Below are 56,739 nucleotides of genomic sequence, written 5' to 3'. Positions count from 1 at the left end.
GAGCTGGTGCCGGAGCGGCCCTCGATGCCCAATCTCGAACGCTGGTACGCCGCCATCGACCAGCGCCCCGCCTTCCAGCAGCACGTCGCCTCGATTCCGATGGTGTGAGGCCGGGAACCGGCCGATCAGAACGGGTCATTCCGGGGCGGTGCGCAGCGCCGAACCCGGAATCCAGCCGAGGACGCAGAGTTTGCCGCTGGATTCCGGGTTCGCGCCTTCGGTGCGCCCCGGAATGACGGGAACCCCTACAGCGCCTCGCCCTTCAGCAGCTTCGGCACCTCGCCGGAGAGGCCGGCGGCCTCGCGGACGAAGACGCGCTTGAGCACGGGGGCGCGGTCGACCAGGCCGAGGCCGAGGTCGCGGACCAGCCGCAGCACGTCGGAGCGGTTCGAGAACAGGCGGTTGAGCCCGTCGGTGGCGATGCCCATCGTCATGGTGTCGAAGCGGCGCCAGCGCTGGTAGCGTTCCAGCACGTCGGGGCCGCCGATGTCGAGGCCGAGCCGCGCGGCGTCCGCCACCGCTTCGGCGAGCGCCGCCGAATCGCGGAGACCCAGATTGAGGCCCTGGCCGGCGATCGGATGGACGCGATGCGCCGCGTCGCCGATCAAGGCGAGGCGCTCGGCGACGAAGGCGCGGGCGACGCCGAGGCCGAGCGGATAGGCCTGGCGCGGGCCGACGGCCTCGAGCGTGCCGAGATGCAGGCCGAAGCGCTTCTCCAGCTCGTCGTGAAACCCCGCGTCCGGCAGCGCGACGATGCGCTTCGCCTCCTCGGTGGTCTCGACCCAGACCAGCGAGGCGCGGTTCTCGGTCAGCGGCAGGATCGCGAACGGCCCGGCGGGAAGGAAGTGCTCGGTGGCGCAGCCGTGATGCTCACGCTCGTGCTTCACCGTGGTGACGATCGCCGACTGGCCGTATTCCCAGCCGACCACCGTGATGCCGGCGAGGTCGCGCAGCCGCGAGCGCACGCCGTCGGCGGCGACCAGGAGGCCCGCCTCGATCACGGCGCCGTCGCCGAGCGTGACTCTCACACTCTGCGGGTTCGCCTCGTAACCGGTGACGCTGGTGGCGCGCAGATCGATGCCGTCCACCTTGGCCCGCGCGGTCAGCGCCTGCAGCAGCACGCCGTTCTCGACCATCTGGGCGAAGGGCTCGCCGGGCGCCACCTCGCCCGCGAAGGTGAGGAAGACCGGCCGCACGGCGTCGTCGAGCCGGCTGTCGGTGATCACCATGTCGAGGATGTCCTGGGCGGCCGGCGCCACGGCGGGCCACACGCCGAGCGTCTCCAGCATCCGCCGGGTCGCCGCCGCGATCGCCGAGGCGCGCGCATCGACGTTCGGGCGGGCGACGGCCGGATCGGCGACGACGACCCCGAAGGCGGGCCCGAGCGACTGGCGCAGCGCCAGCGCCAGCGCCAGGCCGGCGAAGCCGCCGCCGGCGATCACCACATTGGTTCGTTCAGCCGTCATGTCGTCACCGCATCGTTCGGTCGCCCCGGCGCAGCGGCGCGGCCCCGGGGCGAGCTATAGCACCGACCGCGAGCCCGCGGCCATGCGGCGGAGTCTTCGCCCCGTCCGCTCATGCCCGCGAAAGCGGGCATCCAGGGGCGTCGTGCCGTGTCGCCCTGGATCCCCGCCTGCGCGGGGACGAGCGGACCGTGGCGTCCTCGCCTTGACTTTGTGCGGTGCGCCGGCGTCACTGCGACATCCACCCGCAACGACAGGTCCGCAGTCCATGGCGTCCGCCGTCCAGCACCTTCTATCCGTCATCGATCTCGAACGACTCGAGGTGAACCTCTTCCGCGGACGCTCGCCGCAGTCGGGCTGGCAGCGCGTGTTCGGCGGCCAGGTGATCGGCCAGGCGCTGGTCGCCGCCTGCCGCACCGTCGAGGAGATCGCCGAGCGGCCGCCGCACTCGCTGCACGCCTATTTCCTGCTCGCCGGCGATCCCAAGGTGCCGATCATCTACGAGGTGGAACGGCTGCGCGACGGCAAGAGCTACACGACGCGGCGCGTCACCGCGATCCAGCACGGCCGCCCGATCTACTCGGCCATGGTGTCGTTCCATCGCGCCGAAGCGGGCTTCGAGCACCAGTTCAGGATGCCGGACGTGGTCGGGCCGGAGAACCTGCCGAGCGAGCTCGAGCTGAAGGAGCGCATCCTGCCGCTGATGCCCGACCCGGTGCGCGGCTATTACGAGCGCGAGCGGCCGATCGAGCTGCGGCCGGTCGAGTTCGAGCGCTATCTCGGCAAGGCGCACCCGGAAGGCCGGTTCCACGTGTGGATCCGCACCACCGGCCGGCTGCCCGACGAGCCGGCGATCCACCGCTGCGTGCTCGCCTACGCATCCGACATGCTGCTGCTCGACGCCTCGATGATCCCGCACGGCCGCACCCTGTTCGAGAAGGACATCATGGCGGCGAGCCTCGACCACGCGATGTGGTTCCACCGGCCGTTCCGGGCCGACGAGTGGCTGCTCTACTGCCAGGACAGCCCGAGCTCGCACGGGGCGCGCGGGCTGGGCCGCGGCCTGATCTTCTCGCGCGACGGCACGCTGGTCGCCTCGGTGGCGCAGGAGGGCGTGGTGCGGCCGCGCCACGACTGAGGGAAGGCGCCGTCCGTCCGTCGCAGCGGGCAAAGGGCGGCTGACGACCGCGCGGCATTGTCGTAGTGTGCGGGCTCGCTCTTCCGGCGTCGGCGCGTTTTTCGGCGCGCGGATGCCTTTCGACGCTTCGTCCATCGCGGTGCCGACGGCCGAGCCGGGCACGGCACCAGGCGGCGGCGCGCGCCGCCGAACACAGAGGGGGCCGCCATGAAGCTCGTGATCGCGGTGATCAAGCCGTTCAAGCTCGACGAGGTGCACCAGGCGCTGACCCGCATCGGGGTCACCGGGATGACGGTCGCCGAGGTGAAGGGCTACGGCCGCCAGAAGGGTCACACCGAGATCTACCGGGGCGCCGAATACGCCGTCAGCTTCCTGCCCAAGGTGCGCATCGACGTGGTGGTGCCGGCCGACCGGGTGGACGCCGTCATCGAGGCGATCAGCGGCAGCGCCCGCACCGGCCAGATCGGCGACGGCAAGATCTTCGTCACCAAGGTCGACCGCGCCATGCGGATCCGCACCGGCGAGTCCGACATCGACGCGCTGTAGGCGGACGGGCGGCGCACCGGATGCTCCCGCCCGGCGATGGCTTGCATGATCCGGTCGTTCCGGGCCGGCGCGGGGCGCCGGACCCGGAAGCCAGCCCAGAACGCGGTGCTTGCCGCTGGATTCCGGGGTCGCGCCTTTGACGCGCGCCCGGAATGACGCCTGATCCGGAGCCCTCGCCTGCGCGGAGCCCCCTCGTCGCGGACCGCCCCGGGCCCCGGGCGGCCGTGGCGCGCCGGTCCTCCCGCTTTCCCGACGCCGAAATCATACTTTGGTCGCCTGCCGTTTACACTCCGGTAACGGCCGCAGCCTCATTGACCACGAATTAGGCAGAAGACGCCTCCCGATTGCGCACGGCGCGGCCGTCGCGCGGCGGCTGCCCGCCTTTTCGGCCGCCCGGACGCGCGCGGCTGCGGCCCGGCCATGCGGCGGCGCGGCAAAGCACCGCAGAATCATGGCCGCTCCGGATGGAACCCGGGTTGGCACGCGGTTTGATTCGGGTCCTCCAGGCTAAGCCTGCGGGGGGCGATCTCGCGCGCCGAGCCGTTATTTCAGCCCATCCTCGGCCAGAGGGGGCTCCAGCGGGGATCGATTCATGAAAATCGTCATGGCCATCATCAAGCCATTCAAGCTCGACGAGGTCCGCGATGCGCTCACGTCCATCGGCGTCTACGGCATGACCGTGACCGAGGTGAAGGGCTACGGGCGGCAGAAGGGCCACACGGAAATCTATCGGGGCACCGAATACGCGGTGAGCTTCCTGCCGAAGGTGAAGGTGGAGATCGCGGTGCCGAGCAATCAGGTCGAGAAGGTGATCGAGACGATCTCGGGCGCGGCGAAGACCGGCCAGATCGGCGACGGCAAGATCTTCGTCGTCGGCATCGATCAGGCGGTCCGCATCCGGACCGGCGAAACCGACAATGCGGCGCTGTAATCCGCACCCAACGGACAGGAGTGACAAGATGACATACAAGAATCCGTATCGTGCGGGCATCGCGGCCTTCGCGGTCGCGATGCTGGCGGCGAGCTCGGCCTGGGCCGCGCCGACCATCAACAAGGGCGACAACGCCTGGATGATGACGTCGGCCGTGCTGGTCCTGCTGATGACGATTCCCGGCCTCGCCCTGTTCTACGGCGGCCTGGTGCGCTCCAAGAACATGCTGTCGGTGCTGGCCCACGTGTTCTACACGGTCTGCATCGCCGTGGTGATCTGGGCCATCTACGGCTACAGCGTGACGTTCACGGGCGGCTCGCCCTTCATCGGCGGCTTCTCCAAGCTGTTCCTTTCGGGCGTGACGCCGGAGTCGGCGGCCGCGACCTTCTCGGTCGGCGCCAACATCTCCGAGCTGATCTACGTCTGCTTCCAGATGACCTTCGCGGCGATCACGCCGGCCCTGATCGTCGGCGCCTTCGCGGAGCGCATGAAGTTCTCGGCGCTGGCCCTGTTCATCCCGCTGTGGATCACGCTGATCTACTTCCCGATCGCCCACATGGTCTGGTACTGGGCCGGCCCCGACGCGATCGCCGATGCCGCCGCCGCCCTCGCGGCCGCGACCGACGAGGCCGCCAAGGCGGCCGCGCAGGCCAAGCTCGACGAGGTGATGGCCGACGCCGGCCAGATCTTCTCGTGGGGCGCGCTCGACTTCGCCGGCGGCACCGTGGTGCACATCAATGCGGGCATCGCCGGCATCGTCGGTGCCCTGATCGTCGGCCGCCGCATCGGCTTCGGCAAGGAGCTGATGCCGCCCCACTCGCTGACCCAGACCATGATCGGCGCCGCCCTGCTGTGGGTGGGCTGGTTCGGCTTCAACGCCGGCTCGGCGCTCGAGGCCTCGGGCTCGGCCGCGCTCGCCATGACCAACACCTTCGTGGCCACGGCCGCGGCGGCGCTGTCGTGGATGTTCGCGGAGTGGATCGTGAAGGGCAAGCCGTCGCTCCTCGGCGCGCTGTCGGGCTGCATCGCCGGCCTCGTCGCGGTGACGCCGGCGGCCGGCTTCTCAGGCCCGATGGGCGCCCTGGTGCTCGGCCTGATCGTCGGCGTCGTCTGCCTGTTCTTCTGCTCGGTGGTGAAGAACGCCTTCGGCTACGACGACGCCCTCGACGTGTTCGGCATCCACTGCGTCGGCGGCATCGTCGGCGCCATCGGCACCGGCATCCTGGTCAACCCGGCGCTCGGCGGCACCGGCGTCTACGACTACGTCGCCGCCAAGGTCGCCGACTTCGACCAGATGGCCCAGCTGATCTCGCAGCTGAAGGCCGTCGGCCTGACCATCGTGTGGTCCGGCGTCGGCTCGGCGATCCTCTACAAGATCGTCGATCTGGTCGTCGGCCTGCGTCCGACCGCCGAGCAGGAGCGCGAGGGCCTCGACCTCGCCGACCACGGGGAGCGTGCCTACAACATGTGAGGTCCCACCTCGCACACGGACCCGGCAGGGGTGGAGACCCGGCACCGCCCCTGCCGCTGGGAGGCCCCGACCTCGCGTCGGGGCCTCTTTTTTTGGCCCGTCCGTGTCGCGTCGTTCCGGGGCCGACCGAAGGTCTGAGCCCGGATCCCCTATCCCCTGTCCTTCGTGAGCCAGTGACGCCGGGAGTCTGGATTCCGGGCTCGCGGACCTTGCGGTCCGCGCCCCGGAACGAGGGGTTCCTCGTCGCCCGAGGCCCTTGACGGCCGATGGTTAATCGCGCCTTAACCTCGCCCCCTCTAAGCTTCACCCCGACGCGACCGCGCCGACCGGCGCGGCCCCGCTCACGAACACACGACCGATGTCCATGACGCCTGCCGCCTGCGCGCCCCCGACCTCGTCCGCGAGGCCGCTCGACACACGCTCGCCCTTCGTGCGGCTCACCGAGCTGCTCGCCGGGGTCGAGCCCGCGCAGACGCCCATCAACCTGTCGATCGGCGAGCCGCAGCACCCCATCCCGCCCTTCGTGAAGGATGCGCTCGTCGCCGATCTCGCGTCGCTCGGCCGCTACCCGGCCGGCAAGGGCACGGATGCGTTCCGGGCCGCCGCGGCCGGCTGGCTGACGCGCCGCTACGACCTGCCGCGGCCGGTCGATCCGGCGAGCGAGGTGCTGGTGCTGTGCGGCACCCGCGAGGGCCTGTTTCTCGGCGCCCTCGCGGCCAAGCGCTGGGTCGAGACGCAGCGCGGGCCGCTTCCCGGAAAGCCCGCCGTGCTGGTGCCGAACCCGTTCTACGCGGCCTATCCGGCCGGCGGCACCGCCGCCGACTGCGAGGTCGTCTACATGCCGGCGTTCGAGCGCAACGGCTTCCTGCCGGACCTCGACGCCCTCGACGGCGCGCTGCTCGCCCGCACCGCGGCGCTCTACATCGCCTCGCCGGCCAATCCGCAGGGCGCCGTCGCCGACCTCGACTATCTGGCGCGGCTGCTGACGCTCGCCCGCCGGCACGGATTCCTGGTCTTCGCGGACGAGTGCTACTCGGAGATCTACACCCGCGAGCCGCCGCCCGGCATCCTGCAGGCGGCCGGCGCGGACTTCTCCAACGCGGTCGTGTTCCAGTCGCTGTCCAAGCGCTCGAACCTGCCCGGCCTGCGCGTCGGCTTCGCCGCCGGCGACGCCGGGTTCCTGCAGAAGTTCCTGGATCTCCGCAACGTCGCCGCCCCGCAGGTGCCGGTGGTCGCGCAGACCGTCGCCGCCGCCGCCTATGCGGACGAGGCGCATGTGGAGGAGAACCGCCGCCTCTATGCGCGGAAGTTCGACCTCGCCGACCAGATCGTCGGCGACCGCTGGGGCTACCGGCGGCCGGCCGGCGGCTTCTATCTGTGGCTCGACGTCGCCGCGCTCGGCGGCAGCGAGGCCGCGACGCTGAAGCTGTGGCGCGAGGCCGGGGTGCGGGTGCTGCCGGGCCGCTACATCGCCCGCGACCAGGCCGACGGCTCCAATCCGGGGGCCGACTACATCCGCATCGCCATGGTTCAGGACGAAGAGACCACGGCCGAGGCGCTGCACCGCCTCGTCGCCGTGCTGGGCTGAGGACATCGACCGAGGACTCTGGGCTGAGAACCTTGAACTGAGGACTTGGGCCGCCCGCACCCTGCGGCCGCCCGGGCAGACACGGAGACGCAATGCCCGCACTGCAGCGCCGAATCGGGGCCCCTGCTCTCCTGCCGGACGAGTTCCGCGCGGGGCTGGAGCGGCGCATCCGCCAGGCGAGCGGGCTCGTCCTCGTCGGGCTCGCCATGCTGTGCACGGCGGCGCTGGTCACCTGGTCGGTGAAGGATCCGAGCCTCAGCCACGCGACCTCGGCGCCGGTGCGCAACCTGCTCGGCGTGCCGGGGGCGATCGCGGCCGACCTGTTCATGCAGCTGTTCGGCCTCGCCACCCTGGCCCTGGTCGGCCCGGTCGCCGCCTGGGGCTGGCGCCTCGCCAACCAGCGCCGCTTCGACCGCGAGCGCTGGCGCGTGCTCGCCTGGGCGGTCGGCGCGCCGCTCGCCGCCGGCTTCGCCGCCTGCCTGCCGCGCAGCGCCGCCTGGCCGCTGCCGAGCGGGCTCGGCGGGGTGATCGGCGATTTCCTGGTGCGCGGGCCCGCCACGCTCCTCCCGGCCGGCTGGGGCTATGTCAGCCTCGCCGCCGTCTACGGCCTGCTGGCGCTCGGCGCCATGGTGTTCGCCAGCGGCTTCGGCTTCGCCGAGGTGGACGAGGAGACCGCCGCGAAGGCGCCGGCCCGGAAGCCCGCAGCGCCGCCGCCGGTCCGCGAGCCCGAGGCCGACGACGAGGAGGACGGCAGCGAGCGCGCCTCGGTCTCGCTCGGCTTCCTGGTGCATTCGATGCTCAGCCTGAAGGCGCGCGCCCTGCGGCTCGCCCGCCACGGCATCGCGGCCGGCGCCCGGCTGATGAAGACCTCGCGCGAGCCCGACATCGACCATTTCGCCTTCGAGCGCCGCGAGCCGCGCTTCGACGGCGAGGCCGCCGACGCCGCCGAGCGCCGCGCCTTCGACGACGCGCCGCCCTTCGACGCGGCCGACGAGGCGGAGATCGAGGAGGACGTCGAGGAGGAGGAGGACGAGGAGCCGGCGCCCAAGCGGGCCAGGAAGCCGCCCGCCAGGAAGCCGCCGGCCAAGGCGAAGGCGAGCGAGTACGAGCTGCCGTCGATCAATCTCCTGGCGGCGCCCAAGGCGTCCGACCGCCACGCGCCGTCGATGGAGCTGATCAAGGCCAACGAGGCGGCTCTGCAGACCGTGCTGGGCGACTTCGGCGTGCGCGGCGAGATTCTCGACGCGCATCCCGGGCCGGTGGTGACTCTCTACGAGCTGGAACCGGCGCCGGGCATAAAGTCGTCGCGGGTGATCGGGCTCGCCGACGACATCGCCCGCTCGATGAGCGCCGTGTCGGCCCGCGTCGCCGTGGTGCCGGGCCGCAACGTGATCGGCATCGAGCTGCCCAACGCGACGCGCGAGAAGATCTATCTGCGCGAGATGCTGGCGGCCGAGCAGTATCACGACTCCTCGGCCAAGCTGCCGCTGTGCCTGGGCAAGACGATCGGCGGCGATCCGGTGATCGTCGACCTCGCCCGCATGCCGCATCTCCTGATCGCCGGCACCACCGGTTCGGGCAAGTCGGTCGCCGTCAACACCATGATCCTCAGCCTGCTGTACCGGCTGCGGCCGGATCAGTGCCGGCTGATCATGGTCGACCCCAAGATGCTGGAGCTGTCGGTCTACGACGGCATCCCGCACCTGCTCACGCCGGTCGTCACCGACCCGAAGAAGGCGGTGGTCGCGCTGAAATGGGCGGTGCGCGAGATGGAGAGCCGCTACAAGAAGCTCTCCAAGGTCGGGGTGCGCAACATCGACGGCTACAACGCCCGCCTCGCCGAGGCGAAGGCCAAGGGCGAGCGGCTGACCCGCACCGTGCACACCGGCTACGACAAGGAGACCGGCACGGCCATCTACGAGACCGAGGAGCTCGACCTCGAGCCGCTGCCCTACATCGTCGTGGTGGTGGACGAGATGGCCGACCTGATGATGGTGGCCGGCAAGGACATCGAGGGCGCCGTGCAGCGCCTCGCCCAGATGGCCCGCGCCGCCGGCCTGCACGTGATCATCGCCACCCAGCGCCCGTCCGTCGACGTCATCACCGGCACCATCAAGGCGAACTTCCCGACCCGCATCTCCTTCCAGGTCACCTCCAAGATCGACAGCCGCACGATCCTCGGCGAGCAGGGCGCCGAGCAGCTGCTCGGCCAGGGCGACATGCTCTACATGGCGGGCGGCGGCCGCATCAGCCGCGTGCACGGCCCGTTCGTCTCCGACGAGGAGGTCGAGAAGATCGTCCGCCACCTGCAGGCCCAGGGCACCCCGCAATATGTCGAGGAGGTCACGGCCGAGGAGCCCGAGGGCGACGGCGAGGCCGTGTTCGACGGCACCGCCATGGGCCAGGAGGGCGGCGACCTCTACCAGCAGGCCGTCCAGGTGGTGCTGCGCGACCGCAAGGCCTCGACCAGCTACATCCAGCGCCGCCTGCAGGTCGGCTACAACAAGGCCGCCTCGCTGATGGAGCGGATGGAGCAGGAAGGCATCGTCGGCCAGGCCAACCACGCGGGAAAGCGCGAGATTCTCGTCGGCGGCGACGGCGCCGAGGACAGCTTCTGAGCGAGCCGCTATGCTCCGTTCGAACGCCGCGGCGAGTCGCCCCGCGGCGCGCCGGTCCGATCGATTCGCCGCCCGCCGGGCCGCGAAATCGCCATAGACCTGGACGACAGGTCTTCTCTCTGGGCAAGGGGTGAATCGGAGATGATCATGCGGACTTCGGGGGCGGCCGCGCTGGTCGGCGGCATGGTGCTCGGGACCTGCCTGCTGGGCGCCACCGCAATGGCCGCAGCGCAGACGGTTCCGCTTCCGGTGCCCTCGCCCAAGCGGGTCGCCCAATCCACCCCGCCGGCCCGGGCGCCGCTCACCGCACCGGCGCTGACCGGCACCCCGCCGACCGGCTCGATCGTCCCGGTCGCCGCCCCGGCGCGGACCGGGGCGCTGGACGGCTCGCAGAAGGCGCTCGCCGACAAGGTCAGCGGCTATCTGTCCGGCATGTCGACGCTGGTCGGCAACTTCATCCAGGTCGGCCCGGACGGCGGCCGGACCGAGGGACAGTTCTACATCCAGAAGCCCGGCAAGGTGCGGTTCGAGTACAACCCGCCGAGCCCGATCGACGTGATCGCCGACGGCAACTCGGTGGTGGTGCGCGACCGCAAGCTGGCCACCCAGGACCTCTACCCGCTGTCGCAGACGCCGCTGCGCTACCTCCTGGTCGACAAGATCGACCTCACCAAGGACACCAACCTGGTGTCGGTCTCGGCCGACGACGTGTTCGTCACCATCGTGATCGAGGAGAAGCAGGCGCTCACCGGCACCCACAAGCTGATGATGATGTTCGGCGCCAAGGACCTGCAGCTCAAGCAGTGGACCGTGACGGACCCGCAGGGCTACGACACCACCGTCGCGGTCTACAATCTCGACCCGGCCTCGAAGCCCGACCCGGGCCTGTTCCGGATCAACTACGAGCGGGTGCTGCAGTAGCCGGTACGGCCGGATCCCGCCACCGCCGGAGCGGCCGGCGGAACGGATGCTGCGACGCGGATTTGTTCGAAGGGCGCGCCGGCCGGTGCGCCCTTCGCCGTTTCGCCGATCGCAGGACCTCCGTTCACAGGACCCCCGCCGATGAAGAAGACGCTCGCCGTGGTCGCCGGACTTCTCGCCGCCAACGCCGTGGCCGTGGCGATCGCGACCCGCCGGGCGGAGCGGAGAAATCCGCCGCGCGGCCGCTTCGTCCGGGTGATGGGCCTGCGCCTGCACGTGATCGAGGCCGGACCGGCCGACGCGCCGGCCGTGCTGCTGCTGCACGGCAACGGGGCGATGGCCCAGGACATGGTGGCGAGCGGCCTGATCGAGCGGCTCGCCCGGACCCACCGGGTGATCTGTCCGGACCGCCCGGGCTTCGGCTGGAGCGAGCGCCCGCGGCACCCGCTGCCGCCCGAGGCGCAGGCGGAGCTCGCCGCCGACCTGCTGCGCCTCCTCGGGATCGACCGCGCCGTGGTGGTCGGGCACTCGTGGGGCACGCTCGTCGCGCTGGCGCTCGCCCTCCACGCTCCCGAGCTCGTCACCGGCCTGGTGCTGGCGGCCGGCTACTACGTCCCGACCCGGCGGCTCGACGTGTGGATGGTGTCCGGCCCGGCCTGGCCCGGCGTCGGGCTGCTGATGCGGCACACCCTCTCGCCGCTGATCGGCGCCGCGATCGCGTGGCCGTTCGTCCGGCGGCTGTTCGCGCCGCGCCCGGTCTCGCCGGCCTTCCGGGCCGGCTTCCCGGTCGCGATGGCGCTGCGACCGGAGCAGCTCCGGGCGACCGCCGAGGAATCGGTCGTCATGATCCCGGCCGCCCGGCGGCTGCGGCGCCGCTACGCCGACATCGCCTGCCCGGTGACCGTGCTGGCGGCGGCCGGCGACCGGCTGGTCGAGGAGCTTCAGGCCCCCCGGCTGGTCGAGGCCCTGCCGAACGCGACGCTGCGGATCGTGCCGGGGGTCGGCCACATGATGCATTACGATCCCGCCGTGGCGGACCGGATCGCGGCCGCCGCCGCGGCGCTCGCCGCGCCGAGCCCGCCGTTCGCCGCCGGCCCGCCGCTCGAGCCGGACGCCGACCCCGAGGCGCAGCCCGTCGTCGGCGCCGCCTCGGCCTGACGACCGGCGTCGCCGGCCGGCGCGACGCCTTGCTCCTGCCTGCATCCGGGCTATCAAGGGACCGAGAAGAAGGTCCCGATGCCCCTCACCATCTCCACCTGGAACATCAACTCGGTCCGGCTGCGGATCGATCTCGTGGCCAAGTTCCTGAAGGCGACCCGGCCGGACGTGCTGTGCCTGCAGGAAACCAAGTGCCCGGACGACGCCTTCCCGCTGAAGCCGCTGGCGAAGCTCGGCTACGTCCATGTCGCGACCAACGGCCAGAAGGGCTACCACGGCGTCGCCGTCGTCTCGCGCCTCCCGTTCGAGGCGGTCGACCGGCGCAGCTTCTGCGACAAGCAGGACTGCCGCCACGTCGCGGTGACGTTCGGCGAGCGGGCCGGCCTGAAGGATCCGGCGACCCTGCACAACTTCTACGTCCCGGCCGGCGGCGACGAGCCGGATGCGGCCGTGAACCCGAAGTTCGCCCACAAGCTGCAGTTCCTCGACGAGATGCGGAGCGCCGCCGGGCTGCACGCCGCGCCCGGCGCCCGCGCCATCCTGGTCGGCGACCTCAACGTCGCGCCGCTCGAGCACGACGTGTGGAGCCACAAGCAGATGCTCAAGGTGGTGTCGCACACGCCGATCGAGTGCGAGAAGCTCGGGGCCGTGCGGGCCGCCGGGCAGTGGGTCGACGCCATGCGCATGCACGTGCCGGCGACCGAGAAGCTCTACACCTGGTGGAGCTACCGGGCCGCCGACTGGGCCGCCTCCGACCGCGGCCGCCGGCTCGACCATGTCTGGGTGAGCCCGGCGATCGGCGACCGGGTCTCGGCCATGACGGTCAGCCGGGCGGCGCGCGGCTGGACCCAGCCCTCCGACCACGTGCCGGTGACCGTGAAGCTGGAGATCTGAGCGCACGGACCGGCCCACTGATGCATTTGTCGCCCCCGCTGATGCATCAGTTCGAGGCGAGCACGCCTCAGCGGCCCGGGTCCAGATTCGCCCGCACCTGGGCGATGTCGTCGGCGGTCTCCAGGGCGCGCTCCGCCAGGTGGTCGCGCAACCGGAAGGCGGCGTCGGGGAAGCCTTCCAGCATCTTGAGGAACAGCTGGCGCGGGATGCGCATCACCACGGCCGGCTCGGTCGCCGTGGCGGTGACCGGGCGGACCGTGTCGATGAGCAGCGCCATCTCGCCGAGCAGCACCCCGGGGCCGACCGTGACGAGCGACCCGTCGGTGCGGTCCGGATCGAGCCGGAACGCCCCCTCCTGCACGACGTAGCCGCAGTCGGCCGCCTCGCCGGCGCGGAACAGCACGTCGCCCGGCCCGAGCGAGCGGCTCTCGCAGCCGATCGCCAGGATCCGCAGCGCGTTCGGCCCCAGCAGGCGGAACGTCGGGACGCCCGCCAGGAAGCCGATATCGTCTTCGATGCTCATGCCGTCGCGACGATGCTGCAGGCCTGGGGCGGCTCCCGGGGCGGCCGGTTCCGTGGAAGGCAGGTCCGGCCGCGCCCCGGCGGCCGGAACTGTCGAACTTACCGTGACATCGGCGAAAGTGGATTCCCATCTTCCGCGCAAATGAACCGTAATGCGATAACCTTAAACAGTTTTCTTCGCGTCCGGACCGCCCGCGGCGGGCGGCGGAGCCTCGCGCGGCGACGCGGACCGGGCGGCCCGGCGTCAGGGCACCAGCTTGTAGCCGCCCGCCTCGGTGACCAGGATCGACGGCGTGGCGGCGTCGCGCTCGACCTTCTGGCGCAGCCGGTAGATGTGGGTCTCCAGCGTGTGCGTGGTGACGCCGGAATTGTAGCCCCAGACCTCCTGCAGCAGCACGTCGCGCGACACCGGCTTCTGCCCGGCCCGGTAGAGGAAGCGCAGGATGGCGGTCTCCTTCTCGGTGAGCCGCACCTTGTTGCCCTTGGGTCCGACCAGCAGCTTCGAGCTCGGCCGGAACGTGTAGGGGCCGATGGCGAACACCGCGTCCTCGCTCGCCTCGTGCTGGCGCAGCTGGGCGCGGATGCGGGCGAGCAGCACGGCGAACCGGAACGGCTTCGGCACGTAGTCGTTGGCGCCCGACTCGAGCCCGAGGATCGTGTCGGAATCGGTGTCGTGGCCGGTCAGCATGATGATCGGCGCCTTGAAGCCGTTCTTGCGCAGGATGCGCACCGCCTCGCGACCGTCGATGTCGGGCAGCCCGACATCCATGATGACCAGATCGAACGGCCCCACCTTGGCGGCCTGGACGGCCTTGGCACCGGTGTCGACCGCGGCCGGCTCGAACTCGTCGTGGAGCGAGAGCTGCTCCACCAGGGCCTCGCGCAGCTCGGCTTCGTCGTCGACGATCAGGATCTTGCGGGCATTCGGCATCGCTCGAGGCCTCTGGCGCACGCGCACATGGAACGCGATAGTGCGCGAAGTAGAGCATTCGGGGGCGAAAGAGCAAGTGTCCCGACGCATTCGCAGGCGGCCATACCCTTGATTCGTCAGACCCATGGGCGAGAGGCGGCGCGCCCGCCGGACGCCCGTCTCCGCCGCGTCGTGGTGACGGCGTGCGCCGGCCGGCCGACCCGCGGCTGGCTCGCGGCCGGGCCGCTGCGGCTGCCGGTGGCGCTCGGCCGCGCCGGGCTGAGGGCCGACAAGCGCGAAGGCGACGGCGCCACCCCGCGCGGGGTGTTCCGGCCGCTCCGCCTGTGGTGGCGGCCCGACCGCGGCCCGCGGCCGCGCACCGGCCTGCCCGTGCGACGCATCGGGCCCGACCTCGCCTGGTGCGAGGATCCCGCCGACCGCCGCTACAACCGGCCGTTCCGCCGGCGCGACGGCGAGGCCGGCGACCGCCTGTGGCGCGACGACCGGCTCTACGACCTGGTGATCGAGCTCGACCACAATGCCCGCCCGCGCATCGCCGGCCGCGGCAGCGCCGTGTTCGTCCATCTGGCCCGTGACGGCTTCCTGCCGACCGCCGGCTGCGTCGCGCTCGCCCCGAACGACCTGCGCCGGCTGCTGGCGATGATCGGGCCGAAGACCCGGATCGTCGTGAGGTGACGCCCGCCGTCCGGGCGCGGCGCTCTCGGTCCGCATGCGAACGATCTCCCGATCCCGCGGCGCCGGCGCGCCCGGGCTTTGCCCATGAGGTCCACCACCCGTTCCCCGCGGCGTCCGCAGAAGCCGAGGGACGCGGAGCGCCGACAGGCGCCGAAACCGTGCTGCGTCCGTCGGGACGCAACGCGCATCGAAGCGTCGATGCGCACGCCTCCCGGCGCTCCGCGGCGGCATCTTTACGGCGACGGGTCTCGCGCGCTCTCCGCAGCACCGACGGCGGTGGTCCGGCGTCGGCCTGTGCGGCGCTCCGGGTCGTCCATGCCCAGCGAAGATCCCCCGACACCGCCCGGGGACCGCGGCTGACGAGGCCGGGCCCGCAGGTGCCGCATGCGCCGGCCGGCGTCTCTCCGGATCCGGCGCCCGGCTTTTCTGACGGGGACCGCCCCCGCCGTGGTGCGGAGCTTTCGGCCTCGCCCCCGTAACCGGAGGCGCGTCCGAGAAGACCCGCACGTCACCGGCCCGCTCCGCCGCCCGACGTCACCGGTCGACGTCCCTCGACGAGCGAGACGGGAGGAGTATGATCCTGGATAGGAATTTAGTCAAGAGGCCGGTTGGCTCGGCCTTTGTGCGGTTTGCAGAAACTGCGGCCCGTTGTTACGATCGCCACCATTAGGACGCAGAACGAGTTTTCGAAAGCCGCGCTGCGTACTCAGGAACGCGAGCGCAGGAACCGCCCGGGCCCGGGCTGAATTCGGCCGGAATTCCGATTCGAGACGCCCGCCCCAGTTCACTGTCCGGCCGCGCAAACCGAGATGTCCGAACCATATCGCGGCTCGCAAAAGCACAAGAACCGGCCGGCGACCGGGAGAAAGGGCACGCTGTGCCCGGAATGGACTCACATCACGGATGTCTGCCGCCGCCTCGGCAACGATGTCGACGCGCATCCTTGGGAAAAGACGCAGGCTGGCCGTCTCTTCGAGAGCAGCGTTCCCTGCCCGAACGGCTCCGGCCGACGTTATGCAACGGCGCGCGGCATCGCCTTCATCGCCGTCCCCACCAACGACGGAACGTGGCATGGCTATCCGGTGCCGTGGCAAAGCGTTCCTGCGGCGCTCAAGAATCGTTGGCAGGACGAAAAGCTGATACGGTCGCGCGACCTGAAGCGATACATGGAGAGGCCCGAGGACGACGTCCACTGGGCGTTGGAATCCGACGATGACTGAGTTCACCCGGTTTGGAGACCCGCAGCGGTTCTCGATCGCGGTGCGGTGGGTTCGCGACAGCGAGCCACGCGAGCGTCGGCCGGCGGACCATGGGTGGTCGATGGGCGATCTCAGGATCGACGTCGCCGGGCGCAACATCACGCAAAGCCTCCAGGGCACCCAGCCGAAGGCTCATGTCGGCTGGTATCTGTCACCGCTCCTCGAGTGGCTCGCCGACAATTGGATCCCGTTGCTGCACGAGGAGGACTTTTCCTGGTCGGAGAAGTCCTCGGCACCGGCCCTGGTGGCCTGCCGGCGCGCCCTGGACCGCTGGATCGGCGAATCCGACGAGACCGGACGCGCAACCTACGCGACCGTGCAGGCCTGGTATCGTCGCCATGCGCTGCGGTCTGCCGCGGAGGGCGGTCTGCTTCCGGACCTGTTCGTTCGCCGCTTCATTGACGACATCGAGCTGTCCTGGTCCCTCGCGACTCCGCTCTTCGCGCCGGAGGGATTCACCTTCGTGGCGGAGCCCGGCACGGCGCGCCTTCCGGTGGCGGACGTCGCCGGACCGCTCTGGGAGGCGCTGGCCTGGGCCGTGCGAACGGCGCCGGCCGAGACGGACTCCGACCGGGCGGCAGCTACGCGGCTCGCGACCAAGATCACCGCGCTGCGTGACACGTCGGCGGCCGCGATGACGGCCGCTTATGTCCAGAGTGATCTCCTCGCGAGCGTTCGGGCCGCTCTTGCGCGACTTGGCGCCGCCGCGCACCGCCTGCTCGACGACGTGCGGATCGTGGACGTCCCGGCGGTGTCCACATTCTCACCCGCGGTCGCGATGTTCGGCGGCGTGACGCCGAACATCGGTCGCGAGGATGTCGACACGATCTCGTCCCTTCTGGCCTCACGCATGGACATTCCGGAGAGCCCTGCCCTGGCCGAGCTCGTCCGCCCGCGCGCCGGGGTTCCGCTCGGCGTCCCCCACCAGGACGGCTACGACTTCGCCGCGGAGCTGCTGGAGGACCTCGACGAGCCCGGCGACGCCGAATGCATCGACATCCGCGGCGTCGTCCGTCGGCTCGGCATCGACGTCAGGGAGACCCGCCTCGTCACCGACACGATCCGCGGCGTCGCCCTCGCGGGTGAAGGATTCGGTCCCACGATTCTGGTGAACACGGCGAGCATCTACAACGCCGCCGAAGAGGGCCGGCGGTTCACGCTGGCCCACGAGCTCTGCCACGTCCTGTTCGATCGCGGCCGCGCCCGTCGGGTGGCTGTGGCGAGCGGCCCTTGGGTCGCGCCCGGCATCGAAAAACGGGCGAATGCGTTCGCGGCCTACCTGCTGATGCCTGGCCCACTCGTGCGGCGGCTGTTGCCGGCGCAGCAGCGCATCGAGCGCGATGACATCGTGAAAGCCGCTGCGACCTTGCGCGTGAGCGAAACGGCCCTCACCGAGCACATCTACAATCTGGACCTGATCGGCGAGTGGGATCGTGAAAGACTGCGCGCCGCCTTTCGCGGACCGTCGAGCGACTGACACCAGCAGCCCTGAACCTCGACCCGTCATCCTGAAGTGCGAGCACGGCGAGCCTCGGAGGAGAGCGGCCCGGGCCGTCGCCCTTCGAGGCCCAGCCTTCGGCCGAGCACCTCGGGGTGACGGAGCGAGTCGAAATGCGCGGCCGCCGGAAACGAGCCTCCCATTTTCATATAGCAGCGAGGAACGGCTGCCTTTTCCGGCGCGCCCCATCCCGCGCGATTCGAGACGCGGGCCTCACGATCCGGACTTGCGACGGCGCGCAGCGACGACGAGCGTCGTGTTCGGGTCGACGAAACGCGCCCGAGATCACGATCCACGTCGCCGCCGCTGATCCACGCGGCACCGGTGCCGGCCGGCGACCACCTGTGGCGCGACGACCGGCTCTACGACCTGATGATCGAGCTCGACCACAATGCCCGCCCGCGCATCGCCGGCCGCGGCAGCGCCGTGTTCGTCCATCTGGCCCGTGACGGCTTCCTGCCGACCGCCGGCTGTGTCGCGCTCGCCCCGAACGACCTGCGCCGGCTGCTGGCGATGATCGGGCCGAAGACCCGGATCGTCGTCCGGAGGTGAGCAGGCGCGGCGCGGACGCATGCGACGTCACCGGCGGCGACGTCGGTCGAGGAGCGGGCTTCGGGCGCAGAGGAGGATAGTCAGCGTGGGACGTCGTCGCCTGCGAAGGCCGCACGGGTTGCCGGTGCGCGGATCTGCATCTACAATACGTGTAGACATCTAGATCGCTGGTGTAGACAGGACGCCCATGGCACTCCACATCCGGGACGATCGCGCCGGCCGGTTGGCCAAGGCCCTGGCCGAGCGTCGGGGCGTGACCATGACTCGCGCCGTCATCGAGGCGCTCGAAGGGGCGCTCGCTCGCGACGCCAGGCCGCTGGCGGAGCGCCTCGAGGAGATCGCCCGCGATGCGGCCCGCTTACGCGATCCACAGCGCAGCCGCCCCGTGGACGAGCAGGAGGTCGACGATCTCTGGGGCAATTCGTGATCTTCGTCGACACCTCGGCGATCGTCGCCATCCTGACCTCCGAGCCGGAGGCCACCGAGCTCGCTCGCGCGATCGAGGCGGCGGACGGGGCCGTCTCGGCCGGCCATGTCGTGCTCGAGGCCGCGATGCGACTGTCCACCCTGCTCGGCGTCACGCCGACCGTGGCCGACGGGCTGGTGACGCGTCTGCTTCGCGAGGCGCGGATCACCATCGTGCCGATCACCGAGGAGACCGCCCATCTGGCGGTCGCGGCCTTCGAGCGGTACGGCAAGGGCCGCCACGAGGCCCGGCTGAACTTCGGCGATTGCCTGTCCTATGCATGCGCCGCCGCGCACGACGCGGCGCTGCTGTTCAAGGGAGAGGACTTCGCCGCCACCGATGCCCGGCGGGCCTGAGGGGGCCGGCTTCTCTCCGTCACGCAGAGCCGCTCGCTGATGTCGAGCGCAGAGACCCCATGTCCCCGGCGGAATGCGTGAGCGAACCGGGAACCGGCTCCGACCGCGGCATTCCGGGCTGGATTCCGGGTCCGACGCTCCGCGTCGTCCCGGAATGACGAACTCTGCAAAGCTCTCGAAGCGAGAGGGAAGAGTGGCCGTGGCACGCGACGACCGAAGCTGATCAGTTCCGCAGGCCCGGCGCCTCGTGGCCGGTGCGGGCGACGTATTCGGTGTAGCCGCCGCCGTACTGGTGGACGCCGTCCGGGGTGAGCTCGAGCACGCGGTTGGACAGCGCGGCGAGGAAGTGCCGGTCGTGCGAGACGAACAGCATGGTGCCCTCGTAGGAGGCCAGCGACGTGATCAGCATCTCCTTGGTGGCGATGTCGAGATGGTTCGTCGGCTCGTCCAGCACCAGGAAGTTGGGCGGATCGTAGAGCATCAGCGCCATCACGAGACGCGCCTTCTCGCCGCCGGACAGCACGCGGGCACGCTTCTCGACATCGTCGCCGGAGAAGCCGAAGCAGCCGGCGAGCGTGCGCAGCGAGCCCTGGCCGGCCTGCGGGAACGCGTCCTCCAGGGTCTCGAACACGGTGCGGTCGCCGTCCAGCAGGTCCATGGCGTGCTGGGCGAAGTAGCCCATCTTGACGCTGCCGCCGACCGTGACGGTGCCGGCGTCGGGCGCGGTCGCCCCGGCGACCAGCTTGAGCAGCGTCGACTTGCCGGCGCCGTTGACGCCCATCACGCACCAGCGCTCGCGGCGCCTGATCATGAAGTCGAAGCCTTCGTAGATGCGCTTGTCGCCATAGCCCTTGTGCACCGACTTCAGGCTCACGACGTCCTCGCCAGAGCGCGGCGCGGGAGGAAAATCGAACAGCACGGTCTGGCGGCGGCGCGGCGGCTCGACCTTCTCGATCTTCTCCAGCTTCTTCACGCGGCTCTGCACCTGCGCGGCGTGCGAGGCGCGCGCCTTGAAGCGCTCGATGAACTTGATCTCCTTGGCCAGCATCGCCTGCTGGCGCTCGAACTGCGCCTGCTGCTGCTTCTCGGCGAGCGCGCGCTGGCCCTCGTAGAACTCGTAGTCGCCCGTGTAGGTGGTGAGCGAGCCGCCGTCGATCTCGACGATCTTGGTGACGATGCGGTTCATGAAGGCGCGGTCGTGCGACGTCATCATCAGGGCGCCTTCGTAGCCCTTCAGGAACTGCTCCAGCCAGATCAGGCTCTCGATGTCGAGATGGTTCGAGGGCTCGTCGAGCAGCATCACGTCGGGGCGCATGAGAAGAATGCGGGCGAGCGCGACGCGCATCTTCCAGCCGCCCGACAGCGCGCCGACGTCGCCCTCCTGCATCGCCTCGTCGAAGCCGAGCCCGGCCAGCACCTCGCGGGCGCGGGATTCGAGGGCGTAGCCGTCGAGCTCCTGGAAGCGATGCTGCACCTCGCCGTAACGCTCGATGATCGCCTCCATCTCGTCGGCGCGGTCGGGGTCGGCGAGCGCGTGCTCGAGCTCCTTCAGCTCGGCCGCCACCTCGCTCACCGGGCCGGCGCCGTCCATCACCTCGAAGAGCGCGCTGCGGCCCGCCATCTCGCCGACGTCCTGGCTGAAATAGCCGATGGTGACGCCGCGATCGACCGACACCTGACCCTCGTCGGGCGGCTCCTCGCCGGTGATCATGCGGAACAGCGTGGTCTTGCCGGCGCCGTTCGGGCCGACCAGGCCGATCTTCTCGCCGCGCAGCAGCGCCGCCGAGGCTTCGACGAACAGGAGATGGTGGCCGTTCTGCTTGGAGATGGAGTCGAGGCGGATCATCGAGGCGAGCTTCTCGGGGCGCGGTCCAGGGGGATCGGGGCGGTTCGGGCCGCCCTTATGGCACGCCGGGCCGGACAGGAAAGGATTTTTCGGCCCCTTCGGACCGACACCGACGGCGGCCGGGATCAGGGCTCTGACCCGAAGCGCCGCATCCGAGGCATGCGACCGAGAACCGGGAACCCGTCTCCAGCGGGATGCGCGGTCGCCCTGCCCGGAAGCTCGCTGTTCCGCTGCGCTGCCTCGGCGAAGGCCTCGTGTCCCGGGCGCGGCGCATCAGGCCTGCGGCCTGCTGCGCCTCGTCCGAGGCACGAGGCCGGGCACCGGGATCGTCGCTTCATCCATCGGGGTGCGCCGGCCGCGAATGGCAACTCACCCCGGCCCGCCGGCGTCCGCCTTCGGTCGGTGGCCGAAGATCGCGGTGCCGACCCGCACATGGGTGGCGCCGAACCGGATCGCCACGTCGAAGTCGTCGCTCATCCCCATCGACAGCAGCTCGAGACCGTTGCGGCGGGCGATCTTCTGCGCCAGGGCGAAGTGCGGGGCCGGCGCCTCGTCGGCCGGCGGGATGCACATCAGGCCGCCGACCGTCAGGCCGTAGACGTCGCGGCAGGCGGCGACGAAGGCGTCGGCCTCCTCGGGCAGAACCCCGGCCTTCTGCGGCTCGGCCCCGGTGTTGACCTCGACGAACAGCAGCGGCTGGCGGCCGGCGCGCTGGACCTCCTTGGCGAGTGCCGCGGCGAGGCTCGGCCGGTCGAGCGAGTGGATGGCATCGAACAGCGCCACCGCCTCGCGCGCCTTGTTGGACTGCAGCGGCCCGATCATGTGCACCGCGATGCCGGGGTGCTTCTCCTGCAGGGCCGGCCACTTGGCCTTGGCCTCCTGGACCCGGTTCTCGCCGAACAGGCGCTGCCCGGCGGCGATCACCGGCTCGATCTCGGTGGCCGAGAAGGTCTTGCTCACCGCCACCAGGGCGACGGAGCCGGGGTCGCGCCCCGCCTCGCGGGCGGCGGCGGCGATGCCGGTCCGCACGGCGGCGAGCCGGGCGGCGGCCGGCGCGGCGCCGTCGGCGGGAGGGGGAGAGGTGTCGGACGTCGTCATGACGGATTGACTCGAATTTTAGCGATCGACCGAACGCGACTTTCACGCCGCCCGGGTAGCATCTTATCGGGGAATGGGGCGACACGGATGAAGCATCAGCAGCGGTCTCCTAGCACGCGGCGCCGTGGCAAGCCGAGACTGAGCATCCGAGCCCGCCTGATGCTGCTCGCCCTGCTGGCCGTGGTGCCGCTGATCCTCGACCGGGTGCACCTCACCGAGACGAACCGGGTCGAGCGCATCCAGACCGCCTATGCCGAGGTCGTCACCGTGGCCCACCGGGCCCGCGACGCCCAGATCGAGACCATCGAGGCGGCCCGCGCCCTGATGCAGGTGGTGGCGCGCGCCTATGTGGCGACGGCGGCGAGCTCGTCCGACTGCGCCTCCTTCCTGTGGGGCTTCGTCTCCGACGCCCCGTGGGTGACCAGCCTGTCGGTGGTCGGCCCCGACGGCCGCATCTCCTGCTCGACCCGCCGCCAGGTGATCGGCCTCGACCTGTCCGACCGCGACTACGTCAACGACGTCCAGCGCACCCGGCACTACGTGCTCAGCGACTACCTGCTCGAGCGCTCCTACGAGAAGTCGACCGTGCTGATGGCGTTCCCGATCGTGCGGCCCGGGGTCGCCGAGGTCGACGTGCTGCTGGCGCCGATCGACCTGCACTGGCTCGCCCGCCTCGGCCAGGGGGTCGAGAGCCGCGCCGGGATGGCGGCCTACCTGATCGACGGCAAGGGCACGGTGCTGGCCGGGGTGCAGAGCCGCGAGCGCCTGGTCGGGCGCCATTTCGGCGATCACCCCCTGGTCAAGACCGTGCAGGCGCAGCCCGACGGCACCGCCACGCTCGAGGGCTTCGACGGGGTGCGCCGCATCTACGGCTACACCAGCCTGCCCGGCACCGACGCCCGCATCGTGGTCGGCTTCGCCGAGCGCGAGGTGGTCGGCAAGATCGACCGCGACTCCGGCATCGCCTACCTGCACGTCGCCTTCTTCGGCCTGCTCACCGTGATGGCCGCCTGGATGGTCGGCGAGCACCTGATCGTCGAGCCGATCCGGGCGCTCGCCCGCACGGCGACGCGGATCGGCCAGGGCGACCTGAAGGTGCGCACCGACCCGGGCAGCTGGGCGCCGGAGTTCGCCCCGCTCGCCAGCGCGCTCGCCGACATGGCGGACCGGCTCGCCACCCGCGAGCGCGAGCTGCGCTCGGTCAACGAGCACCTGGAGGAGCTCGCCTCGATCGACGCCCTCTCGGGGCTCGCCAACCGCCGCAGCTTCGACGCCCGGCTCGCCGCCGAGTGGCACCAGGCCGCCGAGGCCGGCCACACGGTCGGGCTGCTGATGGTCGACGTCGACCATTTCAAGCTGTTCAACGACAGCTACGGCCACGTGCAGGGCGACGCCTGCCTGCGCCAGATCGGCCGGGTGCTGACCGCCGTGGCCGACGGACCGTCCGACTTCGCGGCCCGCTGGGGCGGCGAGGAGTTCGTGCTGCTGCTGCCCGGGGCCGGGCTCGACCGGGCCGTGGCGATCGCCGAGCGGCTGCGCCTCGCCGTGATGGCGCTGCGCATCCGCAACGAGGGCGCGCCGTGCGGCACCATCACGGTGAGCGTCGGCGTCACGGCGCACGTGCCGGCCGCCGACAGCCGCCCGCAACGGCTGATCGAGGCCGCCGACACCGCCCTCTACGCCGCCAAGCGCCGCGGCCGCAACACCACCGTGATCGACCGCGACATCCCGCTGGCCGAGGCAGGGTGAGAGGACGGGCCGCCCCCGCAGCGGCCGCCGCCGCCCCGCCCTGGGCACAACCCCGGATCACCCCGTCCGGGACGCGCGAGCGTTGACCCGGGCGCCGCAATGATGTCCAACGGGCCGGACATTTCGCTGCGAGCGAGCCGAATCTCATGACTGCAGAACGCTATAATGCCCGCGTCTCCGAGCCGCGCTGGCAGGCCGTGTGGGACGAGCGCGACATCTTCGCCACCCGGAACGACGATCCCCGGCCGAAATACTACGTGCTCGAGATGTTCCCCTACCCGTCGGGGCGCATCCACATGGGGCATGTGCGCAACTACACGATGGGCGACGTGGTGGCCCGCTACAAGCGCGCCAGGGGCTTCAAGGTGCTGCATCCGATGGGCTGGGACGCCTTCGGCATGCCGGCCGAGAACGCCGCCATGGCCAACAAGGTCCATCCGCGCGAATGGACCTACGCCAACATCGCGACCATGAAGGCGCAGCTCAAGTCGATGGGCCTGTCGCTCGACTGGGACCGCGAGGTCGCCACCTGCGACCCGGCCTACTACAAGCACCAGCAGCGCATGTTCCTGGACTTCGTGAAGGCCGGGCTGGTCGAGCGCAAGCAGTCCAAGGTCAACTGGGACCCGGTCGACCAGACCGTGCTGGCCAACGAGCAGGTGATCGACGGCCGCGGCTGGCGCTCCGGCGCGCTCGTCGAGCAGCGCGAGCTGACCCAGTGGTTCTTCAAGATCACCAAGTTCTCCGAGGAGCTGCTGACCGCGCTGGACGGCCTCGACCGCTGGCCCGAGAAGGTGCGGCTGATGCAGCGCAACTGGATCGGCCGCTCCGAGGGCCTGCACGTGCGCTTCGCGCTGGACCCGGCGACCACGCCCTCCGGCGAGACCGAGCTCGAGATCTTCACCACCCGGCACGACACGCTGTTCGGGGCGAAGTTCATGGGCCTGTCGCCCGACCACCCGCTCGCCCGGGCGGCGGCCGAGAGGAACCCGGCACTGGCCGCGTTCATCGCCGAGGCCAAGCGCATCGGCACCGCCCAGGAGGCGATCGACAAGGCCGAGAAGCTCGGCTTCGACACCGGCATCCGGGCCGTCCACCCGTTCGACCCGAGCTGGAAGCTTCCGGTCTATGTCGCGAACTTCGTGCTGATGGAGTACGGCACCGGCGCCATCTTCGGCTGCCCGGCGCACGACCAGCGCGACCTCGACTTCGTCAACAAGTACGGGCTCGGCAACACCCCGGTGGTGTGCCCCGAGGGCCAGGATCCGGCGACCTTCACGATCACCGACGAGGCCTATGTGGGCGACGGCCGGATGATCAACTCCCGCTTCCTCGACGGCATGACGTTCGCGCAGGCCCAGGAGGAGGTGGCGAAGCGGCTGGAGAAGGAGATCCGCGGCAATGCGCCGGTCGGCCGCCGCGAGGTGATGTACCGGCTGCGCGACTGGGGCATCTCGCGCCAGCGCTACTGGGGCTGCCCGATCCCGGTGATCCACTGCAAGAGCTGCGGCACGGTGCCGGTGCCGATCGCCGATCTGCCGGTGACGCTGCCGGACGACATCGAGTTCGACCGGCCCGGCAACCCGCTCGACCGCCATCCGACCTGGAAGCACGTCGCCTGCCCGCAATGCGGCGGCCCGGCGACGCGCGAGACCGACACCATGGACACGTTCGTCGACTCGTCCTGGTACTTCGCGCGCTTCACCGACCCGTGGAAGACCGACGCGCCGACCGACCGCGCCGCGGTCGATTCCTGGCTGCCGGTGGACCAGTATATCGGCGGCATCGAGCACGCGATCCTGCACCTCCTCTACTCACGCTTCTTCACCCGCGCCATGAAGGCGACCGGCCATGCCGGACTCGACGAGCCGTTCGCCGGCCTGTTCACCCAGGGCATGGTGGTGCACGAGACCTACCGGAAGCCGGACGGCACCTTCGCGGCGCCGGCCGAGGTGACGATCGCCGGCCAGGGCGACGCCCGCACCGCGGTCCTGTCCGGCACCGACGTGCCCGTCGAGATCGGGCCCATTGAGAAAATGTCGAAGTCGAAGCGCAACACCGTCGACCCCGACGAGATCATCGGCTCGTACGGGGCCGACACGGCGCGCTGGTTCATGCTGTCGGACTCGCCGCCCGAGCGCGACGTCATCTGGACCGAGGAGGGGGCGCAGGGCGCCGCCCGCTTCGTTCAGCGCCTGTGGCGGCTGATCGGCGACGCCGAGGCCGTGGCCGCCGCGGGCGACCTGCCGCGCCCCGCCGTGTTCGGCGAGGCGGCCGTGGCGCTGCGCAAGGCCGCCCATCTGGCGCTGTCGCGCGTCTCGGAGGATATCGAAAAGCTGCGGTTCAACCGCTGCGTCGCCCATATCTACGAGCTCGCCAACGCGTTCCAGGGGTCGCTCGCGGCCGCCGGGAGCGAGCCGCCGGCCGACTACCGCTGGGCGGTGCGCGAGGCGGCGACCATCCTGGTGCAGCTGTTCCATCCGATGATGCCGCACCTCGCCGAGGAATGCTGGGCGGTGCTGGGGCGGACCGGCCTCGTCTGCGAGGCCGCCTGGCCGGAGGTCGAGCCCGATCTGCTGGTCGAGGACACGGTCACGCTGCCGGTGCAGATCAACGGCAAGAAGCGGGGTGATGTAACGGTGCCACGCACCGCCGGAAAAGCGGAGGTGGAGGCTGCCGTTCTCGCCCTGGACGCTGTACAAAAGGCGCTCGGGGGCGCAGCCCCCAAAAAAGTCATCGTCGTCCCGCACAGGATCGTCAATGTGGTGGCTTGATCGGACGGGACTGAACCGAACGGAAGCGGGGCGGACCGGGCTCGCGCGCACGGCGCGGGTCGGCGTCACCCTGCTCGCGCTCGCGCTGCCGCTCGCCGGCTGCTTCCAGCCGCTCTACGGCAGCCGCACCCTTGACGGCGGCCCCTCGGTCAACGCCTCGCTGTCCCAGGTCGACATCGCCCAGATCCCGGCGCCGAACGGCACCGCCGAGTCGCGCATCGCGGTGGAGCTGCGCAACCAGCTCGTCTTCGGCCTGTCGGGCGGCAACCCGGCGCCGCCGACCCACCGGCTCGACATCCGCATCACCACCAGCCGCGTCTCGGTGATCGTCGACACCCAGACGGCCCGCCCGGACGTCGAGAATTTCGGCATCACGGCGAGCTACAGCCTGGTCGACCTCAACACCGGCAAGCCGGTGGTCACCGACCAGGCGTTCAGCCGGGTGTCCTACGACATCCCCGGCCAGCAGCAGCGGTTCGCCCGCCAGCGCGCCCTGCGCGACGCGGAGAACCGCGCCGCCGGCGTGATCGCCGAGACCATCCGGTCGCGCCTCGCCTCCTATTTCGTCGCCGGGACGTGAGCCGTTCCACCGTCATGGCCGGGCTCGTCCCGGTCATCCCCGTCTGGTCTCGCGGCGACCGCTGAAAGACGTGGATGCCCGCGACCAGCGCGGGCATGACGGGTCCGTGGATCGGCCACGCCGCGACCGTTCGAGCGACATCGTCCCATGACCGCCGTGACATGACCGCCCTCAAGGGCTCCGAGATCGACGCCTATGTCAGCCGGCCGGACGCCGGGCGGCCGATCGCGCTCGTCTACGGGCCGGACGCCGGGCTGGTGCGGGAGCGGGTCGAGGCGCTGGTGAAGGCCTCGGTCGACGATCCGAACGACCCGTTCGCGCTGGTGCGGCTCGACGGCGACGCGGTCGAGCCCGGCCGCATCGCCGAGGAGGCCCATACGGTGCCGCTGTTCGGCGGCCGCCGCGCCGTGTGGATCAAGGCCGGGCGGACCAACCTGGCCGCCGCCGTCGAGGCGCTCGCCGCCGACCCGCCGACCGACTGCCGGGTGGTGGTCGAGGCCGGGGATCTCCGCAAGGACGCGCCGATCCGCCTCGTCTGCGAGAAGGCCCGCAACGCCGTCGCCCTGCCCTGCTACGTCGACGGCGACGCCGATCTCGGCCGCCTCGTCGACCAGGAGATGAAGGCCGCCGGCCTGACCATCGCGGATGACGCCAAGACCCTGCTGGTGTCGCTGATCGGCGGCGATCGCCGCGCCTCGCGCGGCGAGCTGAAGAAGCTCGCCCTCTACGGCCACGGCCGCGGCCGCGTCGAGGTCGACGACGTGCTGGCCGTGATCGCCGACGCCGCGGCGCTCGCCCTCGACGACGTCATCGACGCGGTGTTCGCCGGCAGGCCGCAGGTGTTCGACACCGAATACGCCCGCGCCCGCGCCGCCGGCACGGCGGCCGACCGGCTGATCACGACGGCGCTGCGCCACGCGGCCCAGCTCCACCGCACCCGGGTCGCGATCGATTCCGGCCGGCCCGCCCAGGAGGCTCTGCGCGAAGGGTTTCGCGGGCTGTTCTTCCGGCGCGAGCCGATGGTGCGGGCGGCGCTGTCGGCGTGGACGACGCCCCGCCTCGCCCAGACGATGGCGGATCTGGCCGAGGCCGCGACCGCGGTGCGCCGCAACGCCGACCTCGCCGACGCGCTCTGCCATCGCGCCCTGCTGCAGGCCACCCTGCGGGCGCGCCAGAAGCGGTAGGCCGACGCGGTGCGGGCTGCCACCGTGGTCCCGGACGTGGGGCGTCGCGAGGCGAAGCGGCGCGTCCGGGGCATGGAGCCGAGAGCCGGTCCTACTTGTAGTACCCGACCCCGCAGGCCTGGCCGCCGACCCGGATCAGATAGGTCTCCTTCGGCACCGGGTCGGCGCCGCCCGGCCGCGGGAACCGGTACTCCACCGCGGTGACGGCACCCTCCTTCGGGGCGGCGTAGAGCTTGTCGCCGAGCGGCGTGCCGTCCTTCTCCTTGAGATTGCGGACGTCGGTGCCGAGCAGGGCCTTGTTCGGATGGGCCGTGAACTTGCCGCTACCGGTCTCGAAGCAGAAGACGTAGAGGTCGCGGTCGCGGAAGCCGCCGCCGGCCTCGTTGAACGCGGCGACGGCCGCGGCCTCGCCCTGCTTCAGGGTGGCTTGCGCCTTCTCGACCATGGCCTTGGCCTCGGCGGCGGAGCCGAACTCGGCGGCGGCGGCCGGCGTGGGGCCCGCCGGACCCGGCCCGAGCAGGACCGCGGCGGTGGCGACGAGCGCAGCTGCGAGCGACGATCTCATGACGTCCTCCCTGATCGATAATCGATGCTGAAAAGTCGGGCCGGCCGGGTCCTGCCCGGCCTCGGTCGCCCGCCCCAGTATCGGTGTGGATGGCAGATCGATGCAACCATGCGGTGCGGGACGGCGAGATCGACGGCGGGAACAGGTAGCCTCATACGACTAGGACGTGCTCGATTAACCTCGAAGTAGGCTCGGCCCGGCATCATGCAACCCGAGGACTGCATAAGAGATTGGAGGGGACGCCATGGCCGCACGACCGGCGACGGGCGACGAGGTGGTGCGCACCATCGCGCGGACCGTGGGGGTGCTTTCGGTCGAGCTCGCCGACGTGGCCGGCAACATCGCCGACGTCGACGCCAAGGCGCAGAGCCTCACCACCGAGTGCCGCACCCTCTCGATGGCGGCGACCGAGCTGACCAGCTCGAACCGCCGCATCGGCACCGCCGCCACGGCGGCCGATCGGACCATCGAGGCAGCCTGCGCCGAGATGGACGCCTCGGCCCAGTCGGTGCAGACCTCGCTCGGCGAGATCAGCGCGCTCGCCACCGCCACGGCGAGCTTCGAGAGCAAGCTCGACGGGCTGCGGCTGGCGCTGGAGCGGGTCGCCAAGGCGGCCGGCGGCATCGACGCGATCGCGCGGCAGACCAACCTGCTCGCGCTCAACGCGACCATCGAGGCGGCACGGGCCGGCGAGGCCGGAAAGGGCTTCGCGGTCGTCGCCCAGGAGGTCAAGGCGCTGGCCAAGCAGACCTCGGAGGCCACCGCCGAGATCGCCGCGACGCTCGCCCTGCTCGACACCCAGACGCGCGGCCTGATGGCCGAGTCGGCCGAGACGGTCGGCCGCGCCACCACCGTGCAGGCCGGAACGACGGCGATCCGGCAGGTGATCGACCATGTCGGCCCGGCGATGACGCGGATGCGCGGCGACATGCGGGCGATCGTCGAGGCGAACGTCGACATCCAGGCGCGCTGCGACTCCCTGCAGGCCGCCTTCGAGGCGATGAGCGACAACGTCGCCCGCTCCTCGGAGGATCTACGCACCGCCGACCAGCGGGTGCACGGACTCCTCAAGCGCAGCGAGGAGCTGGCGCTGCTCACCGCCCAGGCCGGCGTCGAGACCGACGACACCGGCTTCGTCGAACTGGTCGCGGAGGCGGCGCGAGAGATCGGACGGCTGTTCGAGCGCGCCCTCGACGAGGGGCGGATCGGCACGACGGAGCTGTTCGACGAGACCTACGTACCGGTGCCGGGCACCGATCCGCAGCAGGTGACGACCCGGTTCACGGCGCTGTGCGACCAGCTGCTGCCGGGCGTCCAGGAACCGCTGCTGGCGAAGAACGCCCAGATCGCCTTCTGCGCCGCGGTCGACCGCAACGGCTACCTGCCGACTCACAACAGGAAGTTCTCGCAGCCGCAGCGGCCGGGCGAGACGGCATGGAACACGGCCAACTGCCGTAACCGTCGCATGTTCAACGACCGCACCGGCCTCGCCGCGGGCCGCAGCACCAAGCCGTTCCTGCTGCAGACCTACCGGCGCGACATGGGCGGCGGCACCTTCGTGCTGATGAAGGACTGCTCCGCCCCCATCACGGTCCGGGGCCGCCACTGGGGCGGATTCAGGATGGGCTACACGGCGGAGCGCGGCTGACGCGCATCGCACGACCGCGTCGCGGCGGGCGGCCGAGCTCGGCGTCGGGCCGGGTCCCGAACGCGCCTCGATCGCGGCCGGACGACGGCGGACGTGTCCCCCGCCCGCGATTAACGTCAGGGTAGGACTCGGCTCGTTATAAGATCGACGACCGCGTGCCGTGGGCGCGATCGACACTCTTCTCTCATCAGGCCGACGCGAGCTTGCGCCGGTCCGGGGTCGCGATCGACCTTGGACCGCGACTTGTTCGCATTCCGAAACACGAACGTCTGGATCGGGCCCATGCTAGCGAAGCTCTCCATCCGCGCCAAGATCATCGTCGTGGTGTCGTTCCTGCTGGTCGGCATGACCGGCATGGGTCTGCTGGCGATCGTGAACATGAGGACCATCAACGCCAAGACGGACGAGATCACGCAGAACTGGCTGCCGAGCGTCCGCGCCCTCGCCGATCTGCGCGCCGGCGTGACGATCATCCGCAGCGTCGTCCGCCTGCATCTGCTCGCCGAGACGCCGGAGGCGAAGGCGGCGGTGGAGAAGACGCTGGCCCTGAACTACGACCGCAACGCCAAGTACGGCGCCGCCTACGAGAGGCTGATCTCCTCGCCGGAGGAGCGCAGCACCTTCCAGGAGTGGAAGAGGCAATCGGCGCTCTACGACGAGGGCGTGAAGAAGGTGATCGAGATGTCGCGCGCCAACGCCGGCAAGCTGCCGACCGAGGTGAGCGCGTTCAACGAGACCAAGGTCTACCCGATCGGCAAGGCGGCCGACGACCTGCTCAACAGGAACATCGCGCTCAACAACGCCGGCGCCGACGCCGCCGCCCGGACCGCGGCCGCGACCTACGACCGCGCCTTCGGCCTGCTGCTGATCATTCTCGGGACGTCGGCGCTCGCCGGCATCGGCCTCGCCGTCTATCTGGTCGTCGACGTCTCGCGCGGCATCGCCTCGGTGGTGACGCCCATGCAGGCGCTGGCGCGCGGCGACCTCTCCGCCGAGGTGCCACACCGGGGCGAGCGCAACGAGATCGGCCACATCGCCGACACCCTGCAGGTGTTCAAGCAGGCGCTCATCGAGAAGAAGGCCGCCGACGAGGCCGCCGCCGTCGAGGCCGAGGCCAAGATCGAGCGGGCGCGGCGCGTCGACGGCATCACCCAGGCGTTCGAGGCGATGATCGGCGAGATCGTCGAGACGGTGTCCTCGGCCTCGACCGAGCTCGAGGCCTCGGCCGACACCCTGAGCGCGACGGCGCGGCGCTCGCAGTCGCTCACCGCGACGGTCGCGGGCGCCGCCGAGGACGCCTCGTCCAACGTCGAGTCGGTGGCCTCGGCGACCGAGGAGATGTCGTCCTCGGTGCAGGAGATCAGCCGCCAGGTGCAGGAGTCGGCGCGGGTCGCGAAGGGCGCGGTCGATCAGGCGAACACCACCAACAAGCAGGTGGAGGATCTGGCCGAGGCGGCGAATCGCATCGGCGACGTCGTCGAGCTGATCAACACCATCGCGGGCCAGACCAACCTGCTGGCGCTCAACGCGACCATCGAGGCGGCGCGCGCCGGCGACGCCGGCAAGGGCTTCGCCGTGGTGGCCGCCGAGGTGAAGCAGCTCGCCCAGGAGACCGCCAAGGCGACCGGCGTGATCAGCCAACAGATCACCGAGATCCAGGGCGCGACCCAGGGCTCGGTCGCGGCGATTCGCGAGATCGCCACGACCATCGGCCGGCTGTCCGAGATCTCGTCCACCATCGCAGCCGCCGTCGAGCAGCAGGGCGCGGCGACCCACGAGATCTCGCGCAACGTCCAGCAGGCCGCGCACGGCACCCGCGAGGTGTCGGCCAATATCGGCGACGTGCGGATCGGAGCCCAGGAGACCGGCGCGGCGGCCGCCCAGGTGCTCTCCGCCGCACAGTCGCTGTCGGGCGACAGCACCCGGCTGAAGACCGAGGTGACCAAGTTCCTGGGCGCCGTGCGAGCCGCGTGAGCGGCCGCGCATCGGGGGCGATCGGGAGCAGGAGAGCGGCGAGGCGGGCGTGGCGTGGCGGCGACGCTCACCCGCCTTCCAGGCGTCGCGTCACCTCGTCGAGCTGGTCGAGGTCGCGGTAGTGGATGTGGAGCGTGCCGGCCTCGCCCTTGTGGTCGATGGTGACCGTGAGGCCGAGCGCGTCGGAGAGACGCTTCTCCAGCGCGCGGGTGTCGGCGTCCTTCGGGGGCGGCGGCGCCTTCGGCTTCGGGCCGGGGCGGGGCCCGTCGGTGTCCTTGCGCACCAGCGCCTCGACCTGGCGCACGTTCAGCCCCTGCGCGACGATCTGACCGGCCAGCGCCTCGGCGTCCGGCAGGCCGACCAGCATCCTGGCGTGGCCGGCGGTGAGCTTGCCGTCCGTGATCAGCGCCTTCACGCCCTCGGGCAGCTTGAGCAGGCGCAGCGTGTTGGCGACGTGGCTGCGGCTCTTGCCGACCGTCTTGGCGACGTCGTCCTGGGCGTAGGAGAAGCTGTCGATCAGCGACTGGTAGCCGGCCGCCTCTTCCAGCGGATCGAGGTCGGCGCGCTGGACGTTCTCGATGATGGCGAGCTCGAGCGCCTCGCCGTCGGTCACCTCCAGCACGACGACCGGCACCTCGTGCAGGGCGGCCCGCTGCGCGGCCCGCCAGCGGCGCTCGCCGGCGATGATCTCGTAGGCGTCGGCCGCGCCCTTCACGGCGCGCACCACGATCGGCTGGATCAGGCCGTGCGCCCGGATCGAGTCGGCGAGCTCGGCGAGCTCGGCCTCGGCGAAGGTGCGGCGCGGATTCTTCGGATTCGGGCGGATGAAGGCGATCGGCACCTTGCGGCCGGGCCGCGGCGGCTCCGGCGCCGCCGGCGCGCGGCCGCGCCCGGCGGGGGCCGTCTGCGACGGCTCGACGTCGCCGATCAGGGCGGCGAGCCCGCGTCCCAGTCGCGATCGCGGCGCGTCTTCGGCCATCGGTGTCTCCAGCGTACTCTTCATACCAAGTATACAGGCCGCGCGCTCTTCGCCGCGGCCCGGGGTTCCCCGTCCTCGGCTCGCCCCCGGGCGGGGACGGGACGGCCGGCGCCGCGCATCCTCGGCCCCCGTCCGTTCAGCCGGCGAGCCGTTCGGTGAGGCGCTTCTCGCGCTGGATCACCTCGGTGGCGAGCCGCAGATAGGCCTCGCTGCCGGCGCATTTGAGATCGTAGACCAGCACCGGCTTGCCGTAGGACGGCGCCTCCGAGACGCGGACGTTGCGCGGGATCACGGTCTCGTAGACCTTCTCGCCCATGAACTCGCGCACGTCGGCGACGACCTGGCCCGAGAGGTTGTTGCGGGCGTCGTACATGGTCAGCACGATGCCGTGGATGGTCAGCTCCGGATTGAGCGACGACTTCACCTGGTCGACCGTCTTCAGGAGCTGCGACAGGCCCTCGAGCGCGAAGAACTCGCACTGCAGCGGCACCAGGATCGCGTCGGCCGCCGTCATGGCGTTGATGGTGAGCAGGTTGAGCGACGGCGGGCAGTCGACCAGCACATAGGTGAAGGGCGGCTCGGTCGGGTCGGCGTTCAGCGCCGTGACGGCGTCGCGCAGCCGGAAGGCGCGGTCGCGCTCCTGCCCGATCTCCAGCTCGAGTCCGGCGAGGTCGAGGGTCGACGGCGCGATGGCGAGACGCGGCACCGCGGTGTCGCGGATGATGGTCCGCAGCAGCGCCTCGCCGGTCAGCACGTCGTAGGTCGACACCTCGCGGCTCTTGTGGTCGATGCCGAGCCCGGTCGAGGCGTTGCCCTGCGGGTCGAGGTCGATCACCAGCACCTCCTCGCCGGTGGCGGCGAGGGCGGTGCCGAGATTGATGGCCGTGGTGGTCTTGCCGACACCGCCCTTCTGGTTGGCGATCGCCAGCACGCGCGGACGCGGCGCGTCGTCCCCGCCCGGGAACGGGACCACCTCGCCGGAGCCTTGGTCGAACATCTCAGTGGCTTTCGGTTCGGACCGGCCGGCCGGCGGCGCGGAACGCGCGGGCACGGGGCTGGTCGGACGGACGGGTCATCGGACGCGCTCGAGGCCGCGGACGACGACGATCCGACCCTCCGGGCTGGTCTGGCTCGGAACGAGATCGGCCGTGATCTTCCAAGATTTAGATGCCTGGGTCAATTCGGCCTCTACATCTTGACCCTTGGCGAGCAGGGCTACCCCGCTCTTGGTTAAAAGAGGATAAACGTAGCCGAGCAAAACAGGAAGCGGCGCGAGGGCACGAGCCGTGATGATATCGGGGACGACGGGCCTTTTGCGGTTGAAGTCCTCGATACGCGCGGCATGGACGACCACCGGCAGGGCCAGGGCGGCGCCGACGTCGCGCAGAAAGGCGGCCTTCTTCTGGGTCGATTCGACGAGATGGATCGCGGCGCCCGGCCGGTCGGCGAGGGCGCAGGCGAGCACGAGGCCGGGAAACCCACCGCCCGAGCCGAGGTCGACGAAGGTGCGCGCTCTCTCGGGGATCAGCGGCAGGAGCTGCAGCGAGTCGGCGACGTGCCGGGTCCACAGCGTCGGGATGGTGGACGGCGCCATCAGGTTCATGACCGACTGACGCTCCAGCAGCATCGCGACGAAGCGATCGAGGCGCGCCTCTGTTTCACGTGAAACGGGGGTGAGCGTCAGCGCCGCTGCGCGGTCGGCCGGGTCGACGGCAGGGAGGGTCCGGGGTGGCTTCATGCGGCCCCCCTTTCCGGCCACCGCAGCCGCCGTCGCGCTTCGAGGCCGCCGCTCCGCGCCGGCACCTCAGGGTGATAGGGCGAAGTGCGTTCCCGGCCGGGGCCTACACCCCAACGCTGCCCCTCGTGGTGAGATGGGCGCGGCGCGAGCCTCGAACCATGAGGCCACCACAGCCGCTGTCGCCCTTCGAGGCCGACGCTCCGCGCCGGCACCTCGGCGCGACGGAGCGAAGTGCGTTCCCGATTTGGCCCCGCACCCCGACGCTGCCCGCCGGGGTGACGGAGAGTCGTCCAGCGCCGATCCATCACCCCTGCCCCGTCGCGGTCCGGGGGCGGGGGCGGCGCAGATGGGCGGCGAGCAGCATCAGGGCGGCCGGCGTGATGCCGTCGATCCGGCCGGCCTGCCCCAGCGTCGCCGGGCGCGCAGCGGACAGCTTCGCCCGGACCTCGTTGGAGAGCCCGGTCACGGCGGCGAAGTCGAGGTCCGCCGGAATCGCCAGGGCCTCGTCGCGCCGGAACGCGGCAATGTCGGCCTGCTGCCGGTCGAGGTAGACGGCGTATTTGGCGTCGATCTCGAGCTGGCCGGCGACCGCCGGCGGCAGGGCGCCGAGCTCCGGCCAGATGCGCGCGACGTCGGCGAGCCCGATGTCCGGGTAGGAGAGAAGGTCGAAGGCGGTGCGCCGCTGGCCGTCCTTGCGGAGCGAGAGCCCGTGACGCTCCGCCTCGGTCGGCGTGACCGACAGCGACCGCGCCAGAGACCGGGCGCCCTCGAGCGCCACCATCCGGGCCCGGTGCCGGGCGGCGCGCTCGGGGCCGATGCAGCCGAGGGCGATGCCTCGGTCGGTGAGGCGCTGATCGGCATTGTCGGCCCGCAGCGTCAGCCGGTACTCGGCCCGCGACGTGAACATGCGGTACGGCTCGGTGACCCCGCGGGTCACCAGGTCGTCGATCATCACGCCGAGATAGCTCTCGGCCCGGTCGAACACGATCGGCTCGCCGTCACCGCCGCCGGCCCGCATGGCCGCGGCGAGCCCGGCGACCAGGCCCTGCCCGGCCGCCTCCTCGTAGCCCGTGGTGCCGTTGATCTGGCCGGCCAGGAACAGGCCCGGCAGCCGCTTCGCCTCGAGCGACGGCGTCAGCTCGCGCGGATCGACGTGATCGTACTCGATCGCGTAGCCGGGCCGGGTGATCACGGCCTTGTCCAGCCCCGGGATGGTCGCGACCAGCGCGGCCTGGACCTCCTCGGGCAGCGAGGTGGAGATGCCGTTCGGATAGACCGTGTCGGTGTCCAGCCCCTCCGGCTCCAGGAAGATCTGGTGGCCGTCGCGCTCGCCGAAGCGGACGATCTTGTCCTCGATCGACGGGCAGTAGCGCGGCCCGCGGCTGGCGATCTGGCCGGAGTACATGGGCGAGCGATGAACGTTCGCCCGGATCACCGCGTGGGTCGCGTCGACCGTGCGGGTGATGCCGCACTCGATCTGCGGGGTGTCGATGCGGTCGGTCAGGGCCGAGAACGGCTCCGGCGGATCGTCGCCCGGCTGCATCTCCAGAGCGGCCCAGTCGATGGTACGGCCATCGAGTCGCGGCGGCGTGCCGGTCTTCAGGCGGCCGAGGACGAAGCCGGCCCGTTCGAGCGCCGCGGATAGTCCGAGCGCCGGCGCCTCGCCGACCCGGCCCGCCGGAACGGTGCGCTCGCCGACATGGATGAGACCGCGCAGGAACGTGCCGGTGGTCAGCACCACGGCGCCGGCGGCGAGCTCCCGGCCGTCGGCCAGCCGGATCCCGGCCACCCGACCGTTCCGCACGACGAGGTCGTCCGCCTCGCCCTCGATCACGGCGAGTCCGTCGGTCGCCCGGATCGCCGCCTGCATGGCGGCGGCGTAGAGCCGGCGATCGGCCTGGCAGCGCGGGCCCCGCACCGCCGGACCCTTGCGGCGGTTGAGGACGCGGAACTGGATGCCGCCCTGGTCGGCGACCCGGCCCATCAGCCCGTCCAGGGCGTCGATCTCGCGGACGAGGTGGCCCTTGCCGAGGCCACCGATGGCCGGATTGCACGACATCGCGCCGATGGTGTCGAACCGGTGGGTCACCAGCGCGGTGCGCGCGCCCATGCGCGCGGCCGCCGCGGCGGCCTCGCAGCCGGCGTGCCCGCCTCCGATCACGATGACGTCCCAGCGTGTTTCCATGGCCGCGTCGGAAGTTGGGGGCGGTGTTTCACGTGAAACACCGGGTCGGCGTGCCTGTGGCCCGGCGCCGCGCCCGGCCATCTATCATTTGCCGATGCAGAAATCACGAAAGATGACGTCGAGCACGTCCTCGACGTCGACCCGACCGACCAGCCGACCCAGTGCCCGCCCGGTGAGCCGCAGCTCCTCGGCGACCAGCTCGTCGCGTCCCGCAGGCTCTGCCAGGGCCCGGTCGAGGGCCGCCACGGTCTCCTCCAGGGCCGCGCGATGGCGGGCCCGGGTGACGAGAGCCGGCTCCCCGGCCCCGACCACCGCTTCCGCCGCCGCCTGCAGCGCCGCCACCAGCTCGCGAAGGCCCTCGCCGGTTACGGCCGAGGTCCAGAACTGTCGGCCGGCGACATCGGGCGCAGCGGCCTCGCGAACGCCCGACAGGTCGATCTTCGTCGCGACCGTCCAGGCCCGTCCGAGAATATCGGTGGGCGGGAATTCCGACTGGGCGGTGGCGTCGCGGACCCACAGCACCAGATCGGCGGCTGCCGCGCGCTCGCGCGCTCGCCGCACCCCCTCCTGCTCGACCGGATCGTCGGTATCGCGCAGCCCCGCGGTGTCGAGCAGGGTCACCGGATGGCCGCCGAGGTCGAGATGGACTTCGACCACGTCGCGGGTGGTGCCCGGCACCGGCGAGACGATCGCCGCCTCGCGGCGGACGATGCGGTTCAGCAGGCTCGACTTCCCCGCATTGGGCGGGCCGGCGATGGCGACCACCAGCCCGTCGCGCAGCCGCTCGCCCCGCCTCCCGTCGGCCAGCGCCTGGACGATCTCGTCGCGCAGCATCCGCACCTGCGCCAGCGCCGGCCCGAGCAGCTCGGCCGGCACGTCCGCCTCGTCGGAAAAGTCGATGCCGGCCTCGACCAGGGCCTGCGCCTCTATCAGCCTGCGGCGCCACCCCTCGACGCGGTCGCCGAGAAAGCCCCTGAGATGACTGAGCGCCTGGCGCCGCTGCGCCCCGGTATCGGCGGCGATCAGGTCGGCCAGCCCCTCGACCCGGGTGAGGTCGAGCTTGCCGTTGCGGAACGCCCGGCGGGTGAACTCGCCCGGCTCGGCCGGCCGGCAGCCCGGCACCGTCCCGAGCGCCGCCAGCACTCCCGCGATCACGGCGCGCCCGCCATGGACCTGCAGCTCGGCCGTGTCGTCACCGGTCTCACTCGCCGGGCCCGGAAACCACAGCACCACGGCCTGGTCGATCGCCTCGCCGCTCCCCGGCGTCCGCAGCGTGGCGAGCGTCGCGTGTCGCGGCTTCGGCACCGACCCGGTCAGCGCCGCGACGGCCGCGCCGGCCTGCGGCCCCGCCACCCGGATCACGGCGATCGCCGCCGGCGGCCGACCCGAGGAGAGGGCGAAGATGGTGTCACCGAGCCGCATCCCCGTCACCGCTGTCCCGTCGCACGACGCTGCGCCGCTCGCCCATGGTGCACGACCGCAGCCTGCGTGCCCGGCCGTCAAGACCTCCCCCGGGGTCAGGCGCGGGCCCGACCCACCCATCCGTTCGTCTCTTCGCGAGAAGACCGTCTACGGCCCCGCCAGATCGCGGGGTCGACCTGCCCATGACGGAGGGGACAGAGAATAGCGAAGGCCGGCGTCGCGTGTCACGCCGCCCGCACGGTCGCCAGAAACTTCTCGACCTCGGTTTCGAGGATCCGGCTCTGGCCCACGAGCCCCTGCGCAAGGGTCAAAACCGTTCCGGAGGCCACACCGGTCTCGCTCGCACCCTTGCTCACCTCTCGCGCCGCCGCCGCCAGATCGGCCGTGCTTCTCGCGGTCTGCCGAACACTCTCGCCGATCTCGCCCGTCGCCGCCCCCTGGGCCGCGACCGCGGCCGCGATCTCCCCGGCGATCCCGGACATCTGGTCGATGGTCACCCCGACCTCCTCGATGGCCGCGGCAGACCCCCGGGTGGCCGACTGCATCGCGGCGATCTCGGCGGCGATCTTGCCCGTTGCCGTCGCCGTCTGCCCGGCCAGCGCCTTCACCTCGCCCGCCACGACCGCGAAGCCGCGCCCCGCCGCGCCCGCACGCGCTGCCTCGATCGTGGCGTTGAGCGCGAGAAGATTCGTCTGCCCGGCGACCCCGGCGATCACCTCGACCACGTCGCCGATCCGCCCCGCCGCGTCGGTCAGAGCCGCCACACGTCCATTGGTCTCCGTCGACTGTCGGACGGCATCGTTCGCGACGGCCGTGGACGCTTCGACCTTCCGGACGATCGCCTCCATCGCTTCCGAGAATCCCCTCGTATGCGACACCACCGACTCTGCCCCGACAGAGGCGTCCGACGCCGCACTCGCGACGTCGGCAGCGAGCCGGCCGGTCGTCGATGCCGTCCGGGCGAGACGCTCCGCTGCCGACTCGAGATCGGCCGAGGCCGCCGAAACCGCATCGACGATGTCACCCACCATCTCCTCGAACCGGTCGGCCAGACGCCGGAGCGCGGCCCTCCGCTCGGCCTCCGCCTCCTCGCCCCGCAACCGCTCGGCTTCGATCATCGTCCTCTTGAACACCACCATGGCCTGCGCCATGGCGCCGAACTCCGTCTCGGGACCGACAGCCGGCACCTCCGTGTCCAGGTGGCCCTCGGACAGCCGCGCCATGGCTTCGGCAAGACGCGTCGTCGGCCCGGTGATGCTCCGGCTGATCACCCGCGCGCTGAGCGGGGCGAAGACCGCGAGGGCGACCGCGCTCCACAGCACCACCTGGTTGCTCCCGCGCGCGAACGCCGCCGCACGCGCCGTCGCCGCCGCGGCGGTCGCCGTCTCGCCCGCCACGAGCGCCGCCGCCCCCTCGACCACGCTCCGCAGCGCCGCGTCGGCGGCCGAGCGCAGCTCCTCAAGCGCGACGAAGCCGGCTCGCACCGCCTCGAAGTCGGCGAGATATCGCCCGTTCTTTTCCAGGAGCGGCCCCTTCACGGCGTCGAACAGCGGTGCCGATCGCAGCTTCTGCTCGAGCTCGCCCCCGGTCGCCGCCACGGCCGCGGCCACCTCCGGATCCCGCCCCATCAGGAAATCCCGCTCGTGACGACGCATGGTCGCGAGCTTGACCTTGGTCTCCAGCAGCACGTCGTAGGTCGCCCCGATGCTGCCCGCCAGGCGGTCGTCCAGCACCTGCTCGACATCCTGCGCGGCCGACCGCAGGCTTCCCTGCAACCCGGCGGTCTCGTCCAGACCGATCTGCCCGACGATGCCGCGGAGCGCCGCGATCCGGTTCTGATACGCCGCGAACGCGCCCCTGAACTCGGACACGCGTTCCGCGCCCCCCGTCCGAGCCTCCACCGCCGAAGCCTGGGCGATACTCGCCTCCACGGCCTGCATCGCCGCATCCAATGCCCGCCCCGCCGCTTCCGTGCGCCCGGTCACGTAGGCAAGCTGCGCCGTGGACAGCCGCACCACCGCGAGCTCCACCGCCGTCGCCGACCGGGTGATGTCCTGCGCCCGACTCTCTGCCGTTCTCGCCGCGTCGTTCTCCGACCACGACCACACGACGACCGCGATCAACCCACAGACCGCGACCGCTGCAAGTGCACCTTGAAGTGCGAGTAGATTGCGTACTGATGTTCGTTCGAGCAATGTCATCATCATGATATATTCCTGTTATATTCCTCTTAACGCGGCCGATGCCGCGGTTCTACGTTCACCGTCTTAATAACTTGTTTCCACCATACTGATGATCCGCTCGATCATCGACCTTTTTACTACTATGCCAGCATTCGCTTTATTTCCATAGATCTTTCGATTACGTAATATTGATTTGTCGATGAGCCATGCCGCTTGCCCGTTCTGAATCCCACCCCTTCCCGGTTCAGGGCGGTGCCGCCTGCGTTCGGTGCGGTCCACCCCGGCCGAAGCGCCTCGAAACGACCATGCGACGCCGTCCGCGACGGATGCCCCCCGGGCCGTCGTCTCACCGCCTCCGGCTCCGCCCGAGCATCCCGGCCTGATCGTGATAGTCGGTGCTGGACCCGGCTGGTGTCGTGCGTCGCTCGCCCCATCCGGGTCCGCGACGGCGGCACCCCTCGCCGGCTCGCTGGTTCTCCCCCAGAATGCGGAAAACCCCCGGGAGCCCCGATGGACACCACCGCCGGAGAAATGCGCGAGAACCGTCTCGCCCGCGAGACCAGCCCCTACCTGCTGCAGCACCGCTACAATCCGGTCGACTGGTGGCCGTGGGGCCCGGAGGCGCTCGCCGAGGCGCGGCGCACCGGCAAGCCGGTCCTGCTGTCGGTCGGCTACGCGGCCTGCCACTGGTGCCACGTGATGGCGCACGAGAGCTTCGAGGACCCGGCGATCGCGGCGCTGATGAACGAGCTGTTCGTGAGCATCAAGGTCGACCGCGAGGAACGGCCCGACATCGACCAGATCTACATGGGGGCCCTGCACCATCTCGGCGAGCACGGCGGCTGGCCGCTGACCATGTTCCTCACCGCCGAGGGCGAGCCGGTCTGGGGCGGCACCTATTTCCCGCCGAGCTCGCGCTACGGCCGGCCCGGATTCCCCGACGTGCTGCGCGAGGTCGCCCGGCTGTTCCGGGAGGAGCCGGACCGCATCGACCACAATCGCAAGGCCCTGATGGGCCGGCTCGCCGCCCGGGCCCGGGCCGAGGGGGCCGTGGCGATCGGCCTCGCCGAGCTCGACGGGGTGGCCCGCCAGGTCGCCGGCCTGATCGACATCGGCCAGGGCGGGCTTCGCGGCGCCCCGAAATTCCCGCAGCCGGCATTGCTGGAGCTGCTGTGGCGGGCCGGCCAGCGGGCCGACGCCGCGGCCGATGCATCGCAGCGCACCAATGTGTGTTTCGATCTGGTGAATCTTTCGCTGGAGCGGATGTGCGAAGGCGGCATCTACGATCACCTCGGCGGCGGCTTCGCCCGCTATTCGGTCGACGACGGCTGGCTGGTGCCGCATTTCGAGAAGATGCTCTACGACAACGCCCAGCTCCTCGAGCTTTTGGCGCTCGCCCATGCCCACACCGGCCACGACCTGTTCCGCCGGCGCGCCGCCGAGACGGTCGGCTGGCTCACCCGCGAGATGCTGACGCCCGAGGGCGCCTTCGCGGCCTCGCTCGACGCCGACTCCGAGGGCGAGGAGGGCCGGTTCTACGTCTGGAGCCCGGACGAGATCGCCGACGCCCTCGGACCGGACGACGCCGACCTGTTCACCCGCGTCTACGACGTGACCCCCGGCGGGAACTTCGAGGGCCACTCGATCCTCAACCGGCTGGCGGCGCTCGACGAGCACGCCCGGGCCCGGACCGGACGCGACTTCGCGCTGCGGCCGCTCGACACGACTCTCGAGGCGCGCCTTGCTGCACTGCGTCAACGTCTCCTAAAATCGCGTGAACGTCGCGTAAGGCCCGGTCTCGACGACAAGATTCTCGCGGACTGGAACGGACTCACGATCGCGGCCCTGGCCAATGCGGGTGCCCTGCTCGGCGAGCCGGACTGGATCGCGCTCGCCCGCGGCGCCTTCGCGTTCATTGCCGGGACGATGACGCGCGGCGACCGCCTCGGCCATTCGTGGCGCGACGGCCGCCTGCTGGTCCCCGGCCTCGCCTCGGACTTCGCCGCCATGACGCGCGCCGCCCTCGCCCTCGCCGAGGCGACCGGCGAGACCGGCTTCGTCGATCAGGCCGTCTCCTGGCAGGCCGCCCTGGAGCGGCACCACGCCGACCCGGAGACCGGCGCCTACTTCCTCACCGCCGACGACGCCGAGGGCCTGGTGGTCCGCCCCGCCTCCACCCAGGACGACGCGGTGCCGAACCACAACGGGCTGATCGCCCAGAATCTCGTCCGACTCGCCGTGCTGGCCGGCGACGACGCCTACCGGGCGCGGGCCGACCGGATGTTCGACGGACTGCTGCCGCTCGCCGCCGCCAATGTGTTCGGCCATATCGGCCTGCTGAACGCGCTCGACCTGCGTCTTCGCGCAGCAGAGATCGTCGTGGTGGGAGACAGGGTGCACAATGCTGCACTCATTGGTGCAGCGCAGCATGTCCCGTTCACCGAGCGCATCCTGCTCCAGGCCGGCGACGGCGCCCGTCTCGGCCCAAATCATCCAGCGGGTGAGAAAATCGCCGCGGTCGCCGGCGCCGCCGCTTTCGTGTGCTTCGACGGCCGCTGCTCGCTTCCTGTGCTGACGCCCGAGGCGCTGCGCGAGGTCCTGGCCACGGCCCGCGTCTCCGCCTGACCGTCTCGGCTGTCACCCGGCTCCGGCGTCGACCCGTGTCCGCGCCGGCTTCAGGTCGCGCCGCAGCACGACCAGCCCCGGCCGCGCCGGGGCGCGGCGCCGGTCGGCCGCGAAGCCCGCCTTGTCGTAGAGCTCGCGCGCCACCGCCATGTCGCCGCCGAGCTCCAGCACCATGCTGCGATAGCCGGCCCCGGCCGCGGTCTCGATCAGCCCCGCGAGCAGCGCCTCGGCGATCCGCAGGCCGCGGAACGCCGGCCGTACGAACATGCGCTTCAGCTCGCACACCCCGCCGCGCCGCCGCCGATAGGCCGCCACCCCGACCGGGTCCGGCCCGGCATGGGCTATCAGCACGCAACCGTGCGGCGGTGCGTAGCGGCCGGGCAGCCGCGCCACCTCGCGGTCGACGTCCTCGTCGCCCAGCCCGCCGCCCGCCCAGGCGACGTAGTCGCGGAACAGACGCTCGACGAGCGCTCGGTCCTGCGGCCAGCGCGCCTCACCGACTGCCAGCCGCTGCGGGACCTCGCGCATCGCCTCACGTGTTCATGGACTCGAAGAACTCGGAGTTGCTCTTGGTGTTGCGCAGCTTGTCGAGCAGGAAGTCGATCGCGTCCATGGTCCCCATCGGATTGAGGATGCGGCGCAGGACGTAGATCTTCTTGAGCGTCTGATTATCGGTCAGCAGCTCTTCCTTGCGGGTGCCCGAGCGGGTGATGTCGATCGCCGGGAAGGTGCGCTTGTCGGCCACCTTGCGGTCGAGGATGATCTCCGAGTTGCCGGTGCCCTTGAACTCTTCGAAGATGACCTCGTCCATGCGGCTGCCGGTCTCGATCAGCGCGGTCGCGATGATGGTCAGCGAGCCGCCCTCCTCGATGTTGCGGGCCGCGCCGAAGAAGCGCTTCGGCCGCTGCAGCGCGTTGGCGTCGACGCCGCCGGTCAGCACCTTGCCGGAGGACGGCACGACGGTGTTGTAGGCGCGGCCGAGACGGGTGATCGAGTCGAGCAGAATCACCACGTCGCGCTGGTGCTCGACGAGCCGCTTGGCCTTCTCGATCACCATCTCGGCGACCTGGACGTGACGCGAGGCCGGCTCGTCGAAGGTCGAGGAGATCACCTCGCCCTTCACCGAGCGCTGCATGTCGGTCACCTCTTCCGGGCGCTCGTCGATCAGCAGCACGATCAGATAGCACTCGGGATGGTTCGCCGTGATGGCGTGCGCGATGTTCTGCAGCAGCACCGTCTTGCCGGTGCGCGGCGGCGACACGATCAGGGCCCGCTGGCCCTTGCCGATCGGCGCGACGATGTCGATGACGCGGGCCGAGAGATCCTTCCGGGTCGGATCCTCGACCTCCATCTTCAGACGCTCTTCCGGATAGAGCGGCGTCAGATTGTCGAAGTTGATCTTGTGCCGCGCCTTTTCCGGATCCTCGAAGTTGATCGTGTTGACCTTGAGGAGCGCGAAGTAGCGCTCGCCCTCCTTCGGGCTCCTGATCTGGCCTTCGATGGTGTCGCCGGTGCGCAGCCCGAAGCGGCGGATCTGCGAGGGAGAGACGTAGATGTCGTCCGGGCCCGGCAGATAATTGGCCTCCGGAGACCGCAGGAAGCCGAAGCCGTCCTGCAGCACCTCGACGACGCCTTCACCAATGATCTCGACGTCCTTCTGCGCGAGCTGCTTGAGGATGGCGAACATCAGCTCTTGCTTGCGCATGGTCGAGGCGTTCTCCACCTCGTGCTCGTCGGCGAACGCCAGCAATTCAGTCGGAGTCTTCGACTTGAGATCCTGAAGCTTCATTTCCCGCATGCGGGTTGTCCTGTGTGTCGACGGGTCAATTCCGATCGACGCTGGAAGGGAGGTTCGCAGGTCTTTGGGCAAACGGGCTTAGGCCTCTGGGCCCCGATGCTGCGCTTCGGCCCTGTGGGGGGACCTTGTTCGAATGCATCTGCCTGCGTTCGGGGAGATGACGGCCAACATAGGTAAACTGGGCGTAGCACGCAAGAGCGTTGCCTGGTGAAACGACGGGCAGCCTGCCGCTCAGAACGGCTTCACGATCACCAGCACCACGGTCCCGATCGTGGAAACGATGCCCACGATGTTGAGAACCATGTAGAATCCGCGCCGCCCGCGCGCCTTTTCCAGGCCGCCCGGACGGGCCAGACGGCGAGTCTCGGCCGATACGCTACCATGCACGGCCGACAGGATGACGACGAGCGCCAGCTTGCCGTGAAACCAGCCGCTCGCCAGCCAGCCGCCCTCCCAGACGAGCCAGCCGCCGAACCCCCAGGTGAGCACCATGGCGGGGTTGACCAGGTGGCGGATGACCCTGTGCTCGATGCGCCCGAGCACCTCGGCCGCCGGCCCGGGGCCGAGCCGCACATGCATGGCGAACAGCGGCGGCAGCGCCAGCATGCCGGCCACCCAGGCGCCGACCGTGACCAGATGGGCCGACTTCATCCACAGATAGGCGTCGACCGGGACGAGAAGCACGAGGCCCACCGCCGCCGCGACCGGCAGGACGAGCCCGATCACGGCCCGTACGATCCGCCGGCCCGGCGAGGCGAGCTCGCCCCGATGCGGGCCGGCCTCCGCCATCAGCGCCCGCGCACCCGCGCCAGCATGCGCTCGACGTTCTCGACCGGCGCCTCCGGCGTGATCCCGTGGCCGAGATTGAAGATGAACGGGCCGTCGCGGAACGCCTCCATGACGGCATCCACGCCTCGATCGAGCGCATCTCCGCCCGCGACCAGCAGCAGCGGATCGAGGTTGCCCTGCACCGGCACCCGGCTCTGGATGCGCTCGCGCGCGAAGGTCAGATCCATGGTCCAGTCGAGCCCGACGGCGTCGACCGGCACGCGGTCGACGAAGCGCTCGAGCTGGGTGCCGGCGCCGCGCGGAAACGCGATGATCTTCGCCCCCGGCACCGCCGCCCGCACGCCGTCGACGATCCGCCTCGCCGGGTCGATCACCCAGCGGTCGAACTCGGCCGGCGGCAGAATGCCGCCCCAGGTGTCGAACAGCTGCACGGCGTCCACGCCGCACCGGAACTGCTCGACCAGATAGGTGATCGAGGCCTCGACCAGCGCGTCGATCAGCCGCTGCATGGTGGCGGGATCCCGATACGCCAGCAGGCGGGCCGGGGCCTGGTCGGGCGTGCCCTCGCCGGCGACCATGTAGGTCGCGACCGTCCAGGGCGCGCCGCAGAAGCCCAGGAACGTCGTCTCGGCCGGCAGCCCGGCCCGGATCAGGCGCACCGCCTCGAACACGGCGGCGAGCTTCTGCTTGTCGAAGGCGCCGGCATAGCGCCCGACATTCTCGCCCGTCACCACCGGCTCGAGCCGCGGTCCCTCGCCCGCCGTGAAGCTCACCGTCTGCCCGAGCGCGTGCGGGACCACCAGGATGTCGGAGAACAGGATCGCCGCGTCGAAGCCGAACCTTCGGATGGGCTGGAACGTTACCTCGGCGGCGAGCGCCGGATTGTAGCAGAGATCGAGGAAGCTCCCCGCCTGCTCGCGGGTCGCGCGGTACTCGGGCAGGTAGCGTCCGGCCTGACGCATCATCCAGACCGGCGGGATCGCCTGCCGCTTGCCGGACAGAACCTCGAGGAGGGGACGGGTCGGTTTGGAAGGCGTGTCGGATCTGGTCATCTGCTCATTCAAAAGATTAAGAGAATCTTCATTGTTGAGTCTATTGGGGGCGGGAAAAGACTCACGAGTCGGCTGTCCACACGGGATCCACCCTCGTCCACACCGTCATCCACCGTTCGGGGCCCGGAGGCAAGCGCGCGACCGCCGCCCGGGAGTCCTTGTCGCAGAGTGGCTTGGCCGTGGCCGGACCGTCCCCGGGTGATACCATTGCCGCTCTCCACATTGAAGGCGTATAAACCCGGGACTCGTTCTCCCGTCTTGTGAATATGTGATCGGAGCCGGGCCGGGACGCGCCGCTCGTCCCCCCGGAGGGGCGGCGGGTGCCGTGTTCTCCCCAGCCGTCCACAGTCGTCCCGAGCGCCGTCCCTGGAGCGTGATGACCAAGCCGACCAGCTTCTTCCATCTCCACCTCGTCTCGGATTCGACCGGCGAGACCCTGATCACCGTCGCGCGCGCCGCGACGGCACAGTACACCCAGGTGTCCGCGGTCGAGCACGTCTATCCGGCGGTGCGCACCAACAAGCAGCTCGACCACGTGCTCGCCGAGATCGAGCAGGAGCCCGGCGTCGTTCTCTACACGCTGCTCGACACCGCCCTCATCGACCGGCTGGAGGTGACCTGCCGGGATTACGGTCTGCCCTGCCTGTCGATCCTCGGCCCGGTGCTGCGCCTGTTCGAATCCCATCTCGGCGCCGAGGCGACCCCGCGGATCGGCGCCCAGCACGCCCTCGACGCCGAGTACTTCAAGCGCATCGACGCCCTGAACTACACCATGATGCACGACGACGGGCAGCTCGCCGACGATCTGGAGCGGGCCGAGGTGGTGCTGGTCGGGGTGTCGCGGACCTCCAAGACCCCGACATCGATCTATCTCGCCAACCGCGGGGTGAAGACCGCCAACGTGCCGCTGGTGCCGGGCGTGCCGCTGCCGGCGTCGCTGGAGCGCCTGAAGAAGCCGCTGGTGGTCGGCCTGTTCGCCAGCCCGGAGCGGATCGTCGCGATCCGCCAGAACCGCCTGCTCGGGCTCAAGGCCCACCAGGAGGACGACCAGTACATCGACCGCGATGCCGTCTCCGAGGAGATCACCTATTCGCGCCGCCTGTGCGCCCGCAACGGCTGGCCCCTGATCGACGTGACGCGCCGCTCGATCGAGGAGACCGCCGCCGCCGTGATGGCGCTGCTCGCCGAGCGCCGCCGCCAGCCCGGCCTGGAGTGACGCCCGTTCGGATGTATAAGGGTCGTCGATCCGGCGGCTGCGCCCGCGACGCGACCCCGGATCCCAGCGACACCTGCCGCGCCTGTGGTTCACGTCCGGGTCCGGCGCTCACGCCGCCCGGAGTGGCCGGGCTCGCCGACCGGATGCTGTGATGCTGTGGCTCGCCCCGACCCCGCTGGTGATCGCTTCGAAGAGCGCGGTCCGTCGCGCCATCCTGGCCGATGCCGGGTTTCCGCTCGAGGTGACCGAGGCCGACATCGACGAACGCGCGGTCGAGACCCGCGGCGGCCCGGTGGCGCCCGACCAGGCGGCGCTCCTTCTGGCACGCGAGAAGGCGCGGGTCGCGGCCGCCCGCTTCGCCGGCCACTACGTCGTCGGGGCCGATCAGACGCTGGCGCTCGGCGAACGACGATTCAACAAGCCTGCGACGCGCGCTGCCGCCCGCGACCAGCTCCGCGCCCTGAGCGGACAGACCCATGCGCTGCACTCGGCCGTCGCCGTCGCCAAGGACGGCCGGGTCATCTTCGGCCATGTCGAGACGGCGCGTCTCACCATGCGCCGGCTCACCGACCGCTTCCTCGACGCCTATCTGGACGCGGCCGGCGAGGCGGTGACGAGCAGCGTCGGCGCCTACCAGCTCGAGCGTCTGGGGATCCACCTGTTCGAACGGATCGACGGCGACCACTTCACCATCCTGGGACTGCCGCTGTTCCCGCTGCTCGCCTTCCTGCGCCGCGAAGGATGCCTGGCGGGGTGATCGCGATGACCTCCGAACCGAATCCCTCCGACCCGACATCCCCCGAACCCGTCGCCTCCGACCTGCGCGTCATCGGCCTCACCGGGTCGGTCGGCATGGGCAAGTCGGTGACGGCGCGGCTGTTCGCCGAGGCCGGCGTGCCGGTGCACGATGCCGACGCCGCCGTGCACCGGCTCTACGAGGGCGAGGCGGTGGCGCCGGTCGAGGCGGCGTTTCCGGGCGTCACGGTGGACGGGCGGATCGACCGCGGCCGGCTGGCGCCGCGCGTCATCGACGATCCGGAGGCGCTGCGGCGGCTGGAGGCGATCGTCCACCCCCTGGTCCGGCGCGAGGAGGAGGCGTTCCTCGCCAGGGCGCGTGCCGACGGGGCGAGGGTCGCCGTGCTCGACATCCCGCTCCTGTTCGAGACCGGGGGGGATGCGCGCGTCGACTTCGTCGTCGTCGTCTCGGCCCCGGCCGACATCCAGCGCGCCCGGGTGCTGCGGCGGCCCGGCATGACCGAGGCGAAGCTCGCGGCGCTCCTCGCCAAGCAGCTGCCGGATTCGGAGAAGCGCAAGCGCGCCGATTTTATCGTGGACAGCTCCGGCGGCTTCGATTTCGCCCGCTCCCAGGTCCGTGCCATTCTCCGGGCCGTCGCGAATCGCGAGCCGCGCCGCCGGGCGGGCTCGGGCGAGGTGCACTGACCCGGACACCGACCACCGGGACGACGCAGCGGGCGATGCGGAGCCGATGACCACGCGCGAGATCGTGTTCGACACCGAGACCACCGGCCTCGACCCCTACAAGGGCGACCGGCTGGTCGAGATCGGCTGCATCGAGCTCCTCAACCGCGTCCCGTCCGGCCAGACCTTCCACAAGTATCTCAACCCGCAGCGCGACATGCCGGCCGAGGCGTTCGCGGTCCACGGCCTGTCGGCCGAGTTCCTGGCCGACAAGCCGCTGTTCGCCGACGTCGTGGAGGAGTTCGTCGCGTTCCTGGGCGACGCGCCGCTGATCGCCCACAATGCGAGCTTCGATCTCGGCTTCATCAATGCCGAGCTGGAGCGTTGCGGGCTCGCGCCCATTCCGCGCACCCGGCTGGTCGACACGCTGCAGCTCGCGCGGCGCAAGTATCCGGGCGCCTCGAACCGGCTCGACGACCTCTGCGCGCGCTATCGCATCGACACGTCGCGCCGGGTCAAGCACGGCGCCCTGCTCGATGCCGAGCTGCTGGCCGAGGTCTATCTCGAGCTGATCGAGGCCCGGCAGGTCTCGCTCGACCTGGTCAGCGTCGAGACCGTGTCGATCGAGGTCAGCGAGACGGTTCGCCTCGTGCGCGCCCGCCCGGCCCCGCTGCCGCCGCGCCTCGACGCCGCCGACATTGCCGCCCACCGGGCCTTCGTCGGCACGCTCGGCGACCAGGCGATCTGGAAGGACTACCTACCCGCCCCCGAGCCGGCCGCGGAGGAGACACGGGCGGCGGGGTGACGGCGCCGGCCGGCCCTCGCACACGAGCCTGCGTCGTTCTTGCTCATTCCCGCGCAAGCGGGACTCCGGAGCCCCATGTCGACCCGCTCCCTGGGCCCTCGCCTTCGCGAGGGGCCAGCGGATCGCGGGACGCCGATCAAAAAAGCCCGGCACGTGGCCGGGCTTTCGACGTCCGCTCCGTCCTCTGGCCGGATCAGGCCTGGACGCCGGGCTGCTGCGCCTGGAGGTTCGCCATGCGCTGCTGGAACAGGCCGACGAAGTCGATCGGGTCGAGCAGCAGGGGCGGGAAGCCGCCGTGGATCACGGCATTGGCGACGATCTCGCGGGCGAACGGGAACAGCAGCCGCGGGCACTCGATCATCAGGAGCGGCGGCAGGTTGTCCTGCGGGATGTTCTGCAGCCGGAACACGCCGGCATAGACCAGCTCGAAGCCGAACAGCGTGTTGCCGCCGATCTCCGCCTTGCCGTCGAGCTTCAGCTCGACCTCGTAGTCGGTGTTCGACAGGCCGTTGGTGTTGACGTTGATCTGGACGCTGATCTGCGGCTGCTGGCCCTGCTGCATCAGGCTGCGCGGGGCGTTCGGGTTCTCGAACGAGAAGTCCTTGACGTACTGCGCGAGAACGTTGAGCGACGGCCCCGTGGGCTGCGCCTGGGCGGCGGCCGCGTCGCCCCCGTTGCTGGTCGTGGCCATGAAGTCTCCTAGCCGCGAGACGATGCCCGCGCGAACTGAAGCGAAATCCGCCGCCGCCGGCGGGTGCCGGCGCGTGGCGCGTGGCTAACACAGGCGGCCGGACCCGACAAGCCGGCGGGCACCGGGCGCCAGGCCCCCACCGGCGGGCCGCTCAGCCGGTCCGGTCGCGGCGCCTGCGGCGGCGCGGCGGCGGGTCGGGCACGTCCTCCCACTCGTCCGGGGCGAGGTCGACCACCGGCCCGGCCCCGGGATGCCGCCGGCGCGTGAAGGCCGGCCCCGGTGCACCGGCCGGCGCCGCCGTGCCGAGCAGGGCGTCGAGGCGGCTGCGCACCGCCGGCATGAGCACCAGGCCGGCGGCGATGCCGGTCAGGAATCCCGGAATCGCCAGCAGCACGGCGGCGAGCGCCGGCACGGCCGGCAGCGACCGCTCGCTGCCATGCGCGGCAAATCGCCCCGACAGGAGGTCGCGGACATCCTGCAGCCACCGTGGTCCGTTTCGATAGAGAATCAGCACTCCGGCCCCCGAGCCGGCGATCAGCAGCACGGCCGCGCCCGACAGGCCGATCAGGGCCGAAACCACGAGAAAGGCGAGCAGTTCGGCGAGAGGGAGGAGCATCAGGCCGCCCATGAGCCACTTGCCGATTTTCATTGATCTTGCACCCGGAAGCAGTCACAAATGCCGAGGTATGCCCGTGGGTCGTACGATATGCTGCGGTGCGCGCCGGCCGGCTTCCGGCCCTCCCGTTCGGCCGTCACGGGCCACGGGTGCCGCCACCGGGCGGGTGCCTCCGATCCGGCGATTCCAACCCGGAGCTTCCGATCCGGAGAAGACAACCACTGGACCGACGACGCGAGCGTACCTAGATCATGGCAACCTGCTGATCATGGCGACGAGGGCGGCGGAACCCGCTTGTTCGACCCCGTGTTAGCCCAAAGCCGCCCGTCCTGCCCCATGCAACGCCTGCGAGAGCGTGCGAGACGTGTTTGACATCTATACCATCATTTTTCTCGCGCTCGCCGTGTTCATCTTCCTGCGGCTGCGCAGCGTATTGGGCCAGCGCACCGGGCGCGAGCGCCCGCCCTACGACCCGTTCTCCACGCGTGACGGCGTGCGCGGAAGCGCCAATGCCAACGACAAGGTGGTGACCCTGCCGCCGCGCGGCGACGCTGCGCCGGCGCCGCGGCCGATCGACACGACCGAGGCGCCGGTCGTCGCCTCGGTGTCGCCCGACCGGCTGAAGGGCATCGCCGCCCCCGGCTCGCCGGTCGCGCTCGGCCTTGAGGCGATCGCCACGGCCGACTCCAGCTTCGACCCGCAGCACTTCCTGGCCGGCGCCCGCGCCGCCTACGAGATGATCGTCACGGCGTTCGCCGAAGGCGACCGCCGCTCGCTGCGCAACCTGCTGTCGAAGGAGGTGTTCGACGGCTTCGAGGCGGCCATCAAGGATCGCGAGAGCCGCGGCGAGACCGCCGAGACCCGCTTCGTGTCGATCGACACGGCCGAGATCTCGTCGGCCGAGCTGCGCGGCCGGATCGCCCAGGTGACGCTGCGCTTCGTCTCCCAGCTCATCTCGGTGACGCGCGACCGCAGCGGCGCCGTGGTCGACGGCTCCGACGAGAAGGTCACCGAGGTCACCGACGTCTGGACCTTCGCGCGCGATGTCTCGTCCCGCGATCCCAACTGGAAGCTGGTCGCCACCGAGGCCGGCCACTAGCCCGGCCGGCGGCGAGCCCATGCACGCCGTCCGGCCGCGTCGACTGCGACTGGTCCTCGCCTGTGCGATCGGCCTGTCGGCCGCCGGACTGGCGAGCGTCTCCTCGCCCGCCGAGGCGGCCCGACGCGGCGACGACCCGCCGCTGCCGCGGCACCGTCCGGCGCTCGCCACCGAGACCCCGCTCGTCGTCGAGGATGCCCAGCTCGAGCCGGTCGACTTCGCCGATCTCGACGGCTGGGCCGACGACGACCACGCCGCCGCCTTCGCCGCCTTCCGCACCAGCTGCCGTCCGCTGGTCCGCGGCGACCCGAAAGCCGATCCGCGGCCGATGCGCCGTGCCCTCGTCGCGCCGTGCCGGCGCGCGCTGGCGCTGCGCGGCCAGCACGGGCCCGCGGCGGCGCGGCACTTCTTCGAGCACAACTTCCGGCCGCTGCGCATCAGCCGGATCGCCGAGCCGGCCGGCTTCCTCACCGGCTATTACGAGCCGATCGTCGACGGCTCGCGCTTTCCCACCCAGGTCTTCAAGGTGCCGATGTATCGCCGGCCGCCCGACCTGGTGGCGCCCGGTGCCAAGCCCGGCCAGCCCTTCCCCAATCGCGGCCAGGCGCTGCGGCTGCTCGCCGACGGCTCGACCGTGCCGTATCACGACCGCGCCGAGATCGAGGATGGCGCCCTCGACGGCCGCCGGCTCGAGATCTGCTGGCTGAAGGATCCGGCCGACCTCCTCACCATCCAGATCCAGGGCTCGGCCCGCGTCCGGCTGGAGGACGGCACGCTGCTGCGGGTCAACTACGACGGCCACAACGGCTTCTCCTACACGCCGGTCGGCCGGGTGCTGATCGAGCGCGGCCACATTCCGCGCGAGGAGATGTCGATGGCGCGCATCCGCGACTGGATGCGCGAGAACCCGGTCGAGGCGAACGAGGTGCGCCGGCAGAACCGTTCCTTCGTGTTCTTCCGCATCACCGGGCTCGACGTCGACGACGAGCCGGTCGGCGCCCAGGGCGTGACGCTGGCGGCCGGCCGCTCGATCGCGGTCGACCGGGTGCTGCACGTCTACGGCACGCCGTTCTTCATCGCGGCCGAGCTGCCGATCACCGGCCTGCGCACGACCGATGCGTTCCGCCGCACGATGATCGCCCAGGACACCGGCTCGGCGATCGTCGGGCCGGCGCGCGCCGATCTCTATTTCGGCGCCGGCGACGAGGCCGGGCGGGTCGCCGGCCGCATCCGCCAGGCCGGCCGCTTCACCCTCCTGGTGCCGCGCGAGATCGATCCGGTCGCGGTCGGTGCGACCATGCCGCTGCCGCTGCTGCGGCCGCCGCCGCTGCCGCCCGAGAAGCCGGCCGTGAAGCGGCGCCCGGCCCGTGGCGAGCCGCGCGGCCCGCGACGCCCGCACGGACGATGAGGAGCCGCAGGCTGCACCATGGTCCGCAAGCTCAGCGACGAGGAGCACCGGCTGTGGGCCGGCGTGGTCCGCTCGGTGCGACCGCTGCATCCGGCCCGCGCCAGCGTCACGCCACTGCCGGCCGATACCGGGGCGCCGGCGACGCCCGAGGCCCGGCAGCCGCCGCGGGCCAAGCCGCGGCGCGCCGCCCCGGTCGTGCCCGAGCCGCCGAAGCCGCAGGCGCCGCCGCTCGCCCCGATCGGCCGCCGCGACACCCGGCGCCTGGTGCGCGGCACGACCGACATCGACGCGCGCATCGACCTGCACGGCATGACCCAGAGCGAGGCGCATGCGGCGCTGCGCGGCTTCCTGGTGCGGGCGCAGGGCGCGGGGGCGCGCTACGTGCTGGTGATCACCGGCAAGGGCGGCGACGGCGACGGGCTCGGCCGTGGCATCCTGCGGCGCCAGGTGCCGCAGTGGCTGCAGCTGCCCGAGTTCCGGGCCTGCGTGACCGGGTTCGACGCCGCCGTCGGGCACGGCGGGGCCGGCGCCCTCTACGTGCGGATCAGGCGGCCGCGCTGAGCCGCGGCGGCGTGCCCTTGCCGCTGCCCGCCGTGGTCGCGCCGGCGTCGTGGTCGTGGTCGCCGTGGCCGTCGCAGCGATGCACCTCGACCGTCACGTGCGACAGCCACGAGAACCGGGCGAGCCGCTCCTTGTAGTGCGCCGGCGGCTGCGGATGATCGCTGACGACGGCGACGATCAGGGCGGCATGGCCGGGGCCGACGCGCCACAGATGCAGGTCGCTGACCCGGTCGGTGCCGACCTCGAGCGTCTCCCGGATGCGGGTGGCGAGGCGGACGTCCGGCACGCGGTCGACCAGCACGCCGCCGGCCGAGCGCAGGAGCCCGACCGACCACTGGGTGATCAGCACGGCGCCGACCAGCCCCATCAGCGGGTCCATCACGGTCCAGCCGAGATAGCGGGCCGACAGCAGCGCCGCCACGGCGAGCACCGAGGTCAGCGCGTCGGCCAGCACGTGGAAATACGCCGCGCGCAGATTGTTGTCGTGGCCGTGCGCATGGTCGTGATCACGATGATGGTCGTGGTCGCCGTGGCCGTGATCATCGTGGTCGTGGTCGTGGCCGTGGCCGTGGCCGTGGTCGTCGCGAGCGTGATCATGATCATGATCATCGTGCGCGGCGAGACCGTGGTCGTGATCGTGATGATGGTGGTGCGGATCGAACAGCAGCCACGCGCTGACCAGGTTGACGGCGAGGCCGGCCACCGCGATGGCGATCGCCTGGCCGAACTCGATCTCCACCGGCGCGATCAGGCGCTGGACCGACTCCCAGGCGACCAGGAGGGCGACGATCGCCATCACCACGGCGCTGGCGAAGCCGGCGAGCTCGCCGATCTTGCCGGTGCCGAACGCGTAGGCCGGATCGCGGGCGCGGCGCCGCGCCAGCCGGTAGGCGACGGCCGCGATGGCGAGCGCGCCCGCATGGGTCGCCATGTGCCAGCCGTCGGCCACCACGGCCATCGAGCCGAACAGGTACCCGCCGACGATCTCGACCGCCATCATGGTGCCGGTGAGTGCCACCACGGCCCAGGTGCGGCGCTCGTTGGCGTCGTGGCTCTCGCCCAGAAAGACGTGATCGTGCTGCCAGGCTTTCAGCGAACGTGTGTGCATCGCGCGGTCCGGGGCTTGCGGAACATCGCCGCACTGTGGCGGTGCGACGTGACGAGCGCAAGATGCGCCCGGCCGCCGGGTGCCACCGCGCAGCACAGAACGAGCGTGCCCGCGCGTTTCACGCGGGCGGCGGGCGCTTGTTTGAAATGCCTCCAAGCCGCACCACGGGGGCGGCCGGACCGCGCCGGCCGTGCGGCGTGACGCGGCCGGTCAGTGCTCCAGGCCGGTCGGGGTCGGCACGTTCTCGGGCGCGATCGTCATGCCGGAGAGCAGCGCCATGGTCTCCATCAGGGCGGCGAAGTCCTTCTGGAGATACGCGTCCGGATCCTCTCGCAGCATGGCGGCGCCGAAATGCGTCTGCAGCATCTCGCGCGCCGCCGCCGTCACCGGCATCGGCACGTCCTGCTCGCGGCCGAGCTCGAGCCCGAGATCCAGGTCCTTGCGCATCAGCTCCGGCGTGAAGGTCGTCGTCCAGTCGAGATTGACCAGCGCCGGCGACTTGTAGGCCGTGAAGGTCGACCCCATCACGCTGTTGTTGAGGAACGTCAGGAAGGCGCTGCGCGACACCCCCATCTTGTTCACCAGCAGCGTGATCTCGATCAGGTTCTCGATCACGACGCCCAGCATCACGTTGTGGGCG

49 protein-coding genes and 1 pseudogene (1 of these 50 only partly in view) are annotated in these 56,739 nt (G+C 71.1%); 30 read left to right on the top strand and 20 right to left on the bottom strand.

Annotated features, from left to right (window positions below):
* Positions 1–108, top strand: partial view of a glutathione S-transferase family protein gene (locus J2S22_RS02955; protein ID WP_272775124.1) — the end only. It extends 519 nt beyond the left edge of the window; 108 of the gene's 627 nt are visible here — the last part of the coding sequence; the start codon falls outside the window, past its left edge; the stop codon is at positions 106–108.
* Between the two features lie 137 nt (positions 109–245).
* Here the strand turns inward: J2S22_RS02955 and J2S22_RS02950 are convergent, their stop codons facing one another.
* On the bottom strand, positions 246–1,466 hold the full coding sequence (locus J2S22_RS02950; protein WP_272775123.1) for a ubiquinone biosynthesis hydroxylase: 1,221 nt from the start codon (positions 1,464–1,466) through the stop codon (positions 246–248).
* Positions 1,467–1,731: 265 nt separating this feature from the next.
* Between J2S22_RS02950 and tesB the strand changes: the two genes are divergently transcribed.
* The 9 genes from tesB (at position 1,732) to J2S22_RS02905 (ending at position 12,728) form a co-directional block, all read left to right on the top strand.
* A complete protein-coding gene (tesB, locus tag J2S22_RS02945) occupies positions 1,732–2,601 on the top strand; it encodes an acyl-CoA thioesterase II (protein ID WP_272775122.1) in 870 nt (289 codons plus the stop codon).
* A gap of 207 nt (positions 2,602–2,808) precedes the next feature.
* Positions 2,809–3,147 (top strand): P-II family nitrogen regulator, encoded by a 339-nt coding sequence (locus J2S22_RS02940; protein ID WP_272775121.1) that lies wholly within the window; start codon positions 2,809–2,811, stop codon positions 3,145–3,147.
* 592 nt (positions 3,148–3,739) lie between these two features.
* Positions 3,740–4,078: a P-II family nitrogen regulator gene (locus tag J2S22_RS02935; protein ID WP_111359962.1), complete on the top strand. Its 339-nt coding sequence runs from the start codon at positions 3,740–3,742 to the stop codon at positions 4,076–4,078.
* Positions 4,079–4,106: 28 nt separating this feature from the next.
* On the top strand, positions 4,107–5,549 hold the full coding sequence (locus J2S22_RS02930; RefSeq protein WP_272775120.1) for an ammonium transporter: 1,443 nt from the start codon (positions 4,107–4,109) through the stop codon (positions 5,547–5,549).
* A gap of 358 nt (positions 5,550–5,907) precedes the next feature.
* Positions 5,908–7,137 carry an aminotransferase class I/II-fold pyridoxal phosphate-dependent enzyme gene (locus J2S22_RS02925; RefSeq protein ID WP_272775119.1) on the top strand — a complete coding sequence of 410 codons (1,230 nt, stop codon included), beginning with the start codon at positions 5,908–5,910 and terminating at the stop codon, positions 7,135–7,137.
* Positions 7,138–7,229: 92 nt separating this feature from the next.
* Complete coding sequence (locus J2S22_RS02920) at positions 7,230–9,755, top strand: DNA translocase FtsK (protein WP_272775118.1); 2,526 nt, start codon at positions 7,230–7,232, stop codon at positions 9,753–9,755.
* Positions 9,756–9,902: 147 nt separating this feature from the next.
* Positions 9,903–10,676: an outer membrane lipoprotein carrier protein LolA gene (locus J2S22_RS02915; RefSeq protein WP_272775117.1), complete on the top strand. Its 774-nt coding sequence runs from the start codon at positions 9,903–9,905 to the stop codon at positions 10,674–10,676.
* Positions 10,677–10,817: 141 nt separating this feature from the next.
* Complete coding sequence (locus J2S22_RS02910; protein WP_272775116.1) at positions 10,818–11,834, top strand: alpha/beta fold hydrolase; 1,017 nt, start codon at positions 10,818–10,820, stop codon at positions 11,832–11,834.
* Between the two features lie 78 nt (positions 11,835–11,912).
* On the top strand, positions 11,913–12,728 hold the full coding sequence (locus J2S22_RS02905; RefSeq protein WP_272775115.1) for an exodeoxyribonuclease III: 816 nt from the start codon (positions 11,913–11,915) through the stop codon (positions 12,726–12,728).
* Positions 12,729–12,795: 67 nt separating this feature from the next.
* Here J2S22_RS02905 and J2S22_RS02900 read toward each other — a convergent pair whose 3' ends face one another.
* Both J2S22_RS02900 and J2S22_RS02895 read right to left on the bottom strand, forming a co-directional pair.
* Complete coding sequence (locus tag J2S22_RS02900; protein ID WP_272775114.1) at positions 12,796–13,251, bottom strand: cyclic nucleotide-binding domain-containing protein; 456 nt, start codon at positions 13,249–13,251, stop codon at positions 12,796–12,798.
* A gap of 243 nt (positions 13,252–13,494) precedes the next feature.
* On the bottom strand, positions 13,495–14,181 hold the full coding sequence (locus J2S22_RS02895) for a response regulator transcription factor (RefSeq protein ID WP_272775113.1): 687 nt from the start codon (positions 14,179–14,181) through the stop codon (positions 13,495–13,497).
* A 108-nt stretch (positions 14,182–14,289) separates the two neighbouring features.
* On the opposite strand from J2S22_RS02895, the gene J2S22_RS02890 reads away from it, so the two are divergent.
* From J2S22_RS02890 to J2S22_RS02865, 6 genes and pseudogenes are all read left to right on the top strand, one after another.
* Positions 14,290–14,856, top strand: coding sequence for a L,D-transpeptidase family protein (locus J2S22_RS02890; protein ID WP_272775112.1), 567 nt, complete (start codon positions 14,290–14,292; stop codon positions 14,854–14,856).
* Between the two features lie 809 nt (positions 14,857–15,665).
* Entirely contained in the window at positions 15,666–16,076 is a 411-nt protein-coding gene (locus J2S22_RS02885) for a hypothetical protein (RefSeq protein WP_272775111.1), read from the top strand.
* Complete coding sequence (locus J2S22_RS02880) at positions 16,069–17,592, top strand: ImmA/IrrE family metallo-endopeptidase (protein ID WP_272775110.1); 1,524 nt, start codon at positions 16,069–16,071, stop codon at positions 17,590–17,592. The genes J2S22_RS02885 and J2S22_RS02880 overlap by 8 nt, the downstream gene beginning before the upstream one ends.
* Before the next feature lie 300 nt (positions 17,593–17,892).
* Positions 17,893–18,165, top strand: a pseudogene (locus J2S22_RS02875) (L,D-transpeptidase family protein); the annotation flags it as partial.
* 187 nt (positions 18,166–18,352) lie between these two features.
* A complete protein-coding gene (locus J2S22_RS02870) occupies positions 18,353–18,592 on the top strand; it encodes a type II toxin-antitoxin system VapB family antitoxin (protein WP_272775109.1) in 240 nt (79 codons plus the stop codon).
* Entirely contained in the window at positions 18,589–18,987 is a 399-nt protein-coding gene (locus J2S22_RS02865; protein ID WP_307155786.1) for a type II toxin-antitoxin system VapC family toxin, read from the top strand. Before J2S22_RS02870 ends, J2S22_RS02865 begins: the two co-directional genes overlap by 4 nt.
* 223 nt (positions 18,988–19,210) lie before the next feature.
* Here the strand turns inward: J2S22_RS02865 and J2S22_RS02860 are convergent, their stop codons facing one another.
* Positions 19,211–20,833 (bottom strand): ABC-F family ATP-binding cassette domain-containing protein, encoded by a 1,623-nt coding sequence (locus J2S22_RS02860; RefSeq protein ID WP_272775108.1) that lies wholly within the window; start codon positions 20,831–20,833, stop codon positions 19,211–19,213.
* 369 nt (positions 20,834–21,202) lie between these two features.
* Positions 21,203–21,931 (bottom strand): YggS family pyridoxal phosphate-dependent enzyme, encoded by a 729-nt coding sequence (locus J2S22_RS02855; protein ID WP_272775107.1) that lies wholly within the window; start codon positions 21,929–21,931, stop codon positions 21,203–21,205.
* Positions 21,932–22,090: 159 nt separating this feature from the next.
* Between J2S22_RS02855 and J2S22_RS02850 the strand changes: the two genes are divergently transcribed.
* From J2S22_RS02850 to holA, 4 genes are all read left to right on the top strand, one after another.
* A complete protein-coding gene (locus tag J2S22_RS02850) occupies positions 22,091–23,680 on the top strand; it encodes a sensor domain-containing diguanylate cyclase (protein ID WP_272775106.1) in 1,590 nt (529 codons plus the stop codon).
* Positions 23,681–23,826: 146 nt separating this feature from the next.
* Positions 23,827–26,454 carry a leucine--tRNA ligase gene (leuS, locus tag J2S22_RS02845; RefSeq protein WP_272775105.1) on the top strand — a complete coding sequence of 876 codons (2,628 nt, stop codon included), beginning with the start codon at positions 23,827–23,829 and terminating at the stop codon, positions 26,452–26,454.
* On the top strand, positions 26,441–27,034 hold the full coding sequence (gene lptE, locus J2S22_RS02840; protein ID WP_272775104.1) for an LPS assembly lipoprotein LptE: 594 nt from the start codon (positions 26,441–26,443) through the stop codon (positions 27,032–27,034). The genes leuS and lptE overlap by 14 nt, the downstream gene beginning before the upstream one ends.
* A gap of 161 nt (positions 27,035–27,195) precedes the next feature.
* On the top strand, positions 27,196–28,218 hold the full coding sequence (gene holA, locus J2S22_RS02835; protein ID WP_272775103.1) for a DNA polymerase III subunit delta: 1,023 nt from the start codon (positions 27,196–27,198) through the stop codon (positions 28,216–28,218).
* A gap of 91 nt (positions 28,219–28,309) precedes the next feature.
* Here the strand turns inward: holA and J2S22_RS02830 are convergent, their stop codons facing one another.
* Complete coding sequence (locus tag J2S22_RS02830; protein WP_272775102.1) at positions 28,310–28,783, bottom strand: cache domain-containing protein; 474 nt, start codon at positions 28,781–28,783, stop codon at positions 28,310–28,312.
* Between the two features lie 244 nt (positions 28,784–29,027).
* Here J2S22_RS02830 and J2S22_RS02825 point away from each other — a divergent pair, with 244 nt between their 5' ends.
* Together J2S22_RS02825 and J2S22_RS02820 are read left to right on the top strand one after the other, a co-directional pair.
* Complete coding sequence (locus J2S22_RS02825) at positions 29,028–30,431, top strand: methyl-accepting chemotaxis protein (RefSeq protein ID WP_272775101.1); 1,404 nt, start codon at positions 29,028–29,030, stop codon at positions 30,429–30,431.
* 282 nt (positions 30,432–30,713) lie between these two features.
* Complete coding sequence (locus tag J2S22_RS02820) at positions 30,714–32,405, top strand: methyl-accepting chemotaxis protein (RefSeq protein WP_272775100.1); 1,692 nt, start codon at positions 30,714–30,716, stop codon at positions 32,403–32,405.
* 67 nt (positions 32,406–32,472) lie between these two features.
* Here the strand turns inward: J2S22_RS02820 and J2S22_RS02815 are convergent, their stop codons facing one another.
* The 6 genes from J2S22_RS02815 to J2S22_RS02790 form a co-directional block, all read right to left on the bottom strand.
* Entirely contained in the window at positions 32,473–33,384 is a 912-nt protein-coding gene (locus tag J2S22_RS02815) for a ParB/RepB/Spo0J family partition protein (protein ID WP_272775099.1), read from the bottom strand.
* A 136-nt stretch (positions 33,385–33,520) separates the two neighbouring features.
* Positions 33,521–34,381 carry a ParA family protein gene (locus J2S22_RS02810; RefSeq protein WP_272775098.1) on the bottom strand — a complete coding sequence of 287 codons (861 nt, stop codon included), beginning with the start codon at positions 34,379–34,381 and terminating at the stop codon, positions 33,521–33,523.
* Positions 34,382–34,456: 75 nt separating this feature from the next.
* Positions 34,457–35,122 (bottom strand): 16S rRNA (guanine(527)-N(7))-methyltransferase RsmG, encoded by a 666-nt coding sequence (rsmG, locus tag J2S22_RS02805; RefSeq protein WP_272775097.1) that lies wholly within the window; start codon positions 35,120–35,122, stop codon positions 34,457–34,459.
* A gap of 304 nt (positions 35,123–35,426) precedes the next feature.
* Positions 35,427–37,307: a tRNA uridine-5-carboxymethylaminomethyl(34) synthesis enzyme MnmG gene (mnmG, locus tag J2S22_RS02800; RefSeq protein ID WP_272775096.1), complete on the bottom strand. Its 1,881-nt coding sequence runs from the start codon at positions 37,305–37,307 to the stop codon at positions 35,427–35,429.
* An 84-nt stretch (positions 37,308–37,391) separates the two neighbouring features.
* Entirely contained in the window at positions 37,392–38,729 is a 1,338-nt protein-coding gene (gene mnmE / locus J2S22_RS02795; protein ID WP_272775095.1) for a tRNA uridine-5-carboxymethylaminomethyl(34) synthesis GTPase MnmE, read from the bottom strand.
* 224 nt (positions 38,730–38,953) lie between these two features.
* On the bottom strand, positions 38,954–40,936 hold the full coding sequence (locus J2S22_RS02790; protein ID WP_272775094.1) for a methyl-accepting chemotaxis protein: 1,983 nt from the start codon (positions 40,934–40,936) through the stop codon (positions 38,954–38,956).
* Between the two features lie 486 nt (positions 40,937–41,422).
* Here J2S22_RS02790 and J2S22_RS02785 point away from each other — a divergent pair, with 486 nt between their 5' ends.
* A complete protein-coding gene (locus J2S22_RS02785; protein WP_272775093.1) occupies positions 41,423–43,537 on the top strand; it encodes a thioredoxin domain-containing protein in 2,115 nt (704 codons plus the stop codon).
* A 12-nt stretch (positions 43,538–43,549) separates the two neighbouring features.
* On the opposite strand, the gene J2S22_RS02780 is transcribed toward J2S22_RS02785, so the two are convergent.
* The 4 genes from J2S22_RS02780 to hemE all read right to left on the bottom strand — a co-directional run bounded on the left by J2S22_RS02780 (position 43,550) and on the right by hemE (position 47,176).
* Complete coding sequence (locus J2S22_RS02780; protein ID WP_272775092.1) at positions 43,550–44,065, bottom strand: GNAT family N-acetyltransferase; 516 nt, start codon at positions 44,063–44,065, stop codon at positions 43,550–43,552.
* Positions 44,066–44,069: 4 nt separating this feature from the next.
* On the bottom strand, positions 44,070–45,335 hold the full coding sequence (rho, locus tag J2S22_RS02775) for a transcription termination factor Rho (protein ID WP_272775091.1): 1,266 nt from the start codon (positions 45,333–45,335) through the stop codon (positions 44,070–44,072).
* Positions 45,336–45,566: 231 nt separating this feature from the next.
* Positions 45,567–46,124 (bottom strand): CopD family protein, encoded by a 558-nt coding sequence (locus J2S22_RS02770; RefSeq protein ID WP_272775090.1) that lies wholly within the window; start codon positions 46,122–46,124, stop codon positions 45,567–45,569.
* Positions 46,124–47,176 carry a uroporphyrinogen decarboxylase gene (gene hemE / locus J2S22_RS02765; RefSeq protein ID WP_272775089.1) on the bottom strand — a complete coding sequence of 351 codons (1,053 nt, stop codon included), beginning with the start codon at positions 47,174–47,176 and terminating at the stop codon, positions 46,124–46,126. The genes J2S22_RS02770 and hemE overlap by 1 nt, the downstream gene beginning before the upstream one ends.
* A gap of 376 nt (positions 47,177–47,552) precedes the next feature.
* On the opposite strand from hemE, the gene J2S22_RS02760 reads away from it, so the two are divergent.
* From J2S22_RS02760 to dnaQ, 4 genes are all read left to right on the top strand, one after another.
* Positions 47,553–48,392: a pyruvate, water dikinase regulatory protein gene (locus tag J2S22_RS02760; RefSeq protein ID WP_272775088.1), complete on the top strand. Its 840-nt coding sequence runs from the start codon at positions 47,553–47,555 to the stop codon at positions 48,390–48,392.
* A 151-nt stretch (positions 48,393–48,543) separates the two neighbouring features.
* The gene (locus tag J2S22_RS02755; RefSeq protein WP_272775087.1) at positions 48,544–49,149 is read left to right on the top strand and encodes a Maf family protein; all 606 of its coding nucleotides are present in this window, start codon (positions 48,544–48,546) and stop codon (positions 49,147–49,149) included.
* A gap of 62 nt (positions 49,150–49,211) precedes the next feature.
* Positions 49,212–49,832, top strand: coding sequence for a dephospho-CoA kinase (gene coaE, locus J2S22_RS02750; protein WP_272775254.1), 621 nt, complete (start codon positions 49,212–49,214; stop codon positions 49,830–49,832).
* 46 nt (positions 49,833–49,878) lie between these two features.
* A complete protein-coding gene (gene dnaQ, locus J2S22_RS02745; RefSeq protein ID WP_272775086.1) occupies positions 49,879–50,616 on the top strand; it encodes a DNA polymerase III subunit epsilon in 738 nt (245 codons plus the stop codon).
* Positions 50,617–50,809: 193 nt separating this feature from the next.
* Here dnaQ and secB read toward each other — a convergent pair whose 3' ends face one another.
* The gene (secB, locus tag J2S22_RS02740) at positions 50,810–51,307 is read right to left on the bottom strand and encodes a protein-export chaperone SecB (protein ID WP_272775085.1); all 498 of its coding nucleotides are present in this window, start codon (positions 51,305–51,307) and stop codon (positions 50,810–50,812) included.
* A gap of 151 nt (positions 51,308–51,458) precedes the next feature.
* A complete protein-coding gene (locus J2S22_RS02735) occupies positions 51,459–51,956 on the bottom strand; it encodes an FxsA family protein (RefSeq protein ID WP_272775084.1) in 498 nt (165 codons plus the stop codon).
* Between the two features lie 331 nt (positions 51,957–52,287).
* On the opposite strand from J2S22_RS02735, the gene J2S22_RS02730 reads away from it, so the two are divergent.
* From J2S22_RS02730 to J2S22_RS02720, 3 genes are read left to right on the top strand one after another with little or no spacing between them, the layout of a single operon-like run.
* Complete coding sequence (locus tag J2S22_RS02730) at positions 52,288–53,022, top strand: Tim44/TimA family putative adaptor protein (protein ID WP_272775083.1); 735 nt, start codon at positions 52,288–52,290, stop codon at positions 53,020–53,022.
* A 19-nt stretch (positions 53,023–53,041) separates the two neighbouring features.
* Positions 53,042–54,430 (top strand): murein transglycosylase A, encoded by a 1,389-nt coding sequence (mltA, locus tag J2S22_RS02725; protein WP_272775082.1) that lies wholly within the window; start codon positions 53,042–53,044, stop codon positions 54,428–54,430.
* An 18-nt stretch (positions 54,431–54,448) separates the two neighbouring features.
* Positions 54,449–54,991 carry a Smr/MutS family protein gene (locus J2S22_RS02720; RefSeq protein ID WP_272775081.1) on the top strand — a complete coding sequence of 181 codons (543 nt, stop codon included), beginning with the start codon at positions 54,449–54,451 and terminating at the stop codon, positions 54,989–54,991.
* Here the strand turns inward: J2S22_RS02720 and dmeF are convergent.
* Positions 54,975–56,099, bottom strand: a complete 1,125-nt coding sequence (dmeF, locus tag J2S22_RS02715; RefSeq protein WP_272775080.1) for a CDF family Co(II)/Ni(II) efflux transporter DmeF — start codon at positions 56,097–56,099, stop codon at positions 54,975–54,977. The two genes, J2S22_RS02720 and dmeF, sit on opposite strands and share 17 nt — an antisense overlap.
* 210 nt (positions 56,100–56,309) lie before the next feature.
* Positions 56,310–56,739: NAD-binding protein (locus J2S22_RS02710; RefSeq protein ID WP_307155785.1), on the bottom strand; the 430-nt coding region annotated here is incomplete at its 5' end.

Origin of the sequence: Rhodoplanes tepidamans, assembly GCF_030813915.1 — a bacterium.
Classification (GTDB): domain Bacteria; phylum Pseudomonadota; class Alphaproteobacteria; order Rhizobiales; family Xanthobacteraceae; genus Rhodoplanes; species Rhodoplanes tepidamans.
Note: the sequence above shows the minus strand (reverse complement) of the source record. Positions and strands in the feature narration are given on the sequence as shown.

Bases quoted from the DNA above. Each gene is read 5' to 3' on its own strand.
- J2S22_RS02950 (WP_272775123.1), bottom strand. From the start codon at position 1,466: ATGACGGCTGAACGAACCAATGTGGTGATCGCCGGCGGCGGCTTCGCC.
- tesB (WP_272775122.1), top strand. From the start codon at position 1,732: ATGGCGTCCGCCGTCCAGCACCTTCTATCCGTCATCGATCTCGAACGA.
- J2S22_RS02940 (WP_272775121.1), top strand. From the start codon at position 2,809: ATGAAGCTCGTGATCGCGGTGATCAAGCCGTTCAAGCTCGACGAGGTG.
- J2S22_RS02935 (WP_111359962.1), top strand. From the start codon at position 3,740: ATGAAAATCGTCATGGCCATCATCAAGCCATTCAAGCTCGACGAGGTC.
- J2S22_RS02930 (WP_272775120.1), top strand. From the start codon at position 4,107: ATGACATACAAGAATCCGTATCGTGCGGGCATCGCGGCCTTCGCGGTC.
- J2S22_RS02925 (WP_272775119.1), top strand. From the start codon at position 5,908: ATGTCCATGACGCCTGCCGCCTGCGCGCCCCCGACCTCGTCCGCGAGG.
- J2S22_RS02920 (WP_272775118.1), top strand. From the start codon at position 7,230: ATGCCCGCACTGCAGCGCCGAATCGGGGCCCCTGCTCTCCTGCCGGAC.
- J2S22_RS02915 (WP_272775117.1), top strand. From the start codon at position 9,903: ATGCGGACTTCGGGGGCGGCCGCGCTGGTCGGCGGCATGGTGCTCGGG.
- J2S22_RS02910 (WP_272775116.1), top strand. From the start codon at position 10,818: ATGAAGAAGACGCTCGCCGTGGTCGCCGGACTTCTCGCCGCCAACGCC.
- J2S22_RS02905 (WP_272775115.1), top strand. From the start codon at position 11,913: ATGCCCCTCACCATCTCCACCTGGAACATCAACTCGGTCCGGCTGCGG.
- J2S22_RS02900 (WP_272775114.1), bottom strand. From the start codon at position 13,251: ATGAGCATCGAAGACGATATCGGCTTCCTGGCGGGCGTCCCGACGTTC.
- J2S22_RS02895 (WP_272775113.1), bottom strand. From the start codon at position 14,181: ATGCCGAATGCCCGCAAGATCCTGATCGTCGACGACGAAGCCGAGCTG.
- J2S22_RS02885 (WP_272775111.1), top strand. From the start codon at position 15,666: ATGTCCGAACCATATCGCGGCTCGCAAAAGCACAAGAACCGGCCGGCG.
- J2S22_RS02880 (WP_272775110.1), top strand. From the start codon at position 16,069: ATGACTGAGTTCACCCGGTTTGGAGACCCGCAGCGGTTCTCGATCGCG.
- J2S22_RS02870 (WP_272775109.1), top strand. From the start codon at position 18,353: ATGGCACTCCACATCCGGGACGATCGCGCCGGCCGGTTGGCCAAGGCC.
- J2S22_RS02860 (WP_272775108.1), bottom strand. From the start codon at position 20,833: ATGATCCGCCTCGACTCCATCTCCAAGCAGAACGGCCACCATCTCCTG.
- J2S22_RS02855 (WP_272775107.1), bottom strand. From the start codon at position 21,931: ATGACGACGTCCGACACCTCTCCCCCTCCCGCCGACGGCGCCGCGCCG.
- J2S22_RS02850 (WP_272775106.1), top strand. From the start codon at position 22,091: ATGCTGCTCGCCCTGCTGGCCGTGGTGCCGCTGATCCTCGACCGGGTG.
- leuS (WP_272775105.1), top strand. From the start codon at position 23,827: ATGACTGCAGAACGCTATAATGCCCGCGTCTCCGAGCCGCGCTGGCAG.
- lptE (WP_272775104.1), top strand. From the start codon at position 26,441: ATGTGGTGGCTTGATCGGACGGGACTGAACCGAACGGAAGCGGGGCGG.
- holA (WP_272775103.1), top strand. From the start codon at position 27,196: ATGACCGCCCTCAAGGGCTCCGAGATCGACGCCTATGTCAGCCGGCCG.
- J2S22_RS02830 (WP_272775102.1), bottom strand. From the start codon at position 28,783: ATGAGATCGTCGCTCGCAGCTGCGCTCGTCGCCACCGCCGCGGTCCTG.
- J2S22_RS02825 (WP_272775101.1), top strand. From the start codon at position 29,028: ATGGCCGCACGACCGGCGACGGGCGACGAGGTGGTGCGCACCATCGCG.
- J2S22_RS02820 (WP_272775100.1), top strand. From the start codon at position 30,714: ATGCTAGCGAAGCTCTCCATCCGCGCCAAGATCATCGTCGTGGTGTCG.
- J2S22_RS02815 (WP_272775099.1), bottom strand. From the start codon at position 33,384: ATGGCCGAAGACGCGCCGCGATCGCGACTGGGACGCGGGCTCGCCGCC.
- J2S22_RS02810 (WP_272775098.1), bottom strand. From the start codon at position 34,381: ATGTTCGACCAAGGCTCCGGCGAGGTGGTCCCGTTCCCGGGCGGGGAC.
- rsmG (WP_272775097.1), bottom strand. From the start codon at position 35,122: ATGAAGCCACCCCGGACCCTCCCTGCCGTCGACCCGGCCGACCGCGCA.
- mnmG (WP_272775096.1), bottom strand. From the start codon at position 37,307: ATGGAAACACGCTGGGACGTCATCGTGATCGGAGGCGGGCACGCCGGC.
- mnmE (WP_272775095.1), bottom strand. From the start codon at position 38,729: ATGCGGCTCGGTGACACCATCTTCGCCCTCTCCTCGGGTCGGCCGCCG.
- J2S22_RS02790 (WP_272775094.1), bottom strand. From the start codon at position 40,936: ATGATGATGACATTGCTCGAACGAACATCAGTACGCAATCTACTCGCA.
- J2S22_RS02785 (WP_272775093.1), top strand. From the start codon at position 41,423: ATGGACACCACCGCCGGAGAAATGCGCGAGAACCGTCTCGCCCGCGAG.
- J2S22_RS02780 (WP_272775092.1), bottom strand. From the start codon at position 44,065: ATGCGCGAGGTCCCGCAGCGGCTGGCAGTCGGTGAGGCGCGCTGGCCG.
- rho (WP_272775091.1), bottom strand. From the start codon at position 45,335: ATGCGGGAAATGAAGCTTCAGGATCTCAAGTCGAAGACTCCGACTGAA.
- J2S22_RS02770 (WP_272775090.1), bottom strand. From the start codon at position 46,124: ATGGCGGAGGCCGGCCCGCATCGGGGCGAGCTCGCCTCGCCGGGCCGG.
- hemE (WP_272775089.1), bottom strand. From the start codon at position 47,176: ATGACCAGATCCGACACGCCTTCCAAACCGACCCGTCCCCTCCTCGAG.
- J2S22_RS02760 (WP_272775088.1), top strand. From the start codon at position 47,553: ATGACCAAGCCGACCAGCTTCTTCCATCTCCACCTCGTCTCGGATTCG.
- J2S22_RS02755 (WP_272775087.1), top strand. From the start codon at position 48,544: ATGCTGTGGCTCGCCCCGACCCCGCTGGTGATCGCTTCGAAGAGCGCG.
- dnaQ (WP_272775086.1), top strand. From the start codon at position 49,879: ATGACCACGCGCGAGATCGTGTTCGACACCGAGACCACCGGCCTCGAC.
- secB (WP_272775085.1), bottom strand. From the start codon at position 51,307: ATGGCCACGACCAGCAACGGGGGCGACGCGGCCGCCGCCCAGGCGCAG.
- J2S22_RS02735 (WP_272775084.1), bottom strand. From the start codon at position 51,956: ATGAAAATCGGCAAGTGGCTCATGGGCGGCCTGATGCTCCTCCCTCTC.
- mltA (WP_272775082.1), top strand. From the start codon at position 53,042: ATGCACGCCGTCCGGCCGCGTCGACTGCGACTGGTCCTCGCCTGTGCG.
- J2S22_RS02720 (WP_272775081.1), top strand. From the start codon at position 54,449: ATGGTCCGCAAGCTCAGCGACGAGGAGCACCGGCTGTGGGCCGGCGTG.
- dmeF (WP_272775080.1), bottom strand. From the start codon at position 56,099: ATGCACACACGTTCGCTGAAAGCCTGGCAGCACGATCACGTCTTTCTG.